We start from the raw sequence: 55954 nt of genomic DNA on the forward strand, positions 1-55954 counted from the left end.
CCCTCCGCGCGCCGGCTGCCCGTCGACGCCGTCGAGTCCCTGGTCGGTGACCGGTACGCCGACGTGGTGGGCGTCCACTCGGACCGCGTACGGCTGCTTCGGCAGTTCCCGGCCGAGGACATCTTCGGCGGGGCCCGCCGCCTCGACGCGATCGGGATAGGCATGAACCTCCTGGTCCAGAACTTCTCCGGGCGCCGTCTCGTGCGCCTGGCGGAGTCCGGCTGCCGGGTGCGGCTGCTCTTCCTCAACCCGGCGAGCAGCGCGGTCAAGCGCAGGGAGCGTGAACTGGGCCTGAAGCGGGGCGAGCTGAGCCGCAGCGTCGAGATGAACATCCTGCACATGCGCCGGGTGCGGGCCCGCCTCCGCGATCCGGGCGCCTTCGAGATCCAGGTTTTCGACGAGACGCCGCGCTTCACCGCGTATCTGGTCGACGGGGACGGCGCGGACGGCATCGCGGTCGTCCAGTCGTATCTGCGCAGGACGCGCGGGATGGAGGCGCCGGTGCTCGTGCTGCGCGGCGGCCGCCGGGTGGTGAAGGCGGACGAGCCGGACGAGAACGGACTCTTCGAGACGTACCGGGAGGAGTTCGAACTGGCCTGGGCGGACTCGCGGCCGGTCTCCTGAGTCCGTCTCCCGGGCCGCCCGGGCGCGGCGCCGGGCGGCAAGCGGAACGCGCGCCTCGGATTGTCAGTGGCGCGTGGGATCGTGGTGGTCAATGGGGGAAAGCACCACAGAGAAGGGGGCGGCCATGGGCTGGCACCGGGAGCTGCTGATCGGGTTCGACCTGGAGACGACCGGGACGGACCCGCGCGAGGCGCGCATCGTCACGGCGGCGGTGATCGAGGTCAGGGCCGGCGAGACGCTGGGCCGCAGGGAGTGGCTCGCCGACCCGGGGGTCGAGATCCCGGCGGAGGCCGTCGCGGTGCACGGCATCTCGAACGAACGGGCCGCGGCGGACGGCAGACCGGCCGCCGAGGTCGCCGACGCGATAGCGGCGGTGCTCGTGTCGTACTGGCAGGCGGGCGTCCCCGTCGTGGCGTACAACGCGACCTTCGACCTGACCCTGCTCTCCGCCGAGCTGCGCAGGCACGGCCTGCCGTCCCTGCGCGAGCGGCTGGGCGGCATGGAACCGGCCCCGGTCATCGACCCGTACACGATCGACCGCTCCGTCGAGCGCTACCGCAAGGGCAAGCGCAACCTCGAAGCGGTCTGCACCGAGTACGGCGTGCTCCTGGAATCGGCCCACGACGCCACGTCGGACGCCCTGGCCGCGGCCCGCCTGGCCACCGCCATAGCCGACCGCCACCCCAAGCTCGCCGCCTTCGGCCCGGCGGAGCTGCACCGCCGCCAGATCGACTGGTACGCGCAGTGGGCGGCGGACTTCCAGCAGTTCCTGCGGAAGAAGGGCGAGACGGACGCGGTGATCGACGGCACGTGGCCGCTCCGGGAGGAGTTCAGCGCGTCCGGGGTGTGAGGGCTCAGAACGGATACCACCGCACGGCCGCGTCCCCGTCCCGGAGCGAGGCGACCCGGCGGCGGAACTCGGCCAGGGCCTTCGGATTGGTCGGCGCGTGCTGGGCGACCCACGCACAGCTCGCCGTCTCCCGGGCTCCCCGGAGCACCGCGCACCCTTCCCACTCCCGCACGTCCCAGCCGTACTCCGCGACGAACCCGTCGTACGCCTTGGGCGCGAGACCGTACCGATCCCGCGAGAGCGCCATCACCACCAGATCGTGCTCCCGCAGATCGGCGGAGAAGGTCTCCAGGTCCACGAGGACCGGACCGTCCGCGCCCACCAGGACGTTGCGCGGCAGCGCGTCGCCGTGGATGGGGCCGGGGGCGAGCCGTGGGGTGAGAGCCGAAGCCGCCGCCTCGAAGCCGTCCCTGCGCTCGCGCAGATAGTCCGCGTCCTCGGCGTCGATCGCGTCACCGGCAAGGCGCAGCCACCGCTCGACCCCGCCGAGGAGTTCACGCCGGGGCAGTTCGAACGCGGGCGCGTCAAGGGCGTGCACGAGCCGCAGCAGCGCGGCGAGGTCACGCGGCTCGGCCGGTCGCACGGCCTCCGGCAGCCGGTGCCAGACCGTCACCGGGTGCCCGTCCACGAGCCGGGGCTCCTCCTCGGCCGCCCGCACCGCCGGTACGCCCGACTCCTCCAGCCACCGCGCGATCCGCAGCTCCCGCCGCGCGCGGTCCAGCAGCTCGGGCGCCGCACGGCCGACCTTGACCACCGAACCGCCGCTGCCGAACACCGCGTTCTCGCCGAGCGCGAGCAACGCCGCGTCCCGCTCGAGACCCGCGGCGCTCAGTACGTCCCGTGCCCGCGCCTCGTCCATCCGTTGCCTCCCGCACCGCTCGCCGCGTACCTCACGCGGACCGGCGCTCAGTGTCCCATTCGTACAGGCCACGCCGTTGTGAGGCCTGCGCAGCTGCTTGACGTATCAAGATCCCATCAGCACGATGACGGGGGCCGCCTGGGCGGCCAAACCCCGATGAGCCGCCCAAAGGAGTCCATTCCGTGACATTGGCGACCGCGACGAAGCGGTCAGCGAAAGGCGCGTCCGCCCGCAGAGGCGCGGACCACGGCGCCTGGTTCCTGGTGCTGCCCGCGCTGATCCCGATCCTGATCCTGAGCGTGGGCCCGCTCCTCTACGGCATCACGCTCGCGTTCACCGACTCCCAGTCGGGCCGCACCGAGCCCACCGAGTGGATCGGCCTCCTCAACTTCCAGGACCTGCTGCACGACACCCTGTTCTGGGACTCGTTCCGCATCGGCCTGCTGTGGGCGGTCGGCGTGACCGTGCCGCAGTTCCTGCTGGCCCTGGGCCTGGCCCTCCTGCTCAACCAGAATCTGCGCTTCCGCTGGCTGGCCAGGTCGCTGGCGATCATTCCCTGGGCGATGCCCGAAGTGGTGGTCGGCATCATGTGGCGCCTGGTCTACAACCCGGACGCGGGCGTCCTGAACGAGACCCTCGGCAACCTCGGCCTCGGTGACGGCCGCGACTGGCTCACCGGCCTGAGCACCGCACTGCCCGCCGTCATCGTCGTCGGCATCTGGGCGGGCATGCCGCAGACCACCGTGGCGCTGCTCGCCGGACTGCAGAACACCCCGCGCGAACTGCACGAGGCGGCCGAGATGGACGGCGCGGGCGCCTGGCGCCGCTTCCGCACGGTCACCTGGCCCGCCCTGAAGCCGGTCGCCCTCGCCATCACGGCGCTCAACTTCATCTGGAACTTCAACTCCTTCGCCCTCGTCTACGTCCTGACGAACGGCGGCCCCGGCGGCCGCACCCGCCTCCCCATGCTCTTCGCCTACGAAGAGGCCTTCCGCTACGGCCAGTTCGGCTACGCCGCGGCGATGGGCTGCGTGATGGTCGCCGTGATCTCGGTGATCCTCGCGTTCTACCTCGCGGGCCGCCTGAAGGGAGGCGACGAGAAGTGAGCACCACACGCACCGGCAAGCCCGCCCGCGCCGGGCAGTACCTCGCGCTCCTGTGCTACCTCGTCTTCCTCGCCTTCCCCTTCCTCTGGCTGATCTCGACGGCCTTCAAGCCGCCGCGCGAACTGGCCAGCCTGCATCCCACCTGGATTCCCGAGGACCCGACCCTCGCCAACTTCCGGCAGGCCTTCGACGAGCAGCCGCTCCTGCGCGCCGCGGGCAACTCCCTGATCGCCGCGGTCTGCGCGGCGCTCATCGCCGTCGCCATCGCGACCCCGATGGCGTACGTCATGGCACGGCACCGCACGCTCCTGGCGCGGGCGGCCACCGGCTGGGTCGTGGTCAGCCAGGCGTTCCCCTTCGTCCTGGTGATCATCCCGCTCTTCCTGGTCCTGAAGAACCTCGGCCAGATCAACTCCCTGCCGGGCCTGATCATGGTGTACGTGGTGTGGGCGCTGCCCTTCGCGCTGTGGATGCTGGTGGGCTACGTCCGCGCCGTGCCCACCGAGTTGGAGGAGGCGGCCGCGGTCGACGGCGCGGGCAAGCTGCGCACGCTGGTCTCGATCACCGCGCCGCTGCTGGCGCCCGGCATCGTGGCCACGGTCCTGTTCGCCTTCATCACCGCGTGGAACGAATTCTTCTTCGCGCTCGTGCTGCTCAAGACCCCGGAGAAACAGACGTTGCCGGTCGTCCTCACGCACTTCATCGGCGCCGAGGGCGCCGCCGACCTCGGCCCGCTGGCCGCGGCCGCGTTCCTCGCGACCCTCCCCTCGCTCGTCATCTTCGCGGTCATCCAGAAGCGGATCACGGGCGGCATGCTGACCGGGGCGGTGAAGAGCTGATGCGCGCACGCATCGCCACCGCGGCGACCGCGGCCATCGCGCTGCTGCTCTGCGGATGCAGCGGCGGGTCCGACGAGTCCGACGACGGCCGGATCACCCTGCGCTTCCAGTCGCTCGCCTGGCAGAAGGAGTCGGTCGACGCCAACAAGGAACTCGTCGAGGAGTGGAACGCCGCCCACCCCGACGTCAAGGTCGAGTACGTCCAGGGCAGTTGGGACAGCGTCCACGACCAGCTGCTCACCTCCTTCGAGGGCGGCGAGGCGCCGGACATCATCCATGACGCGTCGGACGACCTGGCCGACTTCGCGTACGGCGGATACCTCGCGGACCTCGACGAGCGGCTCCCCGAACGCCTCAAGTCCGGCATCCCCGAGCGGAGTTGGCAGACCACGACGTTCGGGGACGGTGTCTACGGAGTGCCGTTCCTCCAGGAGCCCCGCGTCCTGATCGCCAACGCGAAGTGGCTGAAGGAGTCGGGCGTACGGATTCCGACGCCCGAGAAGCCCTGGTCCTGGGACGAGTTCCGGTCGGTCACCAAGGAACTGAGCGACGGCAAGGGCAAGTACGGCGTGGCCTGGCCGCTCAAGGAACCCGTCTCCGCGACACTCAACCTCTCGCTGTCCACCGGCGGCCGGATGTTCCACCGCGGCGAGGACGGCAAGGTCGACATCCGCTTCGACAAGGCCGACGAGATCATGCCGCGCACGGTCCACGACCAGGTCAACACCGACAAGAGCGCGTCCAGTACGACCCTGGGCATGGGCGGCTCCGACACGCTCCCGGGCTTCTTCGGCGGCAAGTACGCGATGGTCCCGCTCGGCTTCTCCTACCGCCAGCAGATCGTCCAGCAGGCCCCCAAGGGCTTCGACTGGCAGGTGCTGCCCGCCCCGGCCGGAGCCGAGGGGCTCGCGCAGGGCGTCAGCCCGCAGACGCTGTCCGTGTCCGAGGACACCGAACACAAGAAGGAGGCGGTCGAGTTCATCGACTTCCTCCTCCAGCCGGAGAACATGGTGCGCCTCGCGCAGGGCGACTGGATGCTTCCCACTGGCACGGAGGCCTTGAAGGATCCGGCCCTGCGCACCGAGAAGCACGACTGGGCGACGGGCACGGCCCTGGCGAAGGACCTCCGCTCGGCGCCCGCGCAGTCGGTGCGCGGCTACGCGGAGTGGAAGGACAAGGTGGCGACCCCGGCGCTCCAGGAGTACTACAGCGGGGCGATCGACCTGGACGAGCTGCGCAAACGCCTGGTGAAGGACGGGAACCTGGTTCTCAAGAGGTACCAGCGCTGAGGGCTCCGCCGGGGGTGCGGGGATGGGGTGATGGATGGACCTGCGGGCCGGTGGGGGCCGGGCACGCAGTTCCCCGCGCCCCTGAGGGCGCGGCGGCACACCTGGCGTTCAGCGCTGAGACCCGTTGCCCTGCCCCGCCCGCACGAGCCCCGTCTCGTACGCGACGACGACCGCCTGCGCGCGGTCACGGACGCCCAGCTTGGCGAAGATGCCGGTGGCGTGGTTCTTCACGGTCTGGACGCCGATCTCCATCCGCTGCGCGATCTCGGTGTTGTCGAGGCCCGCGGCGATCAGGCGCAGCACGTCGACCTCGCGCGGGGTGAGCCCGGCGAGGTCGGCGCTCGGCGGGTGCGAGGCCGGAGCCGGGGTCACGAAGGTGGCGAGCAGCCGGGTCAACAGCCGCGGGGCGACGACGGACTCGCCGCGGTGGACGGTGCGCAGCGCGGCACCCAGCTCCTCGGGGGAGACGTCCTTGGGCAGGAACCCCGAGGCTCCCGCCCGCAGGGCGCCGACCACGTGCTCGTCCATGTCGAAGGTGCTGAGCGCCAGGACCCGGCACCCGGGCAGCTCGGCGCTCAGCCGTTCGGTGGCCCTGACGCCGTCGAGCACGGGCATGCGGATGTCCATCAGGACCACGTCGGGGCGGAGTTCGAGGGCCATGGCGACGGCCTGCTCGCCGTCGCCCGCTTCGCCGACGACGCGAATGGAGGGGTCCGAGAGCAGGATCAGCGAAAGACCCCGGCGCACCAGGGGCTGGTCGTCCACGATCAGCACGGTGATGCCGTCGGACTCGGACTCGGACTCGGGCCGGGGCCCGGGCCCGGATGCAGTGGGAGAGGTCATCGGATCCTGTCCTTCTCGTACGTTTCGGTGGACAGCGGCACGCTCGCGGTCACCACGAATCCGCCCTCCTCGCGGTGGCCGGCCCGCAAGGAGCCGTCGTGCAGGGCGACGCGCTCCCGCATGCCCAGAAGACCGTACCCACCGCCTTCGTCCCTGCCGCTCCGCGCCCTGCCGTCACCGGCGCCGTCGTCGGCCACTTCGACGGTGACGCGCCCGGGGAGATAGTCGAGCCGCACCGTGGCGCGGGCGGGGCCCGCGTGTTTGCGGGCGTTGGTCAGTGCCTCCTGGACGATCCGGTAGAGGGAGAGGCCGACCGGCATCGGCAGCGTCACGGGCCGCCCGGTGACGTGGAGTTCGGCCGGAAGACCCGCGGCGGTCGAATCGGCGACGAGCCGCTCGATGCCGTCCACTCCGGGCTGGGGCTCCGACGGCGCCTCCTCCGGCGCCTCGGTGCTGCGCAGGACCCCGAGGAGCTGCCGCATCTCCTTCAGCGCCGTGCGGCCGGACTCCTCCAGGGTCACCAGGGCCTCGCGGGCCGTCTCGGGATCGCGGTCCAGCGTCGAGCGGGCGCCGCCGGACATCAGGTACATGGTGGTGATGTGGTGGGCCACGATGTCGTGCAGCTCCCGTGCGATGCGGCGCCGCTCCTCGGTCACCGCGCGGTCCGCGAGGAGCGTCCGGTTGATGTCCAGCTGCCGCTTCCACTGCCGCACGGCCAGGCCCACGGCCACGATGAGGCAGGGCGTGACCAGGACGTCGGTGAGGCCCATTCCCAGGAAGGGAATGTCGTTGTGCAGGTAGCGCACGAGCTGCACGGGCGCGGTGGCCACCACCCCCAGCGCCACGGCGCGCCGCCCGCTGTACCGGGCCACGGTGTAGAGCGCCACCGCGACGGCGCCGCCGTAGCTGTTCGACATCGGCGCGCCCGGGTCGACGACAAGGCCGAAGTTGACGGCCATCTGCACGGCGAGGACCGCGCCGAGCACCGGCACGGGGTGATGGCGCCTGAAGAGCAACGGGAACACCGAGACGGCGACCAGCAGGACACCGGGCACGGTGACGGGCGCCCCGGGGCCCTCCTCGCCCGGTGCGAGGTAGGCCAGTACGTCGAGCCCCACCGCGACGACGGCGACCGCCACGTCACCCGGCGTCGGCCGCGCCCCGCCCGTGGGCGGTACCGGTGGGAAGAAGTCGCGGCCCATCCGGGCGCCTCCTAGTCGTGCCAGTGCGTCGGGCCCTGATGTTCCCGTCCGTCGGCTCCATTACATCCCGGCCCGCCGGGTCGTGGATCGGCGCAGGGGCGGTTCTTCCGCCCAGTACTGGAGTACTGCCCGGGGCGCCGTACCGGACCAGGGTCACGGGTGCGTCCCCTTCCGGCGGCCGACGCCCGCAAAGGGCTTTCCGTGATGACCTGTTGGAGCCTCGGGGAATACTCGCGGCTCCTTTCGCCGGCCGGGAAAAGCAGGGAAAAGAAGACATGATCCGCAAGCTGACCTCCTTCTCCACCCGACAACGATGGCTGACCATCGTCGTCTGGACCATCCTCGGAGCGGCACTGTCGCTCGTGGGGCAGACGATGATGTACGACGTCACCGATTCCCAGGCCGGGGACTTCCTTCCCAAGAAATACGACTCGGCCGTGGCGCTGCGCATCGCCGAGGACGAATTCGGCACCAAGCCCGACCCCAACGCCCTCACCGTGCTCGTGGCCAGGAACGACGGCGACCGGCTCACCGCGGGCGACCAGCGGCGGATCGCCGCCACGGCGGCCGACCTGGGGCGGAAGCGGATCGTCGCGCCGAAGCCCGAAGAGTTCATGAAGGACCATTCCCAGACTCCGCGGGTGTCGCCGGGCGCCGTGGCCCCGGACAAGAGTTTCCGGCTCCTCACGGTGTCGCTCGACGGAAATCCCAACGACCCCGGTGTCCAGGACGTCTACAAGGAATTCCGGGACGATGCGAAGCACGAATTCGCCGCCGCCGACCTGCGCGTGGGATTCACCGGCGGCATAGCCTCCACGGCGGACAACACGGATGCCGAGGAGACCACCGGGAAAGTCGTCGGGATGCTGACGATGGGCCTCATCGTCCTGCTGAACGTGCTGGTGTTCCGCAGCCTTGCGGCCGCCTTCGTGCCGCTGATCGCGGTGGCGCTGATCGGCGGTGTCGCCTCCGGAGCGGTGGTCGGCGCGGCGAAGCTCTTCGGCATCGCCCTCGACCCGTCCACTCCCTCGCTGATCGGTGTCGTCCTCATCGGCATCGGCATCGACTACTTCCTCTTCCTGATGTTCCGCTTCCGGGAGCAATTGCGGAACCACCCCGAGCAGAACGCGCGAACGGCGGCGGCCGAGACGACCGGGCGCGTGGGCAGCGCGATCACCTCCGCGGCCCTGACGATCGTGGCGGCCTTCGCGACCCTCGGCCTGGCGAGCTTCGGACAGTTCCGGGTCCTCGGCCCCGCGATCGCGATCTCCGTACTCGTGATGCTCCTCGCGAGCCTCACGCTGATGCCCGCCCTCCTGGCCGTGCTCGGGCGCGGCATGTTCTGGCCCGCACGCGCCTGGAAGAAGGAGCGCACCGACGGGATCAGCGCCCGCCTGGGGCACGCGGTGAGCGCCCGGCCGGTGCGGTACGCCCTGGGCAGCCTGGTGCTGCTCGGCGCGCTCGGCGCGGGCGCGATCGGCATCAAGATGAGCTACGACCAGCAGGGCCTGCCCGAGACCGCCGCGGTCAGGACGGCCGAGCAGATCTCCCGCAGCCTGCCCGCGGGCGTCTCCGACCCGCACAGCGTGTACGTACGGAGCACCGACGGCGGTGACATCAAGGAGAGTTCCCTCACCGGCATGACCCGCGCGCTCGGCAAGGCGGAGGGCGTCGGCGAGGTGGGCAAGCCGGTGCTCGCCAAGGACCGCACGGCCGCGCGGGTGGATGTGTTCCTGAGCGTCGAGTCCGATACGCAGAAGGCGCGCGACCTGGTCTCGGGGCCCGTCAGGGACACGGCGGCACGCACCACTCCACAGGGCACCAAGGCGTACGTCACGGGGACGGCCGCCGTCTTCGCCGACATCTCGACGGCCGTGGAGAAGGACCTGCGGCTCGTGTTCCCGGTCGCGGCGCTGCTGATCGCGGTGATCCTCTTCCTGCTGCTGCGTTCCCTGCTGGCGCCCCTCGTGCTGCTGATCGCCGTGGGGCTCGGGTTCGTGGCCACGCTGGGCGCGAGCACGATGGTCTTCCAGCACGGACTCGACCGGACCGGGGTCTCGTTCACGCTGCCCCTGGTGCTCTTCCTGTTCGTCGTCGCACTCGGCACCGACTACAACATCCTGATCACCGACCGGATCAGGGAGGAGATGGAGAAGCCGGTCTCGGCGCGGCACGCGGTGGCCGAGGCGGTGCGGCACACCGCGCCGGCCGTCGCCACGGCCGGAATCGTGCTCGCCGGTTCCTTCGCGAGCCTGGCCGCGAGCCCCGCGACGCAGGAGATCGGCTTCGCCACCGGCCTCGGGATCATCCTGTCCTCGCTCGTGCTCTCCCTCGTCCTGGTGCCCGCGCTCGCCGCGATCCTCGGCCGCGGCCTGTGGTGGCCCCGCAGGCCGAACCGCTCCCACGGTCGCCACCACACACCGGACGGGCACACACCGGACGGGCCGACCGCCCCCGAGCAGTACCGGCCGTACGCCGACGCCCCCGAGCAGTACCAGCCGTACGCGGACGCTCCTGCGCACTCGGGGTACCCGCCGAGGCGGTGACGGTCGAGGCGGTGAAAGACCAGCCGATGAAAGGCGAGGCCCCCGCGTACGGATCCGTACGCGGGGGCCTCGGCTGTCCCGTGGGGGGGAGAGGGGCCGCCGGTGTGTCACACCGCCACCGACTCCTCCATCTCCTCCTCGGACTCCCTGCGGCTCTCGGCGGAGGGTGCGGGCTGCGGCGCGGACACCTGCGCGTGGTCCCGCCCACGCCGCTCCCAGAGCGCCGCGATGCCGGTGATCACCAGACCGAGCAGCAGCCAGGCCGCCAGCGTCCACACGTGCTGACCGAGGCCGTGGCCGCCGAAGTAGAGGTGGCTGCGGAGGCCCTCGACGAATCCGGCGCCGTTCCAGAAGGCGTGCAGGGAGCCGAAGAAGCCGTTCTGGAGCTCCGGCCTGAACAGACCGCCGGACGACGTGAAGTTGAGCATCACGAAGAGGACCATCATCGCCAGCGTCGTCCAGCGCTTCAGGAACGTGTGCAGGCCGACGCCGATGAGCAGGATGCCGGCCGAGTACAGCCAGGCCATGGCCCACACGCCCCACAGGCCCTGGTGCGCCAGGTGGAAGACGGGTCCGGCGAGCGCGGCGCCGATCAGGCTCACGGCGAACGAGACACCGAGGGCGAGCGCAGCCCGGGCCCGCATCCGCATCCCGGCCCCGGCGGCGCCGAGCGCCGCCACCGACGCGTACGAACCGATGCTCACGGCGACGAGCAGGAAGAACAGGCCCTGCCCCGTGGGGTCGTCGTCGACGGTCGGCGCGACATCGCTGACCTTGAGCGGTACGCCCTGCCCGGCGGCGACCGGCGTGAAGACCTTCTCGACCGCCATGGCGCTCATGTCGGAGCCCGCGGTGGCCACGATCACCTCGGGGGTCTTGGCGTCGGGGACGTAGGCCCCCGATATGTCCAGCGACTTGAGCGCGTCGACCGCATCGGCGCGGGAGTCGACGGTCCGTACGTCGAGGGCGTCGCCCGCCTTGTCCTTGACGGTCTGCGCGAGGGCCTGCGTCTGCTCGCCCGATCCGACGACGGCGATCGGCAGGTCGTGCGGCTCCGGCGTGACGAACGCGCCCATGTAGGCGAGGCCCATGCCCAGGCACATCAGCAGCGGCGTCAGCAGATGCAGGAGTACGTGGCGGAGCGGTCCGGAAGCGGGTGCCGGGCCAGCAGATGCCTTGTGGGCGGGCGCCGAGGTGGCGGTCATCGGAAGACCTCTCGCAATAGTTGGCTTATACACTCAATCTCGGTGTTGTACTGTACAACCATTCGTGGAGAGGGAGAAATCGTGGCCGACCGGGACGGGTCCATCGAGATCATTCAGCGGGAGATGACGGCGTTCGCCCGGCGGGCCCGCGCCACCGCCGCGCGGATGCACCCCGAGCTCTCGCTCGTCTCGTACACGCTCCTGAGTCACCTGGAGTACCAGGGCGGCTGCCGGGCCACGGACCTCGCGGCGCACTACACGCTCGACAAGTCGACGATCAGCAGGCAGGTGGGCGCGCTGGAGAAGGCCGGTCTCGTGGAGCGGCGCCTCGACCCGGCCGACCACCGGGTGCACGTGCTGCACCTCACCGACCGGGGCATCGAGGTGCTCGCGCAGGTCACCGACGCGCGCCGGGTCGCGTTCCAGGAGCGGCTGACGGACTGGGAGGCGCCGGACCTGGAGAAGTTCGCCGAGTGCCTGCTGCGCTACAACGACGCGGCGTCGCGGAGCGGCCTCGACGTCGAATAGGGCGAGCGGGCATACCGGGTTGATCGAAATCGGCCGCGAGGTTGCACGAGACGTCTCGTCTCGTTTAAGGTCTGGGGCATGACCACACGCCAGCGTGCCCACATCGCCATGTTCTCGATCGCCGCGCACGGGCACGTCAACCCGAGCCTCGAAGTCATCCGCGAGCTCGTCGCCCGCGGCCACCGCGTCACGTACGCGATCCCGCACCTCTTCGCCGAGAAGGTCGCCGAGACCGGTGCCGAGCCCGTCCCGTTCACCACGACGCTGCCGGGCCCGGACGACGACCCCGAGGCCTGGGGGACCGAACTGATCGACAACATCGAGCCGTTCCTCACCGAAGCGATCGAGACGCTGCCCCAGCTGGCGGCGGCTTATGAGGGCGACGAGCCGGACCTCGTCCTGCACGACATCACCTCGTATCCGGCGCGCGTGCTCGCCCGCCGCTGGGGCGTCCCCGAGATCTCGCTCTCGCCGAACCTGGTGGCCTGGGAGGGGTACGAGGAAGAAGTCGCGGAGCCGATGTACGCCGGGCTGAAGGAGACCGAGCGCGGGCAGGCCTACTACGCGCGCTTCCACGCCTGGCTGGAGGAGAACGGCGTCACCCAGCACCCCGACCCCTTCGTGGGCCGCCCGCCGCGCTCCCTTGTCCTGATCCCCAAGGCGCTCCAGCCGAACGCCGACCGGGTCGACGAGACGGTGCACACGTTCGTCGGTGCCTGCCAGGGCGACCGCTCGGCGCAGGGCGACTGGCGGCGTCCGGCCGGGGCGGAGAAGGTGCTGCTCGTCTCGCTCGGCTCGTCCTTCACCAAGCAGCCCGACTTCTACCGCGAGTGCGTCAAGGCGTTCGGGGAACTGCCCGGGTGGCACGTCGTGCTCCAGGTCGGCAAGCACGTCGAGGCGGGCGAACTGGGGGACATCCCCGAGAACGTGGAGGTGCACCAGTGGGTGCCGCAGCTCGCGGTCCTCAAGCAGGCCGACGCCTTCATCACGCACGCCGGTGCGGGCGGCAGCCAGGAGGGGCTCGCCACCGGGACGCCGATGGTCGCCGTGCCGCAGGCCGTCGACCAGTTCGGCAACGCGGACATGCTCCAGGGCATCGGGGTGGCCCGGCACGTACCGATGGAGGAGGCCACCGCGGAGACCTTGCGGGAGGCCGTGCTCGGCCTGGTCGGCGATCCGGAGGTGGCGCGCCGCCTCGCCGAGGTGCGGGCCGGGATGGCGGGGGAGGGCGGCACGAAGATGGCGGCGGACCTGATCGAGGAGGAGCTCGCGAAGGCGGCGGGGTGTGACACTCCGTGAGGCAATTCCGTTGCGTCCCGGGTGTTTCTGTTACATACCTGTCGTTCGATAACGCTCAGGTAACGCAGGGTGGTTCTGGCATAGGTATTGACTCGTCCTGAAAGGTTGACCGTTACCCCCGGCCAAAGGTTGCACAGCCAGGTTCTTGTTCCTTGAACCAATGTCTTCTTAGCGTGAGGTGAACGTTCCGCGAACGCCAGGAAGTTGACCCCCATGCGACGAGACATACCGCCCCTCGACGAGGTGCGCCGCATCACCCAGAAGAAGCGCGACGCGTGGTGGACCGTGATCCTGGTCGATCCGGTCGCCACGCCGCTCGTGCGGTGGACGGCGATGCGGACCCGGATCACGCCCAACCAGATCACCTGGGGCGCGTTCCTGCTGGGGCTGGTCTCCGCTGGCTTCTTCGCCCTGGGCGACTGGCAGTGGCTCGTCGCCGGAGCGGTCGTCTACCACTTCAGCTTCATCCTCGACTGCATGGACGGGAAGGTCGCCCGCCTCACCGGCACCGGTTCGGTGTTCGGCGCGTGGCTCGACTTCGTCTTCGACCGCATCCGCGTGATGGCGTGCGCGGTGGCGCTGATGGGCGGGCAGTTCCACCGCACCGGGGATGCCTTCTACATCTGGGCCGCGGTGGCCGTGGTCGCCCTCGACACGCTGCGCTACATCAACGGGCTCGAGATCTTCAAGATCCGCCACACCATGCGCAAGCAGATCAAGGTGCGCATGAGGGCGGCCCGCCGGGCCGAGAACCAGGCCGAGCTGGCCTTCATGGAGGACCTCCTCCGTGACAACCCCGAGGCCGACATCGAGCAGGACATGCAGAAGGCGCAGTCGGAGCAGGGGGTTCCCGAGACCCCGGAGGCTCCCGAGCCCGCGCCCAAGCGTCAGGTCATCGACCTGCACCAGGAGTTCCGCCACAAGTTCCCCGCGTACCTGCGGGCGCGTTCCTTCCTGCTGCGCCACCGCATCCGTACGCACCTGGTGAGCGGCATCGAGTTCCAGATGGGCGTCTTCATGATCGGCCCGCTGTTCGACGTGGTGCTCCCGGCCACGATCGTCTCCGGCGCGCTCCTTCTGGTCTTCGAGCTCGCCATCATCTACAAGCTGCTGCTGTCGACGCGGGACTTCACGCGGACGATCGACTCCTTCGAGGAGCGCAAGCTCCTGGCTGCGGCGTAGCGGGCCGCCTGGCCTCGGGCGCCGTTGGTCACCGGCTTCGCCGAGTTCGTCCTCAAACGCCGGACGGGCTTGAACTCTCCGGCCGGGCCGGAAGCCGCCGGACGGGCTGGAAGATCCCGGCCGGGCTGGAAGTCGCCAGCCCGGCCGGGACTTTCTAGCCCGTCACCCGCACCCGCTCCCCGGGGCGGGACACCGGCGTCTCCTCCGCCACGGACTCGTCATGCGTCAGGTCCGGCAGCCACCGCAGCCACCGCGGCAGGTACCAGTTCCGCTCCCCGAGCAGCGCCATCACCGCCGGGAGCAGCACCCCGCGGATCACCGTCGCGTCGATCAGGACCGCCGCCGCGAGGCCCACGCCCATCTGCTTCATGGACTGCATCGACAGCGTCCCGAAGATCGCGAAGACGGCGACCATGATCACGGCCGCGCTCGTCACGACGCCCGCCGTGGTCACCACCCCGTGGCTGATCGCGTCCTTCGTCGTACGCCCCTGAAGGCGCGCCTCCCGGATCCGGGAGACGACGAACACGTGATAGTCCATCGAGAGGCCGAACAGGATCACGAACAGGAACAGCGGCAGCCACGCGACGATCGCGCCCACGCCCTCCGCTCCCACCAGCGACGCGCCCCAGCCGTGCTGGAAGACCATCACCAGGATTCCGTAGGCCGCTCCCACCGACAGCAGGTTGAGCACGATCGAGGTGACCGCGATCGTCAGCGAGCGGAACGACAGCAGCATCAGCACGAAGGCGAAGACCACCACGAAGGCGAAGACCGGCGGTACCGAGGAGGAGAGCTGCTCGTTGAAGTCCTTCGAGCCGGCCACCTGGCCCGTCACCGGCGCCTCGACCCCCTCGACGTCGCCGAGCGTCGCGGGCCGCACCTCGTCCCGCAGCAGGTCGAGACTCTTCTCGGCCCTTCCCTGGTCGGAGCCGCCGACCAGCGGCACGGACAGGAACGCGACGTTCTCGCGCTCGTGCACCTTCACCTCGACCGGGCCCTTGGACGCGCCCGAACTCACCGCCTGCTCGCGGAAGCCGGCGATCGCCGCCCGCACCGGGGCCGCGTCGATGTCGTCGGCCTTGACCACGACCTCGGCGGGTTCCGAGCCGCCCGGGAACGCCTCGTTCACCCGCTCGTACGTCGCCACGATCGGCAGCGAGTCGCCGAACTCCTGGTCCAGCGTCAGCTCCTGGGTCTTCATGCCGAGCGCGGGCAGCGCGATCGCCGCGAGGACACCCCCGGCGATCACCACCGAGGCGGCCGGGCGCTTCAGGACCCGGCCGACGACCGCGCGCCACATCCTGCTCTCGCTCGGCACGCCGCCCGCCCGCTCCCGGCGCCGCAGGAACGGCACGCGGCCCTTCTCCACCCGCTCGCCCAGGAGCGAGAGCAGCGCGGGCAGGACCGTCACCGAACCCACCATGGCGACCGCGACCACCATCAGGGACGCGACGCCCATCGCCTCGAACTCGCCGATGCCGGTGAACAGCATGCCCGCCATCGCCACGCACACCGTGATGCCCGAGACGACCACGGCACGGCCGCTGGTGGCCGCCGCGATGCGCAGCGCGGTCTGCGCGTCCCGGCCCTTGGCGCGCTCCTCGCGTTCGCGCCGCAGATAGAAGAGGCAGTAGTCGACGCCGACCGCGAGGCCGACCAGGAGCATCACCGAGTTCGCCGTCTCGCTCATCGGCTGGACCTGGCTGACCAAGGCCATCAGGCCCATCGTCGCCATGATCGCGGTGACGGCGAGGGCCACCGGGAGCAGCGCGGCGACCAGTGCGCCGAACGCGATGAGCAGGATGCCGAAGGCGACCGGCACCGCGGAGTACTCGGCCTGCTGGAAGTCCTTGCCGAAGGCGTCGTCGAACGTCTTCTGCATGCTGGCGCCGCCGATCTCCTCGATCCGCAGCCCGTCGCGCTCGTGCGCGTCCGCCACCTCGTCGACCGCGTCCAGGACCGGCCCGACCCGGTCGCCCGCGGTCTCGTCGTCGCCGCGCATGTCGAACCGGACCAGCGCGCTCCGGCCGTCCTTGGAGACCGACCCGCTCTTGTACGGCGATGTCACCGCCGTCACCTCACCGGTGGCCCCGACCGACTTCATCACGTCGTCGACGGCCTGGCGGAAGCGCGGATCGGTCGCCTTGAGCGCGTTACCGCCGGTCTCCTTGGTCTGGATCAGGACGCTCTCGCCGACCGGTTCCCTGATTCCGGCGTCGTCCACGATCTGTGTCGCCTGGTTGATCTCACCCTTCAGATCGTTCTGGTCGACGTCGCTGCGGCCCACGGCCGAGCCGAGCCCCATGGACACGACGACGAAGAGCACCCAGATGCCCACGGCCGCCCATCGGTGCCTGGCGCTCCATCCGCCGGCCCGAGCGGCCAACCCCCGTACTCGTATGTCTTGATTCCCCATGGCTCGAAGCTAGGGGTGCGGCGGGGGAGCGCTCGTCGTGCTGGCCGGTGAACCGGGCGGGCCCGCTCTCCTCCCTCCGGACCGTAGGCCCTCCTCGTCAAGAAGGAGTCCGGCCGTCACAAGCCCCTTACATCTATGACGACTTGAGGGGATTGGGCCACCCGGTGTCCGATCTGCCGACGGGGGCCCGTTTTGTTATTACAGAACCTTGTTGAACAAGTCACAGGTCCATGTAGGTATTGATCTGCGCGCGTCAATCAGACATGGTTTCGTCCCAACGCCCGGAGATCTTCCGGATCTCGAGGGCCGTTGCAGCGAAGTTTTGAAACCCCCCACATACCCCCACATCACCACGAGGAGATCCCTCTTCATGGCAACACACAAGCGTGCACGCTCGGTGAAGCTCGTCTCGGCGATAGCCGCGACCGCCACCGCTGTCGGTGTCACCGTCTTCGCCACCTCGTTCGCCGGCGCGGCAACCCCCGCCGAGGGCAAGGTCTACGGAGCCGACGCCAAGGGTGCCGTCTCCGGCAGCTACATCGTCATGCTCGACGAGAAGGCCGACAAGGGCGCCAAGTCCGACCTCGCCGAGGAGTACGGCGGCGAGCTGAAGCGGAACTACTCGTCCGCGATCAACGGCTTCTCGGCCAAGAGCCTCACCGAGACCGAAGCCAAGCGCCTGGCCGCCGACCCGGCCGTCGGCAAGGTCGTCCAGTCCAAGAAGTTCAGCATCAACGCCACCCAGGACAACCCGCCGTCGTGGGGCCTGGACCGCGTCGACCAGGCGGACACCGCGGGCGACAAGAAGTACACGTACCCGGACGCGGCCGGTGAGGGCGCCACGGCGTACGTCATCGACACCGGTGTCCGCGTCAGCCACAAGGACTTCGGCGGCCGCGCCACGTCCGGCTTCGACGCCGTCGACAACGACGACAACGCCGACGACGGCAACGGCCACGGCACGCACGTCGCCGGCACCATCGCCGGTGAGGCGCACGGCGTCGCCAAGAAGGCGAAGATCGTCGCGGTCCGCGTCCTGGACGACCAGGGCTCCGGCACCACCGAGCAGGTCGTCGCGGGCATCGACTGGGTCACCAAGAACCACCAGGGCCCCTCGGTCGCCAACATGAGCCTCGGTGGCGGCGCCGACGAGGCGCTCGACGCGGCGGTCCAGAAGGCGATCGCCTCCGGCGTCACCTTCGCGGTCGCGGCCGGCAACGAGTCCTCGGACGCCGGTCAGGGCTCCCCGTCCCGTGTGAAGGAGGCCATCACGGTCGCCTCCTCCACCAAGGACGACGAGCAGTCGGACTTCTCCAACTTCGGCTCGGTCGTGGACATCTACGCCCCGGGCTCGGACATCACGTCCGCCTGGAACACCGGCGACGACGCCACCAACACGATCTCCGGTACGTCGATGGCGACCCCGCACGTCGTGGGCGCCGCGGCCGTCTACGTCGGCGCCCACCCGGACGCCAAGCCGGACGCCGTCGCCAAGGCGCTGACCGACGGCGCGACCCCGGACAAGATCTCCAACCCGAGCGAGGGCACGCCCAACAAGCTGCTCAAGGTCGTCGAGTAACACCCACTGGACCGGCGGCCGCCGCGCCCACCCCCACGGGGCGCGGCGGCCGTCCTATGGTGTGCGGATGACGGTCAAGGCATACGCGGCGCTCCTGCGCGGCATCAACGTGGGCGGAAGCAGAAAGCTCCCGATGGGGGAGTTGCGCCCGCTGCTCTCCGGGCTCGGACTCGGCGACGTACGCACCCATCTCCAGAGCGGCAACGCGGTCTTCACGAGCGAGACCGGCGACGAGGACGCCCTGGCCGCGCGGGTGAGCGAGGCCATCGAGCGGCACTTCGGCTTCGCCGTGGACGTCCTGGTGCGCGACGGCGCCTATCTGAAGGCGGTCGCCGACGCCTGCCCCTTCCCCGCCGCCACGCTCGAGGCCAAGCAACTGCACGTCACGTACTTCTCCGAGCCGGTGGACGCGTCCCGGCTCGACGGCATCGACCCGGCGGCCTTCCTCCCCGAGGAGTTCCGGCTCGGCGACCGCGCGCTCTACCTCTACGCGCCGGACGGCCTCGGCCGCTCCAGGCTCGGTGCGGTCCTGTCACGGCCTGCCCTGTTCAAGGGCGTGATCGCCACCACCCGCAACTGGAACACCGTCACCAAGCTGGTCGAGCTGACGCGGGAGCCGGCCCGTGGCTGACCGGACGCCCGCCGTCGACGCGGCCATCGAGGCCGAACTGCGGCTGCTGGCCCCCGAGGTCCGCACCTCGCCCGAGCTGCTCGGGGAGCTGCTGCACCCCGAGTTCAGCGAGTTCGGCACCTCCGGGACCCACTGGGACCGCGCGTCCATCATCACGGCCCTGACCGAGAGCGCGAACCGGACCGGCCGTCCGATCATGACCTCCCGGATGCGGGGCACCCAGCTCGCCGACGACCTCGTGCACCTGACCTTCGACACCGAGAGCAACGGCCGTCTGGCGCACCGCAGTTCACTGTGGCGGCGGTGCGAGGGCGAGTGGCTGCTCTGGTTCCACCAGGGAACGCCGTTCAGCGCGGAAGGACCGCCGGAAGCCTGATCTTCCCGCTGCGATGTGCGAGGCTCGGCTCCATGCGCTACATCATCATCGGAGCAGGGGCGATCGGCGGCACCGTGGGCGGGCGCCTCGCCGAGAGCGGACATGACGTGGTCCTCGTCGCGCGGGGTGCGCACTACGAGGCGGTGCGCGAGGGCGGACTGCGGGTCACGACGCCCGACGGCACGGTGGCGCACCGGCTGCCCGTCGTGCGAACGCCCGCCGAACTCGGTGAGTTGAGGGCGGACGACGTGCTGTTCCTCGCCGTGAAGACGCAGGACGGCGAGGCCGCGCTCGAGACCTGGAGCGGGCGTCCGGTGGCGGGCGGCGGGACGGCGGGCGAGGTCCTCCCGCTGGTCTGCGCGCAGAACGGCGTGGAGAGCGAACGCATCGCGCTGCGCCGCTTCCGGCGGGTGTACGGGATGTGCGTCTGGCTGCCCGCGACCCATGTCGAACCGGGCTCGGTCTCCGCCGCGGGTGCCCCTTACACCGGCATCCTGCACCTCGGCCGCTACCCGGAGGGCACGGACGACACCGCCCGTCTCATCTCCGCCGACCTGGAGAAGTCGCGGCTGCTCTCGCCCGTCGTGGCGGACGTGATGCGCTGGAAGTACGGGAAGCTGCTCGCCAATCTGGCCAACGCCATCGAGGCGGTCACGGGCGTGCTCAGCGGCAACGATGCCATGGCGCTCTACCGGCAGGCCCGCGCGGAGGGCGAGGCGGTGCTCGCCGCGGCCGGCATCGAGGCGGCGAGCGAGCGGGAGCAGCAGGAGGCCCGCGGCGACCGCATCCGCTTCGAGCCCTTCGACGGCTCGGAGCGCGGCGGCGGCTCCTCCTGGCAGAGCCTGAGCCGGGGCACGGGCACCATCGAGGCGGACTACCTCAACGGCGAGATCGCGCTGCTGGGCCGTCTGCACGGAGTGCCGACGCCGGTGAACGACACCTTGCAGGGCGTGGCGAACGCGTTCGCGCGCGAGCGGCGGGACGCGGGGTCGATGCCGGTGACCGAACTCCTTGGGCTCGTGGCGCAGGCCAAGGAGAGGGCGGAGCGGCAGCCCTGAGGGCCGTCAGCTGTGGACCGAGGTCATCAGGAGCGTGGTGCGGCCGTTGTCCTCCGGGACCGCGCGGCCCTGCGTGAAGCCGAGCCGCTTGAGGACAGTGAGGGACGCGATGTTCTCCGCGTCCACGGTCGCGTGCACCTCGGAGAGCGCCAAGGTCTCATGGCCGTACGCGGTGAGCAGCCGGGCCAGCTCCGTGCCAAGACCCTTCCCCCAGCTGCCCCGGAAGAGGCCGTAGACGATCTCGTGGCCGTCGAGCCAGCTCTCGGGCGACGGCTTTATCTCCGCGTGGCCCACATAACGGCCCTCGTGCCGCACCGCCCAGACCGGGAACTGGTTCTCGGCGTACACGAGGCCGAAGATCCGGCGGAACAGGGCATGGGTCTGCTCCACGCTCTGCATCCCGTCCCCGAACCAGCGGCCCACGGCCTCGTCCTGGAGCAGCGAGACGAACTGTTCCTCGTCGGCGGCGACATAGGGGGACAGGCTCAGACGCTCTGAACGCAGTACGGGGGTCATCGGCGAGACGGTAGGGGGAGAAGTGACGCCTCGGCAACCGGATTGGCTCACCCCGTGGGGCGCGGCAGTCCGATCGGGTTGGGGAAGGGGACGACGTCCGCCGCCAGGATGTGCCGCACCGGACGTTCGAGCGCGGCCAGCAGGGCGTCCGCGTCCCGCGCGGCGAGCGGGCGGAGCAGCCGCGCCGACAGACGGTCCGTGGCGTCCTCGATCAACTCCCGCTCCGTGCGGCCGTGCTCGGTGATGTGCCCGTCGCCGTCCACCAGGCCGCGCCCGCGCAGCCGGTCCACCGCGTGCGCCCACTCCTGTTCGGTCCACCCCCGGTCGTGCCGGATGGTGCCGGGGTCCACGCGGTTCGTGGCGGCGGCGAGCACCAGCGCCTCGCAGGCGTCCAGGCCGTGGTCGGCGAGCGCGGCGACATGCGCGTCGCCCCTGAACTCGCGTACGCAGGTCGCCAGTTGCCACAGCCGCTGCACCGGATCGGTCCGCTCGCTCACGTCCCGGTTCGCCGCGAACAGCGGTCGGGCCAGCGACGGGGCGTCCTCGACCATCGCGGCGAGGGGCGGACACAGGGCGATGGCCTGGTCGTCGATGCCCGGGACCAGGGCGCGCAGGGCGCGTGCCGTGCTGGCCGCGCGCTCCTCCACGATCCGGCCCGGCGACACGTACTGCCAGGCGGAGGGCAGGGCCCGCGCCACCATGCCCGGGGCGAAGACGCCGAGCGCGGCCGTCGCCGGGCCCGACTCGACCGGGCCCATGGGGGCGGCGCGGGCCGCGAAGTAGCCCATCCAGAAGCCCTTGAGGCCCAGCGCCCTGCCCAGGTCGCGGCAGCGCTCCTCGAAGTAGATCACTGCGTGCAGGGGCTCGGTCCGCAGCCAGAGCGTGCGGGATCTGGTGAGGGTCATGAACCCACAAGCTAGGCCAGCACGGGGACCCGCGCCACCCGCCCGACCACACCGGACTCGGCGCGTGCCTCGTCGTAGCGCTGCACGAGCAGCCGCGCCAACCCCGCCGAAGGGCCGAGCACTTGGGCCGTGACGTCCGCTTCGGCGGCGCCCCGCGCGATGCGGTCCGGCAGGAAACCGGGCGCGATGACGTAGGGCGCCACCGCCACCCTGGCCACCCCCAGGTCACGCAGTTCCCGCACGGCGTCCTCCGTGCGGGGCAGAGATGCGGAGGCGAACGCAGGCCGCACGGCGCACCAACCGGTGTGCCGCCACTCCCGCGCGATTTCAGCGATCACTGCGATCGCCTCCGGGTTTGATGACCCCGCCGAGGCCAGCACGACCCCGGTCGAGGACTTGTCGGCGGGGCTGAGCCCCGCCTCGTAGAGCCGCTGGTCCAGAGCGGTCAGGAGCAGCGGGGAGGGGCCGAGCACCGCCGCCTGCCGGATGCGCAGACGCGGCGGCGCCTGGCCCAGGACCGCGGGGATGTCCGACTTCGCGTGGAACGCCCGGGTGAGGAGCAGCGGCAGCGCGATCACGTCGCGTACGCCCTCGGCGTCCAGGGAGTCGAGCACCTCGGGCACCGAGGGCGAGTTGAAGTCCAGGAAACCCGTCTCCACCCGCAGCCCCGGCCGCTGCTCCCGCACCCGGCGCACCAGGGCGCGCACCGTCTCGGCATGCCGCGGATCGCGGCTGCCGTGGGCGATGACGAACAGAACGGGGCGGGCGGGACGGCCGAACATGATGGGTCAGCTCCTCGCGAGCAGTCCGCGGCTGCGCAGGACGCGCCGCTCCAGCGGGCTGAAGATCAGCAGGTCGATGGCGATGCCGACGATGAGGATGAGCAGGATCGCGAAGAACACCTGCGACATGCTGCTGTTCGTGCGGCCGGCCTCAAGGAGCTGGCCGAGCCCCATGCCCAGGTCCGGCGACTGCGCGATGATCTCCGCGGCCATGAGCGAGCGCCACGAGAACGCCCAGCCCTGCTTCAGACCGGCCAGATAGCCGGGCAACGCCGCCGGCATGACGATGTGCCAGGTGTGGCGCAGGCCCGTCGCGCCCAGCGTGCGGCCCGCCCGCAGGAACAGCGGCGGCACCTGGTCGACGCCGGCGACAAGTCCGTTGGCGATCGAGGGGACCGCGCCGAGCAGGATCACCGCGTACATCATCTGGTCGTTGAGCCCCAGCCAGATCACGGCCGGCGGCACCCACGCCACCGACGGAAGCGACTGCAGACCCGACAGGATGGGGCCGATCGCGGCCCTGACGAACCGCACCCGGGCCACGACCAGACCGAGCGGCGTACCGATCGCCAGCGCCATCAGGAAGCCGAGCAGACCGCGCGACACGGACGTCCAGATGTACTCCAGGAGCGTTCCCTGGAGCCAGGCGTCCTCCACCTCGTGCCAGACGGCGGAGGGAGCGGGCAGCTTGTAGGAGTCGGTGACCTTCGCCCACACCATGATCTGCCAGACGACCAGGACCAGCACGATGGCGGTCACCGGCGGCAGGATCTTCTGCACGAGGGTCTGGCGGAAGGGGGTGCGCCGGGTCTGGACGGCGTCCAGGGCGTCGAGGCCCGCCTCCAGGCCGGCCAGGTCCTGGCTGCTGTCCCTCTCGGCCTTGTCGACCGGAGTGTCAGTGCTGGCCATGTCGGCGGATCTCCCCACGCAGTTGTTCGGTGATCTCGACGGACAGTTCCGCCACGGCGGAGTCCTCGATGCGGCGCGGGTGGGGGATGTCCACCCGCCACTCGTGCGCCACCCGGCCCGGACGCGACGAGAGGAGCACGACGCGCTGGGCGAGGCGGACGGCCTCGCGCACGTTGTGCGTGACGAACAGGACGGAGACGTCGGTCTCGCGCCAGATGCGGGTCAGTTCGTCGTGCAGGACGTCCCGCGTGATCGCGTCGAGCGCCGCGAACGGCTCGTCCATCAGCAGGATCTTGCTGTCCTGGGCGAGCGCGCGGGCGAGCGCCACCCGCTGGCGCATGCCGCCGGACAGCTCGTGCACCCGCTTGCCGTACGCCCCTTGGAGCCGTACGAGACCGAGGAGCTCCTCGGCACGCTCGCGCCGCTCCGCCTTCGCGACGCCGCGCAGCTTCAGGGCGAGCTCGATGTTCTTGCCCGCGGTCAGCCACGGGAACAGCGCGTGCTCCTGGAACATCAGGGCGGGGCGGCCGTCGGTCGCGATGGCGCCTGCCGACGGCTTGTCGAGCCCCGCCACCAGGTTGAGCAGCGTCGACTTGCCGCAGCCCGAGGCTCCCAGGAGGGTGACGAACTCGCCCGGAGCGACATCGAGCGTGATGTCGTCCAGGACGAGCTGCTGCCCGGCGGGCGTGGAGAAGGACTTCGAGACGTGCTCGATCCGGGCTGCGTGCGGGGCGGCCGTGATGTCGTCCGCCGCCTTGGCGAGGGTGGTCGTCGCCATGGTCGTCACCTCCTGGGAACTGGTCTGAGTCCGGGGTTACTTGACGCCGAGACCGGCGTCGTCGACGGCGGGCTTGCCCTCGGCCTTGAGGACCTTGTTCAGCGGCTTCAGGTCGTAGATGCCCTTGAGGTTCGGCTTCTCCAGGAGGCCCGCCGCGACCGCGTGCTTCGCCTCGGAGTCGAGCGTGGCGGCCAGCGGGTCGTCCGTGGTCTGGATGGACTTCCACGCCGGGTCGATGACCTCGGCGGGCAGCGCCTTGCCGGACGACTCCTTGAGGGCGGCGTTGGCGGACGCCTTCGCCTTGTCGGGGTTGTCCTTGATCCACTGGTTGGTCTTCACCGAACCGCGCAGGACGGCCTCGACGACCTTCGGGTGCTCCTCGAGGAACTCCTGCGACACGATGATGTTCGTGATCACGAACTTCTTGTCCGGCCACAGGTCGGCCTCGTCGAGGATCGCCTTGCCGCCCTCGGCGACCAGCTTCGACGCGGTCGGCTCCGGCACCCAGGCGCCGTCGATCGAGCCGGACTTGTAGGCGTCCGGGGTGATCTTGTTGTCGGTGCGGACCACGGAGACGTCGCCCTTGCCGCTCTCCGCGTCGACCTTCCAGCCCTTTTCCTTGATCCAGTTGAGGAAGGCGACGTCCTGCGTGTTGCCGAGCTGCGGCGTCGCGATCTTCTTGCCCTTGACGTCGTCCAGGGACTTGATCTTGTCCGGGTTGACCACCAGCTTCACGCCACCGGACGCGGAGCCGCCGATGATGCGCAGGTTCTTGCCCTGGGACTTGGTGTAGCCGTTGATCGCGGGCGACGGGCCGATCCAGCCGATGTCGATCGACTTCGAGTTCAGCGCCTCGATCTCCGAAGGACCGGCGTTGAACTGCGTGTACGTGGCCTTCGTCGCGCCCAGTTCCTTCTGGAACAGGCCCTCCTGGTCACCGACCAGGGCGGTGGCGTGGGTGAGGTTCGGGAAGTACCCGATCTTCACCTCGTCCAGGCCCTCGATCTTCTTCGCACCCGCGGCCACCTCGGCCTTGTCGTTGTCGTCGTCCGAGTTGGATCCGTAGCCGCAGGAGGTGAGCACGACGGCGAGCAGCGGCAGGGCGGCGACGGCGGTCAGGGCGCGTCGGCCGCCGGTGGTGCGTGGAGTGCGGAAGCTGGCAGGCACGGGAGGTGGTCCTCTCGTTGGCCCGGCTCTCACGCCCTCAGGGCGCGGCCGGGAGATCGGCAGGTTTTCGTCTTCGCAGGTCGAGCTCGCGGGGGGTGAGGGCGCGCAAGCGGTGCGCGTACGTCATCACGCACATCGCCCGACCCCGCCCTGTCCGCTGCCGAGGGCGCCGCTGCCGACGCGGCCGCCCTCCTTCGCGAAGGTCGAGAAGAAGTCGATCGAGGTCATCGCTAGAAGTCCCAACCCTCGTCGTCCACGGCCGAAGCGGCCTCTTCGGCCGGCTCGGTGACGGTGGCGAACGCGTCGCCCGCCATGCCAGCGGCGAGCGTCGTGCCGTCCGCCGGGTCGATCAGGAGGAAGGAGCCCGTGCGGCGCGAGGCCGCGTACGCGTCGACGGCGATCGGCTCCGCGGTGCGGATGACGACGCGGCCGATGTCGTTGGCGACCAGCTCGCCGGGTGCCGGGTGCTGGGAGAGGTCGTCCAGGGTGAGCCGCGAGGGGATGTCCTTGACGATCGCCTTGACCGTGCGGGTGGTGTGCTTGAGCAGCACCCGCTGGCCGACGGCGAGCGCGGTGTCCGCGACGTGGCAGACCGTCGCCGTGAGGTCCTGCGAGATCGGCGGCTGGTCGCCGCTGGGCACGATCAGGTCGCCGCGCGCGATGTCGATGTCGCTCTCCAGGAGCAGCGTCACGGACTGCGGGGTCCAGGCCACGTCCACCGGCTCGCCGAGCAGGTCGATCCCGGCGATCTTCGACGTCTTGCCCGAGGGGAGCACGGTCACGGACTCGCCGACCCGGAAGGTGCCCGCCGCGATCTGTCCCGCGTAGCCGCGGTAGTCGGGGTGCTCGGCGGTCTGCGGGCGGATCACGTACTGGACGGGCAGGCGCGCGTGGCAGGAGGTCAGGTCGTGGCTGACCGGGACCGTCTCCAGGTGCTCGAGGACGGTCGGGCCGCCGTACCAGTCCATGTTCGAGGACGGCTCGACGACATTGTCCCCGGCGAGCGCCGAGATCGGGATCGCGGTGATCTCCGGGACACCCAACTCACTCGCGTACGCGGTGAATTCCTCGGCGATCTTCGCGAAGACGGTCTCCTCGTACGCGACGAGGTCCATCTTGTTCACGGCGAGCACCACGTGCGGGACGCGCAGCAGCGCGGCGACGGCGGCGTGCCGACGGGTCTGCTCGATGACGCCGTTGCGGGCGTCGACGAGGACCACGGCGAGGTCGGCGGTGGAGGCGCCGGTGACCATGTTCCGGGTGTACTGCACGTGGCCCGGGGTGTCGGCGAGGATGAACCGCCGCTGCGGGGTCGCGAAGTAGCGGTAGGCCACGTCGATGGTGATGCCCTGCTCGCGCTCGGCCCGCAGGCCGTCGGTGAGCAGCGCCAGGTCGGGCGCCTCCTGGCCACGGCCCAGCGACACGCGCTCCACGGCCTCCAGCTGGTCGGTGAGGACCGACTTGGAGTCGTGAAGGAGCCGCCCCACCAGGGTGGACTTGCCGTCGTCGACGGAACCGGCCGTGGCGAACCGCAGCAGGGTGGTGGCCGAGAGCTGCTCGGTGGAGAGCGGCTGCGCCTTGTCGGGTTCGGTGGTGCTGGTCATGGTTAGAAGTACCCCTCGCGCTTGCGGTCTTCCATCGCGGCCTCGGACATCTTGTCGTCGGCGCGGGTGGCGCCCCGCTCGGTCAGCCGGGACGCGGCGATCTCGGTGATGACGGCGTCCAGCGTGGTGGCGTCGGAGTCGACGGCGCCGGTGCAGGACATGTCGCCGACCGTGCGGTAGCGCACGAGCCGCTTCTCGACCGTCTCCTCGTCCTTGGGGCCGCCCCACTCACCGGCGGTCAGCCACATGCCCGAGCGCTGGAACACGTCCCGCTCGTGCGCGAAGTAGATCTCGGGGAGCTCGATGCCCTCGCGGGCGATGTACTGCCAGACGTCCAGCTCGGTCCAGTTGGAGATCGGGAAGACGCGGACGTGCTCGCCGGGCGCGTGGCGGCCGTTGTAGAGCTGCCACAGCTCGGGGCGCTGGCGGCGCGGGTCCCACTGCGAGAACTCGTCGCGCAGGGAGAACACCCGCTCCTTGGCGCGCGCCTTCTCCTCGTCGCGGCGCCCGCCGCCGAACACCGCGTCGAACCTCTCGCTCTGGATCTTCTCCGTGAGCGGGACGGTCTGGAGCGGGTTGCGCGTCCCGTCGGGGCGCTCGCGCAGCTTGCCCGCGTCGATGTAGTCCTGCACCGAGGCGACATGGAGCCGCAGGCCGTGCTCGGCGACCACACGGTCGCGGTAGGCGAGGACCTCGGGGAAGTTGTGCCCGGTGTCGACGTGCAGCAGCGAGAAGGGGATCGCCGCGGGGGCGAAGGCCTTCAGCGCCAGGTGCAGCATGACGATGGAGTCCTTGCCGCCGGAGAAGAGGATCACCGGCCGCTCGAACTCGCCCGCCACCTCGCGGAAGATGTGCACCGCCTCGGACTCCAGCGAGTCCAGGTGGGACAGCGCGTAGGGGCTGTCCGTCCCTTCGGTCACGGTGGCCACGGTCGTCGTCATGCCAGACCCCTTTCGATGAGCAGCGCGCGCAAGGCCGCCGCGGACTCCTGCACGGTCTGGTCCTGGGACTCGATGCGCAGATCGGGTGACTCGGGTGCCTCGTAGGGGTCGTCGACGCCGGTGAGTCCGGAGATCTCACCGGCCGCCTGCTTGGCGTACAGACCCTTCACGTCGCGTACGGAGCAGACCTCCACCGGCGTGGCCACGTGGACCTCCAGGTAGGGCGTGCCGCCCTTCTGGTGGCGCCCCCGCACCGCCTCACGGCTGTCCGCGAACGGCGCGATCACCGGCACCAGGACCTTCACGCCGTTGCGCGCCAGCAGTTCGGCGACGAAGCCGATGCGCTGCACGTTCGTGTGCCGGTCCTCGCGGCTGAAGCCGAGGCCCGCCGAGAGGAACTCGCGGATCTCGTCGCCGTCGAGGACCTCGACCCGGTGGCCGTCGCCGCGCAGCTTCTCCGCCAGCTCGTACGCGATGGTGGTCTTGCCCGCGCTGGGCAGGCCGGTGAGCCAGATGGTGGCTCCGGTGGTCACGTGCTTCTCCGTTACGTGTCGAGGTTCTGTCACGCTCTGCGGCTCTGTCATCAGTGGATACCGCACTCGGTCTTGGCATTGCCCGACCAGCGGCCGGCACGTGCGTCCTCGCCCTCCAGGAGGCGGCGGGTGCAGGGCGCGCAGCCCACGGAGCCGTAGCCGTCCATGAGGAGGGGGTTGGTGAGGACGCCGTGCTCGGCGACGTAGGCGTCCACGTCGTCCTGCGTCCAGCGGGCGATCGGCGAGACCTTGACCTTCCGGCGCTTCTCGTCCCAGCCGACGACCGGGGTGTTCGCCCGGGTGGGGGACTCGTCGCGGCGCAGGCCCGTCGCCCACGCGGCGTACGAAGTCAGGCCCTCCTCAAGGGGCTTGACCTTGCGCATGGCGCAGCACAGGTCGGGATCGCGGTCGTGCAGCTTGGCGCCGAACTCGGCGTCCTGCTCGGCGACCGTCCGCGTCGGCGAGAGCGTGATGACGTTGACGTCCATCACGGCGGCGACGGCGTCACGGGTGCCGATGGTCTCGGGGAAGTGGTAGCCGGTGTCGAGGAACACGACGTCCACGCCGGGGCGGGCCCGCGAGGCGAGGTGGGCGACGACGGCGTCCTCCATGGAGGAGGTCACGCAGAAGCGCTCGCCGAACGTGTCGACGGCCCACCGGAGGATCTCCAGGGCCGACGCGTCCTCAAGGTCCCGTCCGGCCTGCTCGGCGAGAGCCTTCAACTCGTCGTCCGTGCGCTGCTCTTGGGTCTGAACGGCCGTCATATCTCTTCCCCTCCACCGCTGTTGCGCTGAACCCCCTGGGCGAGCAGCCCGAGGAACTTCAACTGGAAGGCTCGATTGCACGCGGCGCATTCCCACGCGCCGTGACCGGTCTCGTTGGGACGCAGGTCCTCGTCGCCGCAGTAGGGGCAGTAGAAGGGCGCGGCACGCTCGCTCACGACAGTGCCTCCTCGCTGGCGCGGGCCACCCAGGTGGCGAAGCGCTCGTCGTCCGCGCGCTCCTCCTGGAAGCGCGTGAGGACCCGCTCCACGTAGTCGGGAAGCTCGGCCGATGTGACCTTCAGGCCGCGGACCTTGCGGCCGAACCCGGCCTCCAGGCCGAGCGCGCCGCCCAGGTGCACCTGGAAGCCCTCCACCTGATTGCCCTCGCCGTCCAGGACCAACTGCCCCTTCAGGCCGATGTCGGCGACCTGGATACGGGCGCAGGCGTTCGGGCAGCCGTTGATGTTGATGGTGATCGGCTGGTCGAACTCCGGGATGCGGCGCTCCAGTTCGTCGATGAGCGAGGCGCCGCGCGCCTTGGTCTCGACGATCGCCAGCTTGCAGAACTCGATGCCGGTGCAGGCCATGGTGCCGCGCCGGAAGGGGGAGGCGTTGACCCGCAGGTCCAGGGCTTCGAGCCCGGCCACGAGCGACTCGACCTGCGCCTCTTCGACGTCGAGCACGATCATCTTCTGCTCGGCGGTGGTGCGAAGGCGGCCCGAGCCGTGGGCGGCGGCGACATCGGCGATCTTCGTGAGCGTCGTGCCGTCCACGCGGCCGACGCGGGGGGCGAAGCCGACGTAGAAGCGGCCGTCCTTCTGCTTGTGCACGCCGAGGTGGTCGCGCCAGGTGCCGGTCGGCTGCTCGGGCGCGGGCCCGTCGACGAGCTTGTACTTGAGGTACTCGTCCTCCAGGATCTGCCGGAACTTCTCCGGGCCCCAGTCGGCGACGAGGAACTTCAAGCGGGCGCGGTTGCGCAGCCGCCGGTAGCCGTAGTCGCGGAAGATGCCGATGACGCCGCCGTACACGTCCGGCACCTCGTCCAGCGGCACCCAGGCGCCGAGCCGTACGCCCAGCTTGGGGTTGGTGGAGAGGCCGCCGCCGACCCAGAGGTCGAAGCCGGGGCCGTGCTCGGGGTGGTTCACGCCGACGAACGCGACGTCGTTGATCTCGTGCGCGACGTCGAGCTGAGGCGAGCCGGAGATGGCCGTCTTGAACTTGCGCGGCAGGTTCGAGAAGTCGGGGTTGCCGATGAAGCGGCGCTGGATCTCGTCGATGGCGGAGGAGCCGTCGATGATCTCGTTCTCGGCGACACCGGCGACGGGCGAGCCGAGGATGACGCGGGGGGTGTCACCGCAGGCCTCGGTCGTGGAGAGGCCCACGGCCTCCAGCCGCTCCCAGATCGCGGGAACGTCCTCGATGCGGATCCAGTGGTACTGCACGTTCTGCCGGTCGGTGAGGTCGGCGGTGCCGCGCGCGAACTCCTGCGAGATCTCGCCGATGACGCGCAGCTGCTCGGTGGTGAGCCGGCCGCCGTCGATGCGCACCCGCAGCATGAAGTACTCGTCGTCCAGCTCTTCGGGCTCCAGGATGGCGGTCTTGCCGCCGTCGATTCCCTGGCGGCGCTGGGTGTAGAGCCCCCACCAGCGCATACGTCCACGAAGATCGTTCGGGTCGATCGAGTCGAAGCCACGCTTGGAGTAGATCGTCTCAATGCGTGTCCGCACATTGAGACCGTCGTCGTCCTTCTTGAACTGTTCGTTCCCATTGAGCGGCGTGAAGTGGCCAACGGCCCACTGGCCCTCACCACGGTGACGGCTCGCCTTGCGCCGGGGCGCGGCAGTCGTGGGTTTTTCAGGGGTGGCAGCCATGGCTATACGTCCTTCAAGGCGGGCTGAGGGCGGCTCTGACCTGCACACTTCGCGCAAGGGGCGCGGCGGTGCGCAGATAGGTGGTCAAGCGGAGAGAGTCGTCGGCGCTGGTGCTGTCAGCTCGCCGGACACATGGCGCTGGACATGCGGCAGAGATCGACGTGACGTCGACTCACCAAGGCAATTCCAGTGCGATCCATGACGGAAGCGTGTCATGGGACTTTCGGCCCAGTCCACCATTATCCAGAATGTGGACGTGTGAGTCTTACCATGTGAGATGGTGTGGCGTCGGTCACTCGCCACGGCCCCGTCAGGGGCGCGGTGAACCGCGCGACCGGCCACGACGGCCGTGCGGCCGAGAACGCGCCCCCGCGCGGAGCGCTAGGCGCCGGGCCACGGTCCGGGCGTGGCCACCTCCGGCTCCTGCTCCACCTTCGTGTCGAACAGCTTGAAGCCGCGCCGCAGGTAATTGTCCATGGCGTGCTCGCCGTCCTTGGAGCAGGTGTGCAGCCACACCCGCTTGGTCGGGGTGAGGTCCGGCCAGCGCTCGGCGAGGTCCCAGGCGCGACGGACGCCCTGGGAGAGCAGGTGGCCGCCGATCCGCCGCCCCCGGAAGGCCGGGATGAGCCCGAAGTAGACGATCTCGACGACACCGCCCTCCTGCGCCGCCAGCTCGACGTATCCGGCCGGTGTCCCCTTCTCGTACGCGACCCAGGTCTCGACGCCCGGCTTGCCGAGCTCCTCCTGCCACTGGTCGTAAGAGAGGGAGAGCCGGTCCGTCCAGCGGATGTCGCCGCCGACGGAGGCGTAGAGGAAGCGGCTGAACTCGGGGGAGGGGATCTCGGCCCGCACGATGCGCACGTCGTCGCCCTCGGGCGCGGCGGCGGCCAGCAGATCGGTGGGAGCGGTCTGCTCCAGGGACCAAGTGGTGACAGTGAGGCTCATGCGGGTCAGCGAACCATGTGCCACGCACCCTGGCCAAAGGTGCCCGGGATGCGGGAAGATCCCGCAGCGCCTGCCACCCCCCGCATTCTTCGAGCTGGAGGATGTCCCATGGCCCGCCGCACCCCCCGCGGCCTGCTCGCCGCGGCCACCGTCACCGTGGCCCTCGCGACGCTTGCCGCACCCGCCTCGGCCTCCGCGGACCCGCAGGCCCGCGTCTTCATGGTCAACCCCGTCCAGTCGTCGGGGGACCAGACCCTCGTCGACGCGAAGGACTCCGCGACGTCCGTTCCCGCCGGTGCCTATGCCACCGCCGCCCTGCGCAATCTCGACTCCAGCGGTGGACTCTTTGGCAAGTGGGCGTACATCAGATCCGACACCGGCGCCTCCGCCAAGGTCGCGGACGCGGGCGGCTACGCCCGCGACGACGACCAGTTCGAGCAGGTCATGGCGTACTTCTGGGTCAATGAGTCGCAGGAGTATCTGCAGAGCCTCGGCTTCGGCAGCGAACTGCCGGGGGCGAACGACCGGGCCCAGCCGGTCCGCATCAACCAGTGGGGCGCGGACAACTCGTTCTTCACCGACAAGAAGGCCGAGATCCGGTTCGGCAAGGGGGGTGTCGACGACGCCGAGGACGCCGAGGTCGTCGTCCACGAGTACGGGCACGCCGTGCACCACGCCCAGGTGCCCGGCTTCGGCACGTCGCCGGAGGCGGGCTCGATCGGTGAGGCCTGGGGCGACTACCTGGCGGTGTCGGTCGGCGCGTACGCCGACGCCAAGTACGGCTGGCCCGCCAAGGCCGACCTCGCCTGCGTCGCCGACTGGGACGCCGTCTCGTACTCGGACGCCCCGCACTGTCTGCGCCGGGTCGACAGCGACAAGACGTACGCCGACAAGGTGGGGGAGGTGCACGCGGACGGGGAGATCTGGTCCCGGGCGCTCTTCGACATCCGCGGCTCGCTCGGTGCGCGTACCGCCGACCGGATCATCGTCAACGCCCAGTTCGGCTTCGCGCCCGACACCAGCTTCGAGGACGCGGCCCTGACGACGATCGCGACCGCCCAGAAGATGTACGGCAAGAGCGCGGCGGACGCCGTGCGCGAGGCGTTCCAGGCGCGGGAGATACCCGGCGTGTGAGGGGCCCGTACGTCCAGCCGCCGGGTGGTCACCGGGCCGCCCGGCGGCCCGGCGGGAGAGAAGGAGAGACAGAGGGAGAAGAAGGAGGGGGCCGCGGCACTCAAGGCTCCGGCACCCTCCGCGCCTCGCGCACCGCGGGCGCCGTCGAGTGCGGCAGCAGGTTCGCCGGGTGCTCGGGCAGGATCACCTGCACGTCCACGTCCTCGGGGAAGCGGTAGGGGCGGTGGGCCAGGAGCCCGCCCAAGTAGCGGCGGACCCGGGAGAGTTCGGCGCGGACCGTCACCGTGCGTGCCGGGTCGCCGAACATGTCCTCGGCCAGGCCCGAGGCGCTGCGGCCCTTGCGGTGGGTGGAGAGGAGGTAGAGCAGCTCGGCGTGGCGCGGGCTCAGCTCGTGCGTCCAGCCGCCCGCGCCGCCGCCCTCGACGGTGACCGACCAGCGGCGCGGCCCGCTCACGTCCAGGACGACACGGGTCGCGGCCAGCGGCTGCGGGTCCTCCTCGACGCGCAGCAGCCAGCCGCCGGGCAGCGGCTCCACCGCGCAGGTGCCCAGCGAGGGCAGCCAGGTGTGGCCCGCGGACAGGGACTTGGGCAGGGGGAGCCGGTCCGTGTGCGGCATTCCCGTGACCGCCGCCGTCCAGCCGTGCGAGTCCACCGCGACGGCGCGCCCTTCGAGGCGGGCGAGGACCGGCGCCGCCACCGAACGCAGCCGGTCGAGCGTCGTCCCGTGGCTCTCGCGCAGCCGGGCCTCGGCGAGCTTGGCCACCGAGTCGACCAGGGCGAGCGTCGCCGGATGCATCGTGTTCAGCGGACCGCTGATGTCGACCACGCCGAGGAGGCGGCCGTCACGGGGATCGGTGATGGGCGCGCCCGTGCACGTCCACGCGTGATGCGTCTCCACGAAGTGCTCGGCGGAGAAGACCTGCACGGGCCTGCGCACGACGAGCGGTGTCCCTATGCCGTTCGTGCCGACGACGCTCTCGGCCCAGTCGGCGCCCAGTTCGAAGCCGAGCGAGTCCGCCTTGCGCAGCACCGCGGAGCTGCCCTCGCGCCACAGGACCCGGCCGTCCGCGTCGCAGACGACCATGATGTGGTGCGCCGCGTCCGCCACCGAGACGAGCGCGTCCCGGAGGACCGGCATGATCTCCGTCAGCCGTGAGGCGCGGCGCCGCTCCTCCAGCTCCTCGAAGCTGAGCAGCCGGGAGCGGAAGTCGTGGTCCGGATCGACCCCGTCGAGCAGCATGCGCCCCCAGGACTCCTCGATCACCGGACGCGGCAGCACACGCGGCTGCTCTCCGGCGAGCGCCGCGTGGCGGACCCCCGCGAGCAGCCGCGCGGCCTGCGTGCAGTCCATGGTGGAGATCCTCGCGAGGTTGATCGTCGAAGTCGCGTTCATCACCGGGTCCTTCCCGAGCAGAGCCAGTGCGTCGGGGGGCGTGCGTCCATCGTGCCCCCTCGGCGCCCGCAAGGGTATTGGTTCAGTAATGAACCGATGTGGTTCGGCGTTGAACCGACGACTTGCAACGGTCTGCAACCCTCGCGAACAGCAGTCTGGTGGCCGAAGGTGATGTCGACGCCGCTCAGGCGGTGTTCACGCTCCTGGACGGGGCCGGGAAGCGGGGGTGGTGCCGTGTCGGCGCAGCACCACCCCCGCGACTCCCGCCGGTTGCCGCAGGGAGCCGTCCGCCGTTAGTTGCCGCCGGGAGCGGCCCGCTCCACCACGGCCGCCAGATCGAGGGTGTGCGGCAGCGTCCCGAACGCCGAGCCCCAGTCCCCGCCGAGCCGCGAGGCGCAGAACGCGTCGGCCACCTCCGGGGGCGCGTACCGCACGAGCAGCGAGCCCTGGAGCACCAGCGCCATCCGCTCCACGAGCCGGCGGCCCCGCGCCTCGATGCCGTCCAGATCGGCCAGTTCGGTGAGCAGCCCCTTGATCGCGCCGTCCAGGCGGTGATCGGCGCCGCGCGCCAGGCCGACCTCCTGGAGGAAGGCGTTCAGCGCCTGCGGCTCGCGCTGAAGCGCCCGCAGCACGTCCAGGGCCTGTACGTTCCCCGAGCCCTCCCAGATCGAGTTCAGCGGCGACTCGCGAAGGAGCCGCGGCATCCCCGACTCCTCGACGTATCCATTGCCGCCGAGCACCTCAAGGGCCTCCACCACGAGCGGTGTGCAGCGCTTGGTCACCCAGTACTTCGCGGCCGGCACCGCGATCCGCAGGAACGCGCGCTCCTGCTCGCTCCCGTCGTCGTACGCCGCCGCGAGCCGCAGCGCGAGCGTCGTGGCCGCCTCCGACTCCAGGGCCAGGTCCGCCAGTACGTTGCGCATCAGCGGCTTGTCGATGAGCTTGCCGCCGAACGCCTCGCGGTACGTGGCGTGGTGCACGGCCTGCGCGACGGCCTGCCGCATGATCGCCGCCGAGCCCACCACGCAGTCGAGCCGCGTCGCCGCCACCATCTCGATGATGGTGCGCACCCCGCGTCCCTCGTCCCCGACCCGGCGCGCCCACGTCCCGTCGAACTCGACCTCGCTGGACGCGTTCGACTTGTTGCCCAGTTTGTCCTTCAGCCGCTGAATGGCGAAGGCGTTCCGTGTTCCGTCGTCGAGCACCCGAGGCACCAGAAAACACGTAAGTCCCGCATCCGTCTGCCCGAGCACGAGAAAGCCGTCGGACATGGGTGCGGAACAGAACCACTTGTGCCCCGTGAGTTCATACGTGCCGTCTTCCGCGAGAGCACGCGCACGCGTCGTATTCGCGCGTACGTCGCTGCCGCCCTGTTTCTCCGTCATGCCCATCCCGAAGAGCACTCCGGCCTTCTGGGACGCGGGCCGAAGCCCTTCGTCGTAGACGAGGGAAGTCAGCCGGGGCTCCCACTCGGCGGCGAGCGCGGGATCGGCCCGCAGCGCGGGCACCGCCGCGTGCGTCATCGACAGCGGGCAGGCGTGCCCCGCCTCGACCTGCGTCCACACCAGGAACGCGGCCGCGCGCCGCAGATGGCCGCCGGGCCGCGACCAGGCGGTGGTCAGACCCGACGAAACGGCCTTGCCGAGCAGCCGGTGCCACGCGGGATGGAAGGCGACTTCGTCGATGCGATTCCCATAGCGGTCATGGGTGTGCAGAACGGGCGGATTCTCATTGGCCAGAAAGCCCCATTCCCGCGCCTGGGCCGATCCTGCGGTGCGCCCGAGTTCGGAGAGTTGCTCGCGCGCGGTACTGAGAAGGGCGGGATCGAGATGCCGTTCGACTCCCTCTGTGAGCGCGCGGTCGGACGTAAAGACGTCATATCCCACCAGGGGCGGAGCCTGGTTGGTCACTGTGTGGGTGCTGGCTGCCATGCCGCTACGGTAAGGAGGTGCACCAGGCAAAAGAAACACCCGGGAGGCCGTCGGGCCGCTGGAACCGGGCCCGCGCTCTCTACAGCAACGTCTCCAAGCGCAGGACTGCCTGGCTGCTGCTCAAAGACACGGTCAACTCGTGCGTGGAATACCGGATCCTGGGGCTCGCGGCCGAGGCGGCGTTCTTCACCCTGCTGTCCGTGCCGCCGCTGCTCCTGAGCCTGATCGGCCTGCTCGCGTACGTGGACCGGTGGACCGGCGCGAACACGATCGCCAGCGTCGAGAACAACATCCTGGAGGCGTCCCGCACGGTCCTCTCCGACAAGGGCGTCAGCCAGATCGCGCAGCCGATACTGGAGGACGTGATGCGGGTCGGCCGGCCCGACGTCATCTCCATCGGTTTCCTCTTCGCCCTGTGGTCGGGCTCGCGCGCCGTGAACGTCTTCATCGACACGATCACGGTCATGTACGGCCTGGACGGCGCACGCGGCATCGTCAAGACCCGGCTGCTCGCGTTCGGCCTGTTCATCGTGGCGCTGCTGATCGGTTCGGTGGCGCTGCCGCTGATGGTGGCGGGGCCCGACGCGGTGGTGAAGCTGGTGCCCGGCTCCACGACGGTGGTGCAGATCCTGTACTGGCCGGTGGTGACGCTGTTGTCGGTGGTGTTCCTGACGACGCTGTACCACGTGTCGGTGCCGGTGCGCTCGCCCTGGGTGGAGGACATGCCGGGCGCGCTGATCGCCCTGGGGATGTGGGTCCTGGGCAGCTTCCTGCTGCGGATCTACCTGACGAGCACGGTCGAAGGGCCCACGATCTACGGTTCGTTGGCGGCGCCGGTGGCCGTGCTGCTGTGGATAGGGGTGTCGGCGTTCGCGGTCCTGGTGGGGGCCGCGGTGAACGCGGCGATCGACCGGGTGTGGCCCTCCGTCGCCACGGCTGCCGCGCGTGCCGCCAACGACCGGATACGGGAGGCGCGGGCGGTGGAGGTGGTGGCGCGGGCGGCTGCGGCGCGCGAAGCGTCCGCGGACCCGGACGACCCGGACATGCCGTCCGAGTTCCCCGAGCGCTGGTCACGCTTCCTGCCCCCGGACGACGTCTCCTCCCGCCTGCGGACGCACGTCAAGAAGAACGGCGGGGGAAGCGGCGAGCAGCCACCGCCGGAGTAGGAACGTCCCTGCGGGGCTTTTCCCCGACCCCGCCCCTTCCCGAAAACCGTGCCTGCGCCCCGGACCTACCCGGGGCTCCGCCCCAGGCCCCGCTCCTCAAACGCCGGAGGGGCTGATCTTCCAGCCGTCCGGCGTTTGAGGACGCCCCCGCGCAGCGGGTTTTGGGGAAGGGGCGGGGTCCGGGAGAACTACGCCTTCCAGACGCCCGCCTCCGCCTGCTCCCGGGCGAAATCGGCGAAGTCACGCGGCTCCCGTCCCAGGACCTCCCGCACCCCCGCGGACAGATGCGCGTTGCGGCCGTCCAGATTCGTCTCGAAGAGCTCGATCAGGAACTCCGCCTCCTCCTCCGGCACCCCGTACTCCGCGAGAGCACCCCCGTACTCCCTCGCGGAGACCGGGACGTACCGGATCTCCCGGCCCGTGGCCGCCGACACCTCGGCCACCGCGTCGCGGAACGACAGCAGGCGCGGGCCCGATATCTCCACCACCCGCCCCGCGTGGCCCGAGTCGGGGCGAAGGACCGCCACCACCACATCGGCGATGTCCCGCGCGTCGATGAACGGTTCGAGGACCTCCCCGGCAGGGAACACCAGTTCCCCCGCCCGCATGCCGTCGAGCAGCGGACCCTCGCTCAGGTTCTGGGCGAACCAACTCGCCCGCACCACGGTCCACTCCGCCCCGGACTCCCGCACCGCACGCTCGGCCGGCTCCGCCTGGTCCTCGCCCCGTGCGGACAGCAGCACGAGCCGCCGCACGCCGAGCGACACCGCTTGCCGGGCCAGCGCGCCCACCGCGTCGCCCGCGCCGGGCGCGCCGACGTCCGGCATGTAGGCGAGGTACGCGGCGTCCGCGCCCCGCAGCGCCTCCTCCCACGTCGAAGGGTCGTACCAGTCGAACCGCACCGCGCCCGAGCGGGAAGCGGCCCGCACCGTGAACCCCGCCGCCTCGGCGGCCTCCGCGACCCGGCGTCCCGTCTTGCCCGAAGCGCCCGTGACCAGCACCGTCATGGTCCGCGTGCCCTGCGTGTCCTGCGAGTTCATCGCGTTCTCCGTCATGCCTCCAGTGAACTGGGCCGCGCCACGAGGAACCATCCGTCAGGGGCTCGCCCCCATACGCGTGCGTCTACGCTTTCGGCATGGACGTACTCGCAGGCTTGCTGGAGGGCCCGCGCGCGCGAGGAGCCTTCATGATCCGCGCGTGCTTCGACCCGCCCTGGTCCGTCCGGATCGCGGACGAGGCGCCGCTCTCCGTCATGATCATGGTCCGCGGCACCGCCTGGATCGTGCCCGACCGCGGCGAACCCCAGCGCATCCGCCCCGGAGACGTCGCCGTCGCGCGCGGCCCCGACCACTACACCGTCGCGGACACCCCGGACACGCCGCCCCGCGCCGAAATCCTGCCCGGCGAACGCTGCGTGCCCCTCGGCGGTACCCCGATCGGGCAGTACCAGGACCTCGGCCTGCGCACCTGGGGCGAATCGCTCGACGGCGCGGCGGAGATGCTGATCGGCACCTACCAGGCGCGCGGCGAGATCACCGGGCGGCTCCTCGACGCGCTGCCCCCGCTCCTGATCCTGCCCACCGAGGTGTGGGACTGCCCGCTCACCCCGCTGCTCGCCGACGAGATCGCCAAGGACGAGCCGGGACAGGAGGTCGTGCTCGACCGGCTGCTCGACCTGCTGATGATCGCCACGCTGAGGGCTTGGTTCTCGCGGCCGGAGGCCGAGGCCCCCGCCTGGTACCGGGCGATGGGGGACCCGGTCGTCGGGCAGGCGATCCGGCTGCTCCAGGACGACCCCGCGCACCCCTGGACGATCGCCGCGCTCGCCGCGAAGGCGGGGGTGTCGCGGGCCGCGCTCGCCCGGCGGTTCACCGAACTCGTGGGCGAGCCGCCGATGGCGTACCTGACGGGCTGGCGGCTCGCGCTCGCCGCCGACCTGCTGCGGGACAGCGAGCAGACCATCGCCGCGATCGCCCGCCGCGTCGGGTACGGCAGCGCGTTCGCGCTCTCCAGCGCCTTCAAGCGGGTGTACGGGGTCAGCCCGCAGGAGCACCGCTCACGGGCCGCGTAGCCCCTGAGCGGCGTAACCTTGACCGCGTGTCGTACGAGACCGTCGAGTACGCGGAGCGGCCGTCCCGTGTCCCGGGCGCGGTCCTGTGGACGCGCACCAGCGGCGGTGCGGCCGGCCCCGTGTACCCCGTACTTCCCGATGGCTGCATGGACCTGTTGTGGGCCGGGGGCAGGCTCATGGTGGCGGGACCGGACACCCGCGCGCACCGCCCCGCACCGGATGTCGCCGCCCGGTACGTGGGCATCCGTTTCTACCCCGGCACCGCCCCGGCCTTCCTCGGCGTGCCCGCGCACGAGCTGCGCGACCGGCGGGTCGACCTGGCCGACCTGTGGCCGTCCGCCGACGCGCGCCGCCTGACCGAGCGCATGGACGCGGCCCGCGACCCGGCGGCCGTCCTGGAGTCCTTCGCGCTGGCGCGGGCGGGAGAGACGGAGCCGCCCGACCCGCTGCTCACGCACGTCGTCAAGGCACTGGACGCGGGACGGTCCATCGCGGCGACCGCCGACGAGGCGGGCATCAACGCCCGCCTGCTGCACCGGCGTTCACTGGCCGCGTTCGGCTACGGACCCAAGACGCTGGCCCGCGTCCTGCGGCTGCAGCGCGCCCTCGCCCTGGCCAGGGGCGGCCTGGCCTACGCGGAGACCGCGATCGTCGCGGGCTTCGCCGACCAGGCCCATCTGGCCCGTGACGTCAAGGAGTTGGCGGGCATGCCGCTGAGCGAACTGCTCAGTCGGCGGCCGGGCTAGACAGCGGCGCGAACAGGTCCACGCCGTTGCCGTCCGGGTCGAGCACGGAGGCGTACCGCTGCCCCCAGAAGGCGTCCCACGGCTTGAGCTCACCGTGGTGGCCGGCGCCGACCAGCTCCTCGTAGGCGGCGTCGACGCCCTCGGGGGTCTCGCAGTGGAACGCGAGCCCGATGCGGCCCGCGCTCTGCGGCGGCTCCCAGTTCTTGTCGAAGGAGCGGATGGTCTCCTCCGTGTCGAACGCGATGCGCAGACCGCCCGGGAGCGCCGCCTCGACGTGCGGCTGACCCTCGGAACCCTCGGGAAACTCCAGGCCGAGACGGCGGTAGAAGGCGAGTGTCGCGGCCATGTCGGAGACGACCAGGCCGACCAGATCGAAGCGGGGTGTGATGTTCGTGTTCATGCTTCGCAGCCTAGGCAGCCGCCCTTGGCCCGTCTTGAAGAAAACGGACGCCGCGCCACTCCTTGCCGCGGCCCGCGCCCAGCCGTACATGTGGGCAGGACGTGCACAGCACGGGACGCGAACCGCCCAGAGAACCGCCCAGAGAACCGCACAGCACGGGACGAGGGGAGTTGACCGTCATGTCCGCCATGCCCACGGCGACGACCGCGCTCGGCAAGCACCCGGTCAGTCCGGTCAGTCTGGAGGTGCGGGACGACGACGTGGTGCTGTCCCGCTGGCTCTGGCTGGTGAAGTGGCTGCTCGTGATCCCGCACCACGTGGTCCTGTTCTTCCTGTGGATCGGCCTCTTCCTCGTCACCGTGGTCGCCTTCTTCGCGATCCTGATCACCGGCGGCTATCCACGGGCGCTGTTCGACTTCAACGTCGGTGTGATGCGCTGGACCTGGCGCGTCGAGTACTACGCGTACGGATCACTCGGCACCGATCGCTACCCTCCCTTCGCCCTGCGCGAGGTCGCCGACTACCCGGCCCACTTCGACATCGCCTACCCCGAGCACCTCTCCAGGGGGCTCGTCCTCGTCAAGAGCTGGCTCCTGATCCTGCCGCAGCTCCTGGTGGTCGGTCTGTTCACGGGCGGCTTCCGCGTCAGCTTCGGTCTCGCCGCGATCATCGCCTTCTACGCGGGCGTGTCCCTGCTCTTCACGGGCCGCTACCCCCGTGGCATGCACGACCTCAACATCGGCCTGCACCGCTGGGCCGCGCGCGTCCTGGCCTACGGCCTGCTGCTCACGGACGTGTATCCGCCCTACCGCCTCGACCTGGGTGAGCGGGAGCCCATGGGCTGACTGCGCGGGCCTCCCGGTGGGAGAAGGTGAACGTGAACTCCGCCGGAGCGGCGTGGAGTTCGTGGCGTGGCAGCACCCCGGGCCCGCACGACTGCGATCCGATGCCGTGCTGCCCGTGGTCGAGATGGACCCACACCGTGTCGCCGGGGACGAGGTCCGTGCGGTGCGCGGCCGCGTCCAGCTGCTCGGTGGTCCAGCGGCGCGCCGTGAACCAGAAGGCGGGATCACCGACCACCCGTACCCCTTCGCCGTCGAAGCCCGCCCGCAGCTCGGCCCACCGGACTTCCGCACGGGCGCCGTTCTCCTGGGGGCGGACGTACGGGGTCTGCATCCGGTCGACGTGCAGGAACCAGGTGCCGATGTCGGATGCCGCCGCCGTGTCCGGATACCCCTCACCGGGTCCGCCGCCGAACCAGTACGCGTGCCCGTACGCGGCAGGCAGACCGAGCCGGACGCCGAGCCGGGGCAGCGGCACCGTCCACTCGCCCTCCGGTGCCACGGACACCGCCAGGCGCAACTGGGTCCCGTCGGCGGTCCAGCGGTAGACGGTGCGCAGGCCGATGTCCTGCGCGGCGGGCGCCACGCGGGTGCGGACGGTGAGCGCGTCGTCCGTCAACTCGACCGCGTCCAGGCGGTGTCGCATGCGATGCAGGCCGAGCTCGCGCCACACGAGGCCGTTGCGCTGCCCGCCCTGCCAGGAAGCGCCGTTGTCGTTGTCGGTGGGAGCCCGCCAGATGTCCAGGCGCGGGGCGCTGGACAGGGGGATGTCGTGCAGGGTGCGCAGTTCGCCGGTGCGGGCGTCGAAGACGCCGGGGCCGAGCGTGATGAAGTCCCCCTCCCGCAGCGGCCGTTCACCGACGGCGGCGCGGACGGCCGGGCGTGGCGAGATGCGGAACTCGGCCCGCGCGACGCCGTGGTCCAGCTTCGCCCAGTTCGTCTCGGCGCCCACCAGCGCCGTGAGATGCAGGAAGGTCTCGGCGGCGCGGCTCGCGGGCGGCGCGTCCGGCAGCTTCAGTTCGACGGACTCGCCGGGCCCGAGCTCCGGCGGCACGGCAAGCTCCCCGCCCTCGCGGAGCGCGTCGTCGTCACTGATGTACGTCCACTCGAAGGACAGGTGCGACAGGTCCGCGAAGTCGTGCAGATTGGTGACCCTGACCGTCCCCGCGTCCTCGTCGTACGCGAACCGCACCGGCTGGACGACCCGCTTGTACGCGTCGAGCCCCGGCGACGGCATCCGGTCGGGGAAGACCAGGCCGTCGCAGACGAAGTTCCCGTCGTGCAGCTCCTCGCCGAAGTCGCCGCCGTAGGCGTAGCCGAACTCCGGGTGGCTGAGGCCGTGGTCGATCCACTCCCAGATGAAGCCGCCCTGGTTGCGCTCATGCGCGTCGAACAGCTCCTGATACTCGCTCAGGCCGCCGGGGCCGTTGCCCATCGCGTGCCCGTACTCGCAGAGGATGAAGGGGAGTTGGCGACGCGACGGGGGTCCGTCCCTGTCCGCGCGCCGTCCGATGCGCTCGACCTCGGCATGGTCGGCGTACATGCGCGAGTACATGTCGGTGTCCGCGCAGGACGCGTCGCCCTCGTAGTGGATGAGGCGGTCCGCGTCCCGTGCGCGGATCCAGCGGGCCATGGCGGTCAGGCCGCGGCCCGTGCCGCACTCGTTGCCCAGGGACCAGATGATCACCGAGGCGTGGTTCTTGTCGCGCTCGACCATGCGGGCCGCGCGGTCCAGGAGCGCGGGCGTCCAGCGGTCGTCGTCGACGGGGTTGCCGCGCCACCCCTGCTCGGTGAAGCCGTGGGTCTCCAGGTCGCACTCGTCGATGACCCACAGGCCCAGCTCGTCGCAGAGGTCGAGGAAGGCGGGGTGCGGCGGATAGTGGCTGGTGCGGACCGCGTTGATGTTGTGCTGCTTCATCAGCAGGACGTCGGTGCGCATGGTCGTGAGGTCGAGCGCGCGGCCCGTCTCCGGGTGGAACTCGTGCCGGTTCACGCCGCGGAACAGGATCCGGCGGCCGTTGACCTTGATGACCCCGTCCTCGACGGCGACCGTGCGGAAGCCGATCCGCAGCGGGACGCGCTCGCCCGCCGTGGCCAGGACCCCGTCGTAGAGCCGGGGCGTCTCGGCGGTCCAGGGCTCGACGGCCACCGTCACGGGCTCGCCCGTGGCGACGTCGATCCCCAGCTCGGGCACGGTGACCCGGCCCTTGACGTCCGAGTCGACCCGCAGCGTCCCCGTCCCCGCCCCGTGGTCGTACGAGGCATGGGTGAAGAAGTCGAGCGCGCAGCCCTCGGGGCGGTGCAGCAGGGTCACGTCGCGGAAGATGCCCGGCAGCCACCACTGGTCCTGGTCCTCCAGGTAGGACCCGGAGGACCACTGGTGGACGCGGACCGCGAGGACGTTGCCCGACGGCTTCAGGAGGTGGCCGACCGCGAACTCGTGCGGCAGCCGGGAGCCCTTGAACTCGCCGAGCTCCGTGCCGTTCAGCCAGACGCGGGCGCAGGACTCGACGCCGTCGAAGCGCAGGGTGCCGCCGCCGGCCGTGGGCCAGTCGGCCGGCAGGTCGAAGGTGCGCAGGTGGTCGCCGGTCGGGTTCTCGGTGGGCACGCGGGGCGGGTCGACCGGGAAGGGGTAGACCATGTTGGTGTAGATGGGCGCGCCGTGGCCCTGCAGCACCCAGTGGCCGGGCACCGCCACGGTGTCCCAGGTCCCGGAGTCGTAGCCGTCCGATGCGAAGGAGTCGTCGGCGGTGTCGGCGGCCGGGGAGAGTCGGAAGCGCCAACTGCCGTTCAGTGGGAGGGAGATGGCATCCGAGCGCGCGTTCCACGCGCGAGGCGGGAGGCTGCCGGTGCCGGGGGACACGTCCTCAAGATAGGGGAGCTCCATGACCTCCATCAGACAGCGGTGAGGTGGGACGTCACAACACTCACGCGGTGGGGGTTGTTGGATTCTCGGCGGCGGAGTTGGACGAATGACACGCGAGGTGCGGATTTCGTCGTTCATTGCAGATCACCGGATGTAATCCGTTGAGGCATGGCATTTTGGCGGCGATATCGGTAGCTTGCGGAGGCGTGACCACCAGCCAGCAGCAGAGCAACCAGCACACGCCGCCCTCCCGGCCCCTGTCCGGCACGCTCCCGCAGACCGACCGCACCCGCCACGGCCGCCTGCGCGAGCAGGGCAGCCTGGACCGCGCCGACCTCGAAGCGATCCTCGACGCGGGGTTCCTCTGCCACCTGGGTGTCGTCGTCGACGGGCACCCCATGGTGGTGCCGACCGTCTACGGCCGCGACGACACCCAGCTCTATCTGCACGGCTCGGTCGCGAGCCGCAGCCTGGCCGCCGACCCCGGCGCGACGGTCTGCGTCACCGTCACCCACGTGGACGGCCTGATCCTGGCCCGCTCGGTCTTCGAGCACGGCGTCAACTACCGCAGCGCGATGATCTACGGCGTCCCGCGCAAGGTCACCGACCCGGACGAGAAGCTGACCGGCCTGCGCCTGCTCACCGAACACGCGGCCCCCGGCCAGTGGGACTACGCCCGCGGCCCCAGCCGCAAGGAGCTCGCCGCGACCACGCTGCTCGCCCTCTCCCTGGAGGAGGCGTCGGTCAAGACGAGCGTGGGCCCGCCGGACGACGGCGAGGGACCGGACGCCGGGCTCGGCGTCTGGGCCGGGAACCTTCCCCTGACGGCCAGTTGGGGCACCCCGGTCGCCGACCCGCTGCTCCCGCCGGGCATCGCGGTCCCGCCGCACATCGCCGGGCGCGGCGGGACACGGCACGGCTGACTCGGGTCCCGGCACGGCTGACCCGGGTCAGGGCACGGCCGACTCAGGTCAGGGCACGGCCGAGTCGGGTCAGGGCCGCACGGGGGCGGGCTTCCCGCAGCCGTGCGCCTTCGCCGAGCCTTCCGCGAACGCCTTGAGGGCGGCGCGCTGGTAGGCACGGTCGGCGGACGTGGGTTCGGCCTTCCCGTCCTGCTCGTACGAGGGCGAGTCGGACCCCGGCGGCTCGACGGTGAACAGGGCCCGCTCGCCGCCCTTCTCGCACGCCGCGCTCACCCAGTAGCCGCCATCGGGGAAGCGTCCCGAGGGCGACGCGCCGGGGACACGGCCCGGCGCCAGGTAGCTGAAGCGGTCCTGGAAGCGGTACCGCTCGTCCTGCGCGTACGGGCCGTAGGAGGCGCTCAGCCGATACCGCCCGCCCACGTCGTCGCTCGACCCGGCCACCGGAAGGCCGTCCCTGGACACGCTCCCGGGCCCCAGCACGCACACCTCGACCGGCGTCCCGCGCCGCGCGCCCTCCCACGCCAGCGCCGTCCCGGAGCCGCGCCCCGGAACGCCCCGGCAGGACGCGGCGGCCTCGGCGAGCGGCACGGACTCGTCCGTGTCCACCGGCAGCGGCACCGTGCGCGGGGCCTTGCCCAGGTCGGCGTCGCAGCCCCAGTGGCCGGATGCGTTGGCCGCCGTCGCGGTGGCGATCCGGGCGAAGGCGGTGCGCTGCCGGGGGTCGTCCAGGGACACGTCCTCGTCCTTGGTGTCGACGGTGACCAGAAGTCCGCCGCGGCCACGGGCGCAGTCGAGGAGGACCGCGGTGGTGGCCGACGCGTCGCCGCCCGACTCCCCGGTGGTGAACAGGCCGTTCCAGCCGGCGCCGACCGCGACCGGCGGCAGGGTGGGGTAGACGTCCGGGTACACCCCGCTGTACTGGCCGGCGAAGGCCTCGTCGCGCCGCTGCCGCGCGTCCGGGCCGTCGTCGTCCTTCGCCACCCGCTCCGGCACCGCGCGCACGCTCACCGAGACCGAGCCTTCGCGCGCGGAGCTGTCCTCGTCGTCGCGGGCGATCGTGCACTCCACGCGCAGCGAGGCGTCGCTCAGCTCGCCGTCCGCCCGGTCGCGCGTCTCGTCCTTGAAGGGCCCCTCGCCCAGTACGTCACGCACTTCGGTGGCCGGGAGCACCCCCGCGCAGGCCCCGCCCACCAGGCGCTGCGCCACCCACCGGTCGTAGCCACCGCCGAACCAGAAGTACCCGCCCGCCACCAGCGCCAGGGCGAGCACCGCCCCACCAGCCGTGGTGAGCTTCCGTCGGGCCCCGGACCGCAAGGTCAGCCCCGCCACTGCTCCACCTCTCCCATGATCTCGGTGTCCGCGCAGTGCGAGCGCCGCGGCCAGCCGTCGTCCGCCGCCAGATAGCGGTCGAGCACGGCCCGCGCGTCCGCGGAGACGCGCCGCTGGTCCTTCTTGTCCAGCACGACCTTGTCCTGGTTCTGGAAGTCGAGCGCGGGCGTCACGGTGACCCGGTGGAACGTCGGACCGCCGTCGCACACCGACCGCGCCCAGAGCGCGAGCAGCGGATCGTCGCCCGACCGCTCGACGGTCAGCCCGCCTGCGGAATCCGGCTTGTGCGGGTCGAGTTCGGACCCGGGGACGTCGCCGCTGCCGGCGAACCTCTCGTACGCGCCCGGCGCGAGGACACCGGACCAGCTCTGCGCGCTCGCCGCCTTGGTCGTCGGCTCGGCCGACCAGCGGTCTTCGTCGTCCGACCGCCCGCCGCACGACCCGGCGCGCCTGCTGTACGTCGTGTCGTTCTCGCGGAACTTCCATGTGCCCGGCGCGAACTTCAGCGCCTTGGGGGAGAGCCAGTCGCAGAGCGCGTCGGAGCCCTTCGGCTCCTTGGCATCGGCCAACGGCCGTCCACCGCACCCTTGTTCACGGCTGACCCAGTCGGCGACCCGGACCGCCGTGCTCGACGCCAGGAGCCGGTCGGCCTTCGGGACGGCGTACTCGCTGTCGGCGTGCGAGGGCAGCTCCACCGAGACGAGCAGATCCTTCGACGGCCGGACCCGCCCGCTCAGGCCCTTGGGGCATTCGGTGAGCAGGGTGGCCGACACCTGGCTGCCGTCCAGCCGCTCCTCGACGGATATGCCCCCCAAGGCACCGCTGGGCAGCGGCAGTTCGAAGCCGCCGCCCGGCGCGTCGGTCTTGCCGAGCACCGCCTGGGCCCGCACCCCCGCCTGCGCGTCCGGCTCCCCGCGGCCGCCGCCCCACGTCAGCGTGCAGTCGAGCAGCGCCCGGCTCTGCTGCCGCGGTGCGAGCAGCGAGCCGTACTCGTCCAGTACGCCCGCCGAGTCGTCCGGCACGAAGTCGCTCAGCTCACCGGGGAGCAGGCCCTCGCAGGCGCGGGCCAGCTGGTCGTGGTTGGCGGCGCGGAGGTCGTCGCGCTCCTGGGACCGCGACACGGCGATCACGGTACCGGCGACCATGAGCAGCAGCGCGGCCCCGCCGGTCAGCAGCAGCCACGTACGCCTTTGGACGTCACGCATCCCGGGCACGCGCTCCCCTTCCCCCGTAGAGCCGACAGCGAGATCACACATCAAGATCGGACGAGTGACGCTATCAACTGCGGCCGGGACGGCGGGGCGAGGGTCAGCGGAGGTCGAGTTCTCCGGAGATGACGCGCCGGGACACCGATTCGAGGGGCACCCCCAGGGCGAACGCCCGCGCCTTGATGAGCGCCAGGGCGTCACTGACCGAACTGCCCGCCTGCTCGGACAGCACACCGGCGGCCTGGTGGACCACGGCCCGCAGGTCCGCGCCGCCGTAGAGGCAGGGATCGGAGTCGGGGCCGATCAGGATGCCGTCCGCCAGCGCGTCGGCGACCTCGCGGAACTTGCCCGCCCTGGCGAGCGCCGATGAGGGATCGAAGACGGTGAGCGCTCCTATGCAGTCCGACGACACCTTCAGCGGCAGCGCGGCGACGGACGTCAGGCCCAGGGCGGCCAGCCCGGAGCCGTAACCGGGCCAGCGCCTTTCGAGCGCCTGGCCCGATGCGTACACCGCACGGCGGCCGCGGACCGCGTCGCGGCCGGGGCCCGCGGTCAGGACGTACTCCAGATCCTGGGCGCCGCGCGACGACCGGTCCGAAGCGGCGACCACGAGCTGGCTCAGGTCTGCTCCGACGAGGGTGAGGGCCGCGCTGTGTGTCCCGCAGGCCTCCGCGACCCCGGCCATGAAAAGAGGGCGCAGACCACCTCTGCCCTCCGCCTCCGTCAGCCTCCGTGCGTACGCCTGCTGGAGGCGGGCCGTGGTCTCGTGCCGCTCGGCGACCGCGCGGTGCCGCGTCGCCATCGCCGCGTGGAAGTCGCGCCCGCTCTCCGCGAACATTTCGTCGTACCGCTCGGCGTTCGCCGTTTCCTGCTCGGCTCGTTCAGCGGCCCGATGCGCTCTCTGCCAGGCGGCCTCTGCCTGACCGCCCGGCAGCCCGGAACTGCCTTGCCTGGAGCTCATCTTCACAGAATACGACGTACCGGTTCAGTTGCCGCCTTCGTTCGAGAGGTCTTCCATCAGGAGGACGACACCGCCGTTGTGGCCGTCGAACGGGGAACAGATGACCGAACAGTCGATGCGGCGTCCGATGCGGTTCACCGCCGGGATGACCACGGGACCGGACCGCTTGCCCGACGCGACGCACTCCTGGATGACGTTGCGCAGCTGGTCGGTGGGCAGCCCGAATTCCAGGGCGAAGAACGGCTCGCCGAGCACCTCGTCCGGGCGCAGCCCCCACAGGTCGACCGCGCCGCGGTTCCAGCTCCTGGCCCGCAGGTCGGCGGAGAGGACCACCACCCCCGCCGCGATACTGCTCACCACGCCCTCCAGGAAGGCCCTGGCCTCGTCCAGGTCCGTGGTGCGCAGCCGCATCTCGTCGTTCATCGTCTCGAGCTCTTCATTGCCCGACTGGAGCTCTTCGTTGGTGGTCTCCAGCTCCTCGTTCGTGGACTGGAGCTCCTCGTTGGTCGTCTCCAGTTCCTCGATGCTCGACTGGAGCTCTTCGTTGGTGGTCTCCAGCTCCTCGTTCGTCGACTGGAGCTCCTCGTAGGCCGTCTCCAGGTCCTCGCGGACCCGCTTGATCTCGGCCCTGAGCTTGGTGGCCTGGGTGACGTCGGTGAAGGTGACGTTGATGGCGACCGGCAGGCCGGGACCGCCCATGATCGGCTGGATGTCGATGTCGAAGTACTGCAGCTCGTTGCCCAGGCGCCGCTCGGCCCCGTGCACCTGGAGCGTCCGGCGCTCGTGCGTGGCCTGGTCGATCAGGGAGCGCAGCTCGGTGGGCCGGTAGGAGAGCTCCAGGTCCTGGAACGGGCGGCCCATGTCGTTCGAGGTCAGGCCGAACTGGGCGCGGGCGCCGTTGTTGATCAGCATGACGGTGCCGTTGCCGTCCAGGGCGATGCTCGCGCCCGGCGACGCGTCCAGGATCAGGTCCAGCAACTGACGTGTGCGGACGGCCTGTTGCTCCTCCTCCGCGTTGCCGGCCCGGGCCTTGACGGGGTGCGCGGGATAGGGCGGCGAGCTGCCTCCCGGGCGGCGCCGGAAGACGCGCTGGCGGATGCTGACCGCCTCGAACCGTTCTCCGTCGTTCAGGAGCATCTCGGCCTTGCCGAGGAAGAGGTAGCCGCCCTCGCGCAGGGCGAAGTGGTAGCGGTCCAGGATCTGGGTCTGCGCCTCGACGTTGAAGTACATCAGCGTGTTGCGGCAGACGAGCAGGTCCAGGCGGGAGATCGGGGCGTCGCGGGTGATGTCGTGGCGCCCGAAGATGACCCGGCGCCGCAGATCGGTCCGGAAGACGTACTGCGTGCCGTACCGCTCGAAGTACTTGTCCCGCAGCTCCTTGGCGAGCGGCGCCAGCGTCCTGGCGGGGTAGTGGCCAAGGCGTGCGTCGCGCAGCGCCTCCTCGTCGACGTCCGTGGCGTAGATCTTGACGCGGCGCACGCACTCCTCGATGCCGAGCTGTTCCGCGAAGAGGATGGCCAGCGAGTACGCCTCCTCGCCGCTGGAGCAGCCCGCGCTCCACACCCGGATCTCGTCGTCGGGCCCGGCCTCCGCGATCAGCGCGGGCAGCACGTCGCGCTTGAGGAGCCCCCAGGCCTCCGGGTCGCGGAAGACCGACGTGACGTTGATCAGGATCGTGTTGAACAGCGCACGGAACTCGTCCGTGTCGGTCTCCAGGAGATCGCGGTAGTCGCTGTAGTCCGGCAGACCGACGTCGCCCATCCGCTTGCGGATGCGGCGGCCCAGCGTGGACCGCTTGTACCCGGTGAAGTCGAAGCCGCGCGCGTCCCGGATGAACCGCAGGAGATCCTCCAGACCCTGGTCGACGAGCCCGTCGGCCTGCGCCCCGCGCGGCGGCCGACCCGTCTCCTGGTCCGTCTCCTGGCCGCTCTCCTGCGCCCGCTCCGTCTGACGCTCCTGTTCCGCCTCACTCACCCGCTCGGCCTCACGCACCTGGTCGGACTCGCTCGCCTGCTCCGGCCGTTCCTGCGCCCCCTGTTCGGCGCCCTGCTCTGTCCCGGCGCCGGGCGACTCGCTCATCACTGCCTCTTGTCCTCGACCAGTCCGCGGATGGCCGCGGCGATTTCCTCGATACGGAGTACGAAGTCCACGGAGCCGGTGTCGACCGCCGCCTTCGGCATCCCCGTGAACTGCGCGGTCCGCGGGTCCTCGGCGATCACGGTGCCGCCGCGCGACTTGACCGCCTCCACGCCCATCGAGCCGTCCACGCCGGTACCGGTGATCACACAGGCGATGGCCCCCGGTCCGTACGCCCCGGCCACCGACTCGAAGAGCAGGTCGGCCGAGGGCCGCACGAAGTGCACGAGCTCGCTGTTCGACAGCGTGAGCACCCCGTCCGGGCCCACCAGGAGGTGCCGGTCGGGCGGTGCCAGATACACGGTCCCCGGATTAACGGGCTCCTGGTCCTCCGCCAGCTTCACATAGAGCTCGGTGCGCCGGGAGAGAACCTCCGCGAGGAGGGTGCGGTGGCGCGGATCAAGGTGCTGGACCACGAGCACCGGCACCGGCAGATCGGGCCCGAGCCCGCCCAGAAGCTCGCCCAGGCCCTGAATGCCTCCGGCGGACGACGCGACAGCCACGATGGCGTACGGCCCTGATGCGTGCTGTTCCGACCTCACACCGTCGAGCCTATCGGCTGCCGGTCCGATCGGTGCCGTGCCGCCGAGCGGCGGAGCACACCCTTGTCGCCGACCGGGGCATCTGCTTGACTCCGCCCGCCAGAACGCCAGAGCGCCTACTCACCGGCGGAGGTCGCCATGGACATCACCCGCAGACGCCTGCTGTCCGCCCTGTCGGCCGCCGGACTCCTGGCGGTGGTCCCCGCGCTGCCCGTGTCCGCCGCACAGGCCGCGGCGGACAGCGCGCGCCTCCTGGCCAACACCGTGGGGATCTTCGCGGGGACCGCCGAGTCCAACGCGCGCCCCGAGACGGCCGCCAAGCTCGCCGCCGTGGACAGGACCGCGCGGACGAACCTGAAGTCGATGGACGACGCGGGCGAGGGCGAGCTCTTCGCCGGCCTGGCGCTCGGCACGGACGACGCCAACCTCAACACGGCCTTCAGGCGGCTGTACGAGATCGCCCTCGCCACCCGCACCCCGGGCACCCCCTCCGACCTCTACGGGAACACCGCCGTGCAGCGCCGGGTGATCGACGCCCTCGTCTGGCTGCACGAACGTTTCTACGGCGACCAGTCCAAGGGCTACTACGGCAACTGGTTCAACTGGGAGATCGGCATCTCCCAGCACGTCAGCAAGGCTCTGGCCCTCCTCGTCGACGAGGTGCGGACCTATCGGCCCGACCTCATCGCCACGTACGTCGCCTCGATGGACGCCTATCTGCGCAACGGCACCGACGGGGACGTGAACCTCGACTCGCGCTTCCACACCGGCGCCAACCTCGCCGACATCACCACCAACCGCATCCTGCAGGGCGCGCTCCTGGGCGCGGGCGGCGAGGCCCGCATCCGCAAGGCCCTCACCGACCAGCTGACGGTCTTCGTCACCATCGACCCCTACCACCTCGACCACGGGGTGACGGACGGCCATTACGCGGACGGCTCCTTCATCCAGCACGCCTCCGTCGCCTATACGGGCTCGTACGGAAAGGGCCTGCTCACGCGGGTCGTGCAGACCCTCAAGATCCTCGACGGCACGGGCTTCGCGCACGGCGAGGAGCTGGTGCCGACCGTCAACAAGTGGGTGCGCGACGGCTTCGCGCCGCTCATCTTCGAGGGCTGGATGATGGAGATCGTCAAGGGGCGCGCGGTGTCGCGGCCGGACGGCGGCTACGTGGACGTCGCGGTCGTCGTCGAGGCCGTCGTCGACCTCTCCTCCCTCTCCACCGGCGCCGACGCCACCGCCCTGAAGAGCTATGTGAAGCACATCCGGGCGACCTCGCGCGCCGCCCTCAACCCGACCAGCTTCGTCTCACCGATCAGCATCGTGCGCTACACGGACATCATCGGCGACGCCTCAATCCCGCCCGCCGACCTCAACCCCGTCTCGCGCAGCGTCGCCTTCAACGCCATGGACAAGAACGTCCACCGCAGAGCGGGCTACGCCTTCGCGCTGGCGCGCAGCTCCGACCGGATCAGCAAGTACGAGTACATGAGCGGCGAGAACCTCATGCCGTGGTTCCAGGGCGACGGCGCGTACTACCTCTACCTCTCCGGCCAGGACCAGACCCAGGCGTACGGAGTCGACTACTTCACCACGGTCTCGCCGTACGGCCTCGCGGGGGTCACCGCGCCCGTCGAGCGGCGCGGGACGGTCCCCGAGCTCTACGGCAAGCCGTACTACGACAACCCCGGCCACCCCCTGAACTTCACTTCCTCCTCCGAGTCGCAGAACAAGTACGTCTACTTCCCGCGCGGCACCAACCGGCACTCGGGTGGCGCCGTCCTCGGGGCGTACGGCGCGGCCGGGGCCGTGCAGTCCAGTGATGCCGCCTTCCGCGACCGGGAGTTGCTGCCGGACGACTTCGTGGTCCACCGCAACGCCACGGCGACCAAGTCGTGGTTCCTGCTCGACGAGGAGATCGTGGTGCTCGCGGCGGGCGTGGGCGACGCGGCAGGGCGGGCCGTGACGACGACGGTCGACGCGCGGACCGCGGCCCCCGGCGACCAGGTCTCCGTGACGGGGGAGCGGCGCGACGGCCGCCCGTGGAGCGGCGCGGGCACGGCCGACCTCCGGTGGCTGCGCTACGCCAACGCCACGCAGCGCACCTCCGTCGGCTACGTCTTCCTGGACACCCCGAAGGTGCGGATCGCCCTGGACACGGTGACCCGCAGCCGCCGCGTCGTCCGCACCGCGAACCCCGACACCGCGGTGACGCGCACGGTCCTCGGCGTGAGCGTGGACCGCGAGGCCGGGGCGAGGCCGGTCTCCCTGGCCTACGCGCTGGTGCCGAACGCGGGCGAGGCGGGGCTGCGGTCCTACCGGGGCGGGCAGCCGCTGAAGGTCGTCGCGAACACGGTGCGCCTGCAGGCCGTCAGCCACGCGGGCCTGGGCCTGACCGCCGCGAACAGCTTCACGGCGGGCCGCCATGAGGCCGCCGGGGTCCGGATCGAGGGGCCCGCGTCGGTGCTCGTGCGGCGCGAGCGGCGCGGCCCGACCACCGTGGCGGTGTCCGATCCGACGATGGACCGCGACAGGATCACGGTGCTGCTCCGCGGCCCCTTGCTGCGGGAGGTCACGGCCGACGAGGGGGTGCGCGTGAGCCGGGCCCGCGGCGGGACCCGGATCGACGTCGACACCCACCACGCCTACGGACGGAGCTTCACGGTGACGTTGCGCGGCTAGTTCCCGCGCACTTGGGGCGTTTGGGGTGTTGTCGCCGGAGTGGGGCATGATGCCGACATGAGTGATCTACGGGGGACGTACCAGCGGCACGGCCGGCAACTGGCGCCGCACGGAGGACAGATCCCGTACGGCGGGCAGTTGCTCTCCCGGCGGCTGCCGGGCCTGGCCGGGGACGCGCGCCGCTTTCTCGCGGTGATCGTCGACCTGGTCGTCGCGCTGTACGGCGCGGTGGGCATCGCCGGCCTTGCCCCGGAGACCAGCCCCTGGTGGACGCTCTACGCCCTCGTTCCGGTGGTGTCCTTCACCAACCAGTGCGTCCTGACGCTGCTGTTCCGGGGCAGTGTCGGCAAGCTGCTCCTCGGCGTACGGGTGATGCGCGCCGCCGACGCGGGCCGCCCCGGACCGGTCCGTCTCCTGCGCCGCTGGCTCGCCGGACTGTGCTGGCTGCCGCTTCAGCCCTGGTACTGGCTCCGGGAGAACTTCGGCGGCAGCACCCGGAACTCGGTGCGCGAGAGCTGGACGGGCGAGCTCTACGACACGGACATCGCAGGTGTGCGTTCCGTGCGCCGCAAGGACCTCGCCGTCTGGCAGCGTGACCACTGAGCCAGCCCGGCCCGTTCAGGACGCTCAGGACTTTCAGGGCTCTGAGGACTCCTCGACGGTGACGGCCCGCACCGGGCAGGACCGCACCGCCTCGCGCACCCGGGGATCGCCGCCGCCGTCCTCGCGGCCGGGGAGCACCTCGCTGAAGCCGTCGTCGTCCTGGGTGAAGACGCTCGGCGCGTTGAGCGCGCACATCCCGGCGCCCACGCACCGCTCCTTTTCCACATGGACCCGCACGTTCATCTCCTACCAGATGACGGGGAGTTCGAGCATCCCCTGGATCGTGTCGCCCGGTTTGAACGGGATCTCCCGCGCGGGCACCGCGAGGCGCAGGTCCGGCATCCGCTGGAAGAGCGTCCGCAGGGCGATCTCGATCTCGGCGCGGGCGAGGTTCTGCCCGAGGCACTGGTGGATGCCGAACCCGAAGGCCAGGTGGTGGCGGTTGGCGCGGTGGAAGTCCAGCTCCTCCGGCGCCTCGTAGGCCGTGCCGTCGCGGTTGATGAGGGAGGTGGAGAAGATGACGCCGTCGTCCGCGCGAATGGTGCTTCCCGCGACGTCGATGTCCTCCTTCGCCACCCGCAGCATGCCGTCCGCGATGGACAGGAAGCGCAGCAGCTCCTCGACTGCCGCGGGCATCAGCGTCTGCTCGGCGCGCAGTTCGGCGAGCTGCTCCGGATGCTGGAGGAGTGTGAACGTCCCCAGGGAGATCATGTTCGCCGTGGTCTCGTGCCCCGCCACCAGCAGGATCGTCGCCAGGCTGACCAGTTCCTCGCGGTCGAGCGCACCCTCGGAGAGCTGGCGGTGGATGAGCTCGTCCAGGAGCCCGTCGCCCGGCTGCCTCCGCTTGCCGTCGATCAACGCGTGGAAATACG

At 70.9% G+C, this 55954-nt stretch carries 51 protein-coding genes and 1 pseudogene (2 of these 52 cut by a window edge); 21 read left to right on the top strand and 31 right to left on the bottom strand.

Annotation, left to right across the window (positions count from 1 at the left end; genetic code table 11):
* Positions 1 to 624, top strand: partial view of an SAV2148 family HEPN domain-containing protein gene (locus tag ACIGXX_RS05900; protein WP_351158518.1) — the 3' portion only. Its footprint begins 618 nt before the window's first position; the window shows 624 of its 1242 coding nt (coding positions 619-1242); the start codon falls outside the window, past its left edge; it ends in the stop codon at positions 622 to 624.
* A 124-nt stretch (positions 625 to 748) separates the two neighbouring features.
* Positions 749 to 1474, top strand: a complete 726-nt coding sequence (locus ACIGXX_RS05905) for a 3'-5' exonuclease (protein WP_361470715.1) — start codon at positions 749 to 751, stop codon at positions 1472 to 1474.
* Positions 1475 to 1478: 4 nt separating this feature from the next.
* On the opposite strand, the gene ACIGXX_RS05910 is transcribed toward ACIGXX_RS05905, so the two are convergent.
* Positions 1479 to 2333, bottom strand: coding sequence for an aminoglycoside phosphotransferase family protein (locus ACIGXX_RS05910; RefSeq protein ID WP_366463906.1), 855 nt, complete (start codon positions 2331 to 2333; stop codon positions 1479 to 1481).
* A gap of 182 nt (positions 2334 to 2515) precedes the next feature.
* Here ACIGXX_RS05910 and ACIGXX_RS05915 point away from each other — a divergent pair, with 182 nt between their 5' ends.
* From ACIGXX_RS05915 to ACIGXX_RS05925, 3 genes are read left to right on the top strand one after another with little or no spacing between them, the layout of a single operon-like run.
* Positions 2516 to 3439 carry a sugar ABC transporter permease gene (locus ACIGXX_RS05915; protein ID WP_361470711.1) on the top strand — a complete coding sequence of 308 codons (924 nt, stop codon included), beginning with the start codon at positions 2516 to 2518 and terminating at the stop codon, positions 3437 to 3439.
* The gene (locus tag ACIGXX_RS05920) at positions 3436 to 4278 is read left to right on the top strand and encodes a carbohydrate ABC transporter permease (RefSeq protein ID WP_351158529.1); all 843 of its coding nucleotides are present in this window, start codon (positions 3436 to 3438) and stop codon (positions 4276 to 4278) included. The genes ACIGXX_RS05915 and ACIGXX_RS05920 overlap by 4 nt, the downstream gene beginning before the upstream one ends.
* Positions 4278 to 5567: an ABC transporter substrate-binding protein gene (locus ACIGXX_RS05925; RefSeq protein ID WP_399973152.1), complete on the top strand. Its 1290-nt coding sequence runs from the start codon at positions 4278 to 4280 to the stop codon at positions 5565 to 5567. The genes ACIGXX_RS05920 and ACIGXX_RS05925 overlap by 1 nt, the downstream gene beginning before the upstream one ends.
* A gap of 108 nt (positions 5568 to 5675) precedes the next feature.
* Here the strand turns inward: ACIGXX_RS05925 and ACIGXX_RS05930 are convergent, their stop codons facing one another.
* Positions 5676 to 6410: a response regulator transcription factor gene (locus ACIGXX_RS05930; RefSeq protein ID WP_361470706.1), complete on the bottom strand. Its 735-nt coding sequence runs from the start codon at positions 6408 to 6410 to the stop codon at positions 5676 to 5678.
* Positions 6407 to 7612, bottom strand: coding sequence for a sensor histidine kinase (locus ACIGXX_RS05935; protein ID WP_351158537.1), 1206 nt, complete (start codon positions 7610 to 7612; stop codon positions 6407 to 6409). The genes ACIGXX_RS05930 and ACIGXX_RS05935 overlap by 4 nt, the downstream gene beginning before the upstream one ends.
* A gap of 275 nt (positions 7613 to 7887) precedes the next feature.
* On the opposite strand from ACIGXX_RS05935, the gene ACIGXX_RS05940 reads away from it, so the two are divergent.
* On the top strand, positions 7888 to 10158 hold the full coding sequence (locus tag ACIGXX_RS05940; RefSeq protein WP_399973157.1) for an MMPL family transporter: 2271 nt from the start codon (positions 7888 to 7890) through the stop codon (positions 10156 to 10158).
* A gap of 107 nt (positions 10159 to 10265) precedes the next feature.
* On the opposite strand, the gene ACIGXX_RS05945 is transcribed toward ACIGXX_RS05940, so the two are convergent.
* A complete protein-coding gene (locus ACIGXX_RS05945) occupies positions 10266 to 11363 on the bottom strand; it encodes a hypothetical protein (protein ID WP_399973160.1) in 1098 nt (365 codons plus the stop codon).
* A gap of 81 nt (positions 11364 to 11444) precedes the next feature.
* Here ACIGXX_RS05945 and ACIGXX_RS05950 point away from each other — a divergent pair, with 81 nt between their 5' ends.
* The 3 genes and pseudogenes from ACIGXX_RS05950 (at position 11445) to ACIGXX_RS05960 (ending at position 14372) form a co-directional block, all read left to right on the top strand.
* Complete coding sequence (locus ACIGXX_RS05950; RefSeq protein ID WP_351158545.1) at positions 11445 to 11891, top strand: MarR family transcriptional regulator; 447 nt, start codon at positions 11445 to 11447, stop codon at positions 11889 to 11891.
* Positions 11892 to 11932: 41 nt separating this feature from the next.
* Positions 11933 to 13190: pseudogene (gene mgt / locus ACIGXX_RS05955) on the top strand (macrolide-inactivating glycosyltransferase).
* A 213-nt stretch (positions 13191 to 13403) separates the two neighbouring features.
* Positions 13404 to 14372 carry a CDP-alcohol phosphatidyltransferase family protein gene (locus ACIGXX_RS05960; protein ID WP_351158548.1) on the top strand — a complete coding sequence of 323 codons (969 nt, stop codon included), beginning with the start codon at positions 13404 to 13406 and terminating at the stop codon, positions 14370 to 14372.
* A gap of 154 nt (positions 14373 to 14526) precedes the next feature.
* Here ACIGXX_RS05960 and ACIGXX_RS05965 read toward each other — a convergent pair whose 3' ends face one another.
* On the bottom strand, positions 14527 to 16791 hold the full coding sequence (locus ACIGXX_RS05965) for an MMPL family transporter (protein WP_399973164.1): 2265 nt from the start codon (positions 16789 to 16791) through the stop codon (positions 14527 to 14529).
* A 370-nt stretch (positions 16792 to 17161) separates the two neighbouring features.
* On the opposite strand from ACIGXX_RS05965, the gene ACIGXX_RS05970 reads away from it, so the two are divergent.
* From ACIGXX_RS05970 to ACIGXX_RS05985, 4 genes are all read left to right on the top strand, one after another.
* The gene (locus ACIGXX_RS05970; protein ID WP_351158554.1) at positions 17162 to 18370 is read left to right on the top strand and encodes a S8 family peptidase; all 1209 of its coding nucleotides are present in this window, start codon (positions 17162 to 17164) and stop codon (positions 18368 to 18370) included.
* Positions 18371 to 18437: 67 nt separating this feature from the next.
* A complete protein-coding gene (locus tag ACIGXX_RS05975) occupies positions 18438 to 19001 on the top strand; it encodes a DUF1697 domain-containing protein (RefSeq protein ID WP_399973168.1) in 564 nt (187 codons plus the stop codon).
* Positions 18994 to 19377 (top strand): DUF4440 domain-containing protein, encoded by a 384-nt coding sequence (locus tag ACIGXX_RS05980; RefSeq protein WP_351158559.1) that lies wholly within the window; start codon positions 18994 to 18996, stop codon positions 19375 to 19377. Before ACIGXX_RS05975 ends, ACIGXX_RS05980 begins: the two co-directional genes overlap by 8 nt.
* Positions 19378 to 19409: 32 nt before the next feature.
* The gene (locus ACIGXX_RS05985; RefSeq protein WP_399973172.1) at positions 19410 to 20435 is read left to right on the top strand and encodes a ketopantoate reductase family protein; all 1026 of its coding nucleotides are present in this window, start codon (positions 19410 to 19412) and stop codon (positions 20433 to 20435) included.
* A 6-nt stretch (positions 20436 to 20441) separates the two neighbouring features.
* Here the strand turns inward: ACIGXX_RS05985 and ACIGXX_RS05990 are convergent, their stop codons facing one another.
* The 14 genes from ACIGXX_RS05990 to ACIGXX_RS06055 all read right to left on the bottom strand — a co-directional run bounded on the left by ACIGXX_RS05990 (position 20442) and on the right by ACIGXX_RS06055 (position 32149).
* Positions 20442 to 20951, bottom strand: a complete 510-nt coding sequence (locus tag ACIGXX_RS05990) for a GNAT family N-acetyltransferase (protein ID WP_351158565.1) — start codon at positions 20949 to 20951, stop codon at positions 20442 to 20444.
* A gap of 47 nt (positions 20952 to 20998) precedes the next feature.
* Complete coding sequence (locus tag ACIGXX_RS05995; RefSeq protein ID WP_351158568.1) at positions 20999 to 21856, bottom strand: hypothetical protein; 858 nt, start codon at positions 21854 to 21856, stop codon at positions 20999 to 21001.
* An 11-nt stretch (positions 21857 to 21867) separates the two neighbouring features.
* Positions 21868 to 22638: a sirohydrochlorin chelatase gene (locus ACIGXX_RS06000; RefSeq protein ID WP_399973177.1), complete on the bottom strand. Its 771-nt coding sequence runs from the start codon at positions 22636 to 22638 to the stop codon at positions 21868 to 21870.
* Positions 22639 to 22644: 6 nt separating this feature from the next.
* Complete coding sequence (locus tag ACIGXX_RS06005; RefSeq protein ID WP_351158573.1) at positions 22645 to 23547, bottom strand: ABC transporter permease; 903 nt, start codon at positions 23545 to 23547, stop codon at positions 22645 to 22647.
* Entirely contained in the window at positions 23534 to 24325 is a 792-nt protein-coding gene (locus ACIGXX_RS06010; protein WP_351158576.1) for an ABC transporter ATP-binding protein, read from the bottom strand. The genes ACIGXX_RS06005 and ACIGXX_RS06010 overlap by 14 nt, the downstream gene beginning before the upstream one ends.
* Before the next feature lie 36 nt (positions 24326 to 24361).
* Positions 24362 to 25492, bottom strand: coding sequence for an aliphatic sulfonate ABC transporter substrate-binding protein (locus tag ACIGXX_RS06015; RefSeq protein WP_351158578.1), 1131 nt, complete (start codon positions 25490 to 25492; stop codon positions 24362 to 24364).
* A gap of 230 nt (positions 25493 to 25722) precedes the next feature.
* Positions 25723 to 27096 carry a GTP-binding protein gene (locus tag ACIGXX_RS06020; RefSeq protein ID WP_351158581.1) on the bottom strand — a complete coding sequence of 458 codons (1374 nt, stop codon included), beginning with the start codon at positions 27094 to 27096 and terminating at the stop codon, positions 25723 to 25725.
* Between the two features lie 2 nt (positions 27097 to 27098).
* Positions 27099 to 28037: a sulfate adenylyltransferase subunit CysD gene (cysD, locus tag ACIGXX_RS06025; RefSeq protein ID WP_351158584.1), complete on the bottom strand. Its 939-nt coding sequence runs from the start codon at positions 28035 to 28037 to the stop codon at positions 27099 to 27101.
* The gene (gene cysC, locus ACIGXX_RS06030) at positions 28034 to 28621 is read right to left on the bottom strand and encodes an adenylyl-sulfate kinase (RefSeq protein WP_351158586.1); all 588 of its coding nucleotides are present in this window, start codon (positions 28619 to 28621) and stop codon (positions 28034 to 28036) included. Before cysC ends, cysD begins: the two co-directional genes overlap by 4 nt.
* Entirely contained in the window at positions 28621 to 29334 is a 714-nt protein-coding gene (locus tag ACIGXX_RS06035; protein ID WP_351158589.1) for a phosphoadenylyl-sulfate reductase, read from the bottom strand. The genes cysC and ACIGXX_RS06035 overlap by 1 nt, the downstream gene beginning before the upstream one ends.
* Entirely contained in the window at positions 29331 to 29510 is a 180-nt protein-coding gene (locus ACIGXX_RS06040; protein WP_160507861.1) for a hypothetical protein, read from the bottom strand. Before ACIGXX_RS06040 ends, ACIGXX_RS06035 begins: the two co-directional genes overlap by 4 nt.
* Positions 29507 to 31204, bottom strand: a complete 1698-nt coding sequence (locus ACIGXX_RS06045; RefSeq protein ID WP_351158591.1) for a nitrite/sulfite reductase — start codon at positions 31202 to 31204, stop codon at positions 29507 to 29509. Before ACIGXX_RS06045 ends, ACIGXX_RS06040 begins: the two co-directional genes overlap by 4 nt.
* A gap of 116 nt (positions 31205 to 31320) precedes the next feature.
* On the bottom strand, positions 31321 to 31404 hold the full coding sequence (locus tag ACIGXX_RS06050; RefSeq protein ID WP_323178717.1) for a putative leader peptide: 84 nt from the start codon (positions 31402 to 31404) through the stop codon (positions 31321 to 31323).
* Between the two features lie 181 nt (positions 31405 to 31585).
* Positions 31586 to 32149, bottom strand: coding sequence for a GNAT family N-acetyltransferase (locus ACIGXX_RS06055; RefSeq protein ID WP_383817301.1), 564 nt, complete (start codon positions 32147 to 32149; stop codon positions 31586 to 31588).
* A 108-nt stretch (positions 32150 to 32257) separates the two neighbouring features.
* Here ACIGXX_RS06055 and ACIGXX_RS06060 point away from each other — a divergent pair, with 108 nt between their 5' ends.
* On the top strand, positions 32258 to 33283 hold the full coding sequence (locus ACIGXX_RS06060) for a M4 family metallopeptidase (RefSeq protein ID WP_361470676.1): 1026 nt from the start codon (positions 32258 to 32260) through the stop codon (positions 33281 to 33283).
* Positions 33284 to 33383: 100 nt separating this feature from the next.
* Here ACIGXX_RS06060 and ACIGXX_RS06065 read toward each other — a convergent pair whose 3' ends face one another.
* On the bottom strand, positions 33384 to 34676 hold the full coding sequence (locus ACIGXX_RS06065; RefSeq protein ID WP_361470674.1) for a GAF domain-containing protein: 1293 nt from the start codon (positions 34674 to 34676) through the stop codon (positions 33384 to 33386).
* A gap of 293 nt (positions 34677 to 34969) precedes the next feature.
* Positions 34970 to 36607, bottom strand: coding sequence for an acyl-CoA dehydrogenase family protein (locus ACIGXX_RS06070; protein ID WP_351158602.1), 1638 nt, complete (start codon positions 36605 to 36607; stop codon positions 34970 to 34972).
* A 17-nt stretch (positions 36608 to 36624) separates the two neighbouring features.
* Between ACIGXX_RS06070 and ACIGXX_RS06075 the strand changes: the two genes are divergently transcribed.
* Positions 36625 to 37773, top strand: coding sequence for a YihY/virulence factor BrkB family protein (locus ACIGXX_RS06075; RefSeq protein ID WP_351158604.1), 1149 nt, complete (start codon positions 36625 to 36627; stop codon positions 37771 to 37773).
* Positions 37774 to 37961: 188 nt separating this feature from the next.
* Here ACIGXX_RS06075 and ACIGXX_RS06080 read toward each other — a convergent pair whose 3' ends face one another.
* Entirely contained in the window at positions 37962 to 38828 is an 867-nt protein-coding gene (locus ACIGXX_RS06080) for an NAD(P)H-binding protein (RefSeq protein WP_351158606.1), read from the bottom strand.
* Positions 38829 to 38908: 80 nt separating this feature from the next.
* Here ACIGXX_RS06080 and ACIGXX_RS06085 point away from each other — a divergent pair, with 80 nt between their 5' ends.
* On the top strand, positions 38909 to 39844 hold the full coding sequence (locus ACIGXX_RS06085) for an AraC family transcriptional regulator (protein WP_351158608.1): 936 nt from the start codon (positions 38909 to 38911) through the stop codon (positions 39842 to 39844).
* Between the two features lie 26 nt (positions 39845 to 39870).
* Positions 39871 to 40590, top strand: a complete 720-nt coding sequence (locus tag ACIGXX_RS06090) for a helix-turn-helix transcriptional regulator (protein ID WP_361474061.1) — start codon at positions 39871 to 39873, stop codon at positions 40588 to 40590.
* On the opposite strand, the gene ACIGXX_RS06095 is transcribed toward ACIGXX_RS06090, so the two are convergent.
* Positions 40571 to 40978: a VOC family protein gene (locus ACIGXX_RS06095; protein WP_351159342.1), complete on the bottom strand. Its 408-nt coding sequence runs from the start codon at positions 40976 to 40978 to the stop codon at positions 40571 to 40573. The two genes, ACIGXX_RS06090 and ACIGXX_RS06095, sit on opposite strands and share 20 nt — an antisense overlap.
* 191 nt (positions 40979 to 41169) lie before the next feature.
* Here ACIGXX_RS06095 and ACIGXX_RS06100 point away from each other — a divergent pair, with 191 nt between their 5' ends.
* On the top strand, positions 41170 to 41835 hold the full coding sequence (locus ACIGXX_RS06100; protein WP_351158612.1) for a DUF4389 domain-containing protein: 666 nt from the start codon (positions 41170 to 41172) through the stop codon (positions 41833 to 41835).
* Here the strand turns inward: ACIGXX_RS06100 and ACIGXX_RS06105 are convergent.
* Positions 41777 to 44719, bottom strand: coding sequence for a glycoside hydrolase family 2 TIM barrel-domain containing protein (locus ACIGXX_RS06105; RefSeq protein WP_399973187.1), 2943 nt, complete (start codon positions 44717 to 44719; stop codon positions 41777 to 41779). The genes ACIGXX_RS06100 and ACIGXX_RS06105 overlap by 59 nt on opposite strands.
* Positions 44720 to 44955: 236 nt before the next feature.
* Here ACIGXX_RS06105 and ACIGXX_RS06110 point away from each other — a divergent pair, with 236 nt between their 5' ends.
* The gene (locus ACIGXX_RS06110) at positions 44956 to 45621 is read left to right on the top strand and encodes a pyridoxamine 5'-phosphate oxidase family protein (RefSeq protein WP_399974312.1); all 666 of its coding nucleotides are present in this window, start codon (positions 44956 to 44958) and stop codon (positions 45619 to 45621) included.
* A gap of 69 nt (positions 45622 to 45690) precedes the next feature.
* Here the strand turns inward: ACIGXX_RS06110 and ACIGXX_RS06115 are convergent, their stop codons facing one another.
* The 5 genes from ACIGXX_RS06115 to ACIGXX_RS06135 all read right to left on the bottom strand — a co-directional run bounded on the left by ACIGXX_RS06115 (position 45691) and on the right by ACIGXX_RS06135 (position 51797).
* Positions 45691 to 46950 carry a hypothetical protein gene (locus tag ACIGXX_RS06115; protein WP_399973190.1) on the bottom strand — a complete coding sequence of 420 codons (1260 nt, stop codon included), beginning with the start codon at positions 46948 to 46950 and terminating at the stop codon, positions 45691 to 45693.
* On the bottom strand, positions 46938 to 48155 hold the full coding sequence (locus tag ACIGXX_RS06120) for a hypothetical protein (protein WP_399974315.1): 1218 nt from the start codon (positions 48153 to 48155) through the stop codon (positions 46938 to 46940). The genes ACIGXX_RS06115 and ACIGXX_RS06120 overlap by 13 nt, the downstream gene beginning before the upstream one ends.
* Before the next feature lie 103 nt (positions 48156 to 48258).
* Complete coding sequence (locus tag ACIGXX_RS06125; RefSeq protein WP_366464040.1) at positions 48259 to 49119, bottom strand: ANTAR domain-containing protein; 861 nt, start codon at positions 49117 to 49119, stop codon at positions 48259 to 48261.
* A 24-nt stretch (positions 49120 to 49143) separates the two neighbouring features.
* On the bottom strand, positions 49144 to 51198 hold the full coding sequence (locus ACIGXX_RS06130; protein WP_351158622.1) for a CheR family methyltransferase: 2055 nt from the start codon (positions 51196 to 51198) through the stop codon (positions 49144 to 49146).
* A complete protein-coding gene (locus ACIGXX_RS06135; protein ID WP_351158624.1) occupies positions 51198 to 51797 on the bottom strand; it encodes a chemotaxis protein CheB in 600 nt (199 codons plus the stop codon). Before ACIGXX_RS06135 ends, ACIGXX_RS06130 begins: the two co-directional genes overlap by 1 nt.
* Positions 51798 to 51935: 138 nt before the next feature.
* Between ACIGXX_RS06135 and ACIGXX_RS06140 the strand changes: the two genes are divergently transcribed.
* Positions 51936 to 54479, top strand: coding sequence for a polysaccharide lyase family 8 super-sandwich domain-containing protein (locus tag ACIGXX_RS06140; RefSeq protein WP_399973194.1), 2544 nt, complete (start codon positions 51936 to 51938; stop codon positions 54477 to 54479).
* Between the two features lie 57 nt (positions 54480 to 54536).
* Positions 54537 to 55082: an RDD family protein gene (locus ACIGXX_RS06145; RefSeq protein ID WP_351158628.1), complete on the top strand. Its 546-nt coding sequence runs from the start codon at positions 54537 to 54539 to the stop codon at positions 55080 to 55082.
* Between the two features lie 33 nt (positions 55083 to 55115).
* Here the strand turns inward: ACIGXX_RS06145 and ACIGXX_RS06150 are convergent, their stop codons facing one another.
* Positions 55116 to 55319 (bottom strand): ferredoxin, encoded by a 204-nt coding sequence (locus ACIGXX_RS06150; protein WP_351158630.1) that lies wholly within the window; start codon positions 55317 to 55319, stop codon positions 55116 to 55118.
* A gap of 9 nt (positions 55320 to 55328) precedes the next feature.
* Positions 55329 to 55954, bottom strand: the 3' portion of a protein-coding gene (locus ACIGXX_RS06155; RefSeq protein WP_399973198.1) for a cytochrome P450. It continues 577 nt past the right edge of the window; the window shows 626 of its 1203 coding nt (coding positions 578-1203); the start codon falls outside the window, past its right edge; the stop codon is at positions 55329 to 55331.

This window comes from Streptomyces sp. NPDC055243 (assembly GCF_044544025.1).
GTDB lineage: Bacteria > Actinomycetota > Actinomycetes > Streptomycetales > Streptomycetaceae > Streptomyces.

Excerpts from the sequence above, each read along its gene's own strand:
- ACIGXX_RS05905 (WP_361470715.1), top strand. The coding sequence starts at position 749 with ATGGGCTGGCACCGGGAGCTGCTGATCGGGTTCGACCTGGAGACGACC.
- ACIGXX_RS05925 (WP_399973152.1), top strand. The coding sequence starts at position 4,278 with ATGCGCGCACGCATCGCCACCGCGGCGACCGCGGCCATCGCGCTGCTG.
- ACIGXX_RS06125 (WP_366464040.1), bottom strand. The coding sequence starts at position 49,119 with ATGAGCTCCAGGCAAGGCAGTTCCGGGCTGCCGGGCGGTCAGGCAGAG.
- cysC (WP_351158586.1), bottom strand. The coding sequence starts at position 28,621 with ATGACAGAGCCGCAGAGCGTGACAGAACCTCGACACGTAACGGAGAAG.
- ACIGXX_RS06045 (WP_351158591.1), bottom strand. The coding sequence starts at position 31,204 with ATGGCTGCCACCCCTGAAAAACCCACGACTGCCGCGCCCCGGCGCAAG.
- ACIGXX_RS05930 (WP_361470706.1), bottom strand. The coding sequence starts at position 6,410 with ATGACCTCTCCCACTGCATCCGGGCCCGGGCCCCGGCCCGAGTCCGAG.
- ACIGXX_RS05940 (WP_399973157.1), top strand. The coding sequence starts at position 7,888 with ATGATCCGCAAGCTGACCTCCTTCTCCACCCGACAACGATGGCTGACC.
- ACIGXX_RS06060 (WP_361470676.1), top strand. The coding sequence starts at position 32,258 with ATGGCCCGCCGCACCCCCCGCGGCCTGCTCGCCGCGGCCACCGTCACC.
- ACIGXX_RS06105 (WP_399973187.1), bottom strand. The coding sequence starts at position 44,719 with ATGGAGCTCCCCTATCTTGAGGACGTGTCCCCCGGCACCGGCAGCCTC.
- cysD (WP_351158584.1), bottom strand. The coding sequence starts at position 28,037 with ATGACGACGACCGTGGCCACCGTGACCGAAGGGACGGACAGCCCCTAC.
- ACIGXX_RS06080 (WP_351158606.1), bottom strand. The coding sequence starts at position 38,828 with ATGACGGAGAACGCGATGAACTCGCAGGACACGCAGGGCACGCGGACC.
- ACIGXX_RS05970 (WP_351158554.1), top strand. The coding sequence starts at position 17,162 with ATGGCAACACACAAGCGTGCACGCTCGGTGAAGCTCGTCTCGGCGATA.
- ACIGXX_RS06070 (WP_351158602.1), bottom strand. The coding sequence starts at position 36,607 with ATGGCAGCCAGCACCCACACAGTGACCAACCAGGCTCCGCCCCTGGTG.
- ACIGXX_RS06140 (WP_399973194.1), top strand. The coding sequence starts at position 51,936 with ATGGACATCACCCGCAGACGCCTGCTGTCCGCCCTGTCGGCCGCCGGA.
- ACIGXX_RS06050 (WP_323178717.1), bottom strand. The coding sequence starts at position 31,404 with ATGGATCGCACTGGAATTGCCTTGGTGAGTCGACGTCACGTCGATCTC.
- ACIGXX_RS05975 (WP_399973168.1), top strand. The coding sequence starts at position 18,438 with ATGACGGTCAAGGCATACGCGGCGCTCCTGCGCGGCATCAACGTGGGC.
- ACIGXX_RS05990 (WP_351158565.1), bottom strand. The coding sequence starts at position 20,951 with ATGACCCCCGTACTGCGTTCAGAGCGTCTGAGCCTGTCCCCCTATGTC.
- ACIGXX_RS05995 (WP_351158568.1), bottom strand. The coding sequence starts at position 21,856 with ATGACCCTCACCAGATCCCGCACGCTCTGGCTGCGGACCGAGCCCCTG.
- ACIGXX_RS05960 (WP_351158548.1), top strand. The coding sequence starts at position 13,404 with ATGCGACGAGACATACCGCCCCTCGACGAGGTGCGCCGCATCACCCAG.
- ACIGXX_RS05945 (WP_399973160.1), bottom strand. The coding sequence starts at position 11,363 with ATGACCGCCACCTCGGCGCCCGCCCACAAGGCATCTGCTGGCCCGGCA.
- ACIGXX_RS06120 (WP_399974315.1), bottom strand. The coding sequence starts at position 48,155 with ATGCGTGACGTCCAAAGGCGTACGTGGCTGCTGCTGACCGGCGGGGCC.
- ACIGXX_RS06000 (WP_399973177.1), bottom strand. The coding sequence starts at position 22,638 with ATGTTCGGCCGTCCCGCCCGCCCCGTTCTGTTCGTCATCGCCCACGGC.
- ACIGXX_RS06065 (WP_361470674.1), bottom strand. The coding sequence starts at position 34,676 with ATGAACGCGACTTCGACGATCAACCTCGCGAGGATCTCCACCATGGAC.
- ACIGXX_RS06035 (WP_351158589.1), bottom strand. The coding sequence starts at position 29,334 with ATGACGGCCGTTCAGACCCAAGAGCAGCGCACGGACGACGAGTTGAAG.
- ACIGXX_RS05965 (WP_399973164.1), bottom strand. The coding sequence starts at position 16,791 with ATGGGGAATCAAGACATACGAGTACGGGGGTTGGCCGCTCGGGCCGGC.
- ACIGXX_RS06010 (WP_351158576.1), bottom strand. The coding sequence starts at position 24,325 with ATGGCGACGACCACCCTCGCCAAGGCGGCGGACGACATCACGGCCGCC.
- ACIGXX_RS06055 (WP_383817301.1), bottom strand. The coding sequence starts at position 32,149 with ATGAGCCTCACTGTCACCACTTGGTCCCTGGAGCAGACCGCTCCCACC.
- ACIGXX_RS06100 (WP_351158612.1), top strand. The coding sequence starts at position 41,170 with ATGTCCGCCATGCCCACGGCGACGACCGCGCTCGGCAAGCACCCGGTC.
- ACIGXX_RS06145 (WP_351158628.1), top strand. The coding sequence starts at position 54,537 with ATGAGTGATCTACGGGGGACGTACCAGCGGCACGGCCGGCAACTGGCG.
- ACIGXX_RS05935 (WP_351158537.1), bottom strand. The coding sequence starts at position 7,612 with ATGGGCCGCGACTTCTTCCCACCGGTACCGCCCACGGGCGGGGCGCGG.
- ACIGXX_RS06020 (WP_351158581.1), bottom strand. The coding sequence starts at position 27,096 with ATGACCAGCACCACCGAACCCGACAAGGCGCAGCCGCTCTCCACCGAG.
- ACIGXX_RS06085 (WP_351158608.1), top strand. The coding sequence starts at position 38,909 with ATGGACGTACTCGCAGGCTTGCTGGAGGGCCCGCGCGCGCGAGGAGCC.
- ACIGXX_RS05985 (WP_399973172.1), top strand. The coding sequence starts at position 19,410 with ATGCGCTACATCATCATCGGAGCAGGGGCGATCGGCGGCACCGTGGGC.
- ACIGXX_RS05910 (WP_366463906.1), bottom strand. The coding sequence starts at position 2,333 with ATGGACGAGGCGCGGGCACGGGACGTACTGAGCGCCGCGGGTCTCGAG.
- ACIGXX_RS06130 (WP_351158622.1), bottom strand. The coding sequence starts at position 51,198 with ATGAGCGAGTCGCCCGGCGCCGGGACAGAGCAGGGCGCCGAACAGGGG.
- ACIGXX_RS06005 (WP_351158573.1), bottom strand. The coding sequence starts at position 23,547 with ATGGCCAGCACTGACACTCCGGTCGACAAGGCCGAGAGGGACAGCAGC.